The 57,671-nt window shown below is 39.5% G+C and carries 57 protein-coding genes, 1 tRNA gene and 2 pseudogenes (1 of these 60 running past the window's edge); 49 read left to right on the top strand and 11 right to left on the bottom strand.

Annotated features, from left to right (window positions below; genetic code table 11):
• On the top strand, positions 1-269 hold the 3' portion of the coding sequence (locus tag ACT4_RS12530; RefSeq protein WP_007482700.1) for a hypothetical protein. The gene continues 133 nt to the left of window position 1, outside the view; only the last 269 of its 402 coding nucleotides appear in the window; its start codon lies off the left edge, out of view; it ends in the stop codon at positions 267-269.
• Between the two features lie 58 nt (positions 270-327).
• Here the strand turns inward: ACT4_RS12530 and rpsI are convergent, their stop codons facing one another.
• Both rpsI and rplM read right to left on the bottom strand, forming a co-directional pair.
• Entirely contained in the window at positions 328-714 is a 387-nt protein-coding gene (rpsI, locus tag ACT4_RS12525; protein WP_004877427.1) for a 30S ribosomal protein S9, read from the bottom strand.
• Between the two features lie 12 nt (positions 715-726).
• Positions 727-1,155 (bottom strand): 50S ribosomal protein L13, encoded by a 429-nt coding sequence (gene rplM / locus ACT4_RS12520; RefSeq protein ID WP_004877426.1) that lies wholly within the window; start codon positions 1,153-1,155, stop codon positions 727-729.
• 260 nt (positions 1,156-1,415) lie between these two features.
• Here rplM and ACT4_RS12515 point away from each other — a divergent pair, with 260 nt between their 5' ends.
• The 36 genes and pseudogenes from ACT4_RS12515 to ACT4_RS12340 all read left to right on the top strand — a co-directional run bounded on the left by ACT4_RS12515 (position 1,416) and on the right by ACT4_RS12340 (position 34,194).
• A complete protein-coding gene (locus tag ACT4_RS12515) occupies positions 1,416-2,063 on the top strand; it encodes a hypothetical protein (protein ID WP_007482699.1) in 648 nt (215 codons plus the stop codon).
• 84 nt (positions 2,064-2,147) lie between these two features.
• On the top strand, positions 2,148-3,134 hold the full coding sequence (pdxA, locus tag ACT4_RS12510) for a 4-hydroxythreonine-4-phosphate dehydrogenase PdxA (RefSeq protein ID WP_007482698.1): 987 nt from the start codon (positions 2,148-2,150) through the stop codon (positions 3,132-3,134).
• 40 nt (positions 3,135-3,174) lie between these two features.
• The gene (rsmA, locus tag ACT4_RS12505; RefSeq protein ID WP_007482697.1) at positions 3,175-3,987 is read left to right on the top strand and encodes a 16S rRNA (adenine(1518)-N(6)/adenine(1519)-N(6))-dimethyltransferase RsmA; all 813 of its coding nucleotides are present in this window, start codon (positions 3,175-3,177) and stop codon (positions 3,985-3,987) included.
• Entirely contained in the window at positions 3,987-4,826 is an 840-nt protein-coding gene (locus ACT4_RS12500; protein ID WP_004877420.1) for a symmetrical bis(5'-nucleosyl)-tetraphosphatase, read from the top strand. Before rsmA ends, ACT4_RS12500 begins: the two co-directional genes overlap by 1 nt.
• A 127-nt stretch (positions 4,827-4,953) precedes the next feature.
• The gene (locus tag ACT4_RS12495; protein ID WP_007482696.1) at positions 4,954-6,270 is read left to right on the top strand and encodes a glycosyltransferase family 1 protein; all 1,317 of its coding nucleotides are present in this window, start codon (positions 4,954-4,956) and stop codon (positions 6,268-6,270) included.
• 25 nt (positions 6,271-6,295) lie between these two features.
• Positions 6,296-6,847, top strand: coding sequence for a phosphatase PAP2 family protein (locus ACT4_RS12490; protein ID WP_007482695.1), 552 nt, complete (start codon positions 6,296-6,298; stop codon positions 6,845-6,847).
• Positions 6,848-6,943: 96 nt separating this feature from the next.
• Positions 6,944-7,144: a Fe-S cluster assembly protein IscX gene (gene iscX / locus ACT4_RS12485; protein WP_004877416.1), complete on the top strand. Its 201-nt coding sequence runs from the start codon at positions 6,944-6,946 to the stop codon at positions 7,142-7,144.
• A 108-nt stretch (positions 7,145-7,252) separates the two neighbouring features.
• Positions 7,253-7,684: a nucleoside-diphosphate kinase gene (gene ndk / locus ACT4_RS12480; RefSeq protein ID WP_003654870.1), complete on the top strand. Its 432-nt coding sequence runs from the start codon at positions 7,253-7,255 to the stop codon at positions 7,682-7,684.
• 120 nt (positions 7,685-7,804) lie between these two features.
• A complete protein-coding gene (rlmN, locus tag ACT4_RS12475; RefSeq protein WP_007482694.1) occupies positions 7,805-9,040 on the top strand; it encodes a 23S rRNA (adenine(2503)-C(2))-methyltransferase RlmN in 1,236 nt (411 codons plus the stop codon).
• 16 nt (positions 9,041-9,056) lie between these two features.
• Entirely contained in the window at positions 9,057-9,857 is an 801-nt protein-coding gene (pilW, locus tag ACT4_RS12470) for a type IV pilus biogenesis/stability protein PilW (protein ID WP_007482693.1), read from the top strand.
• Positions 9,848-10,639, top strand: a complete 792-nt coding sequence (locus ACT4_RS12465; RefSeq protein ID WP_004877405.1) for a helix-turn-helix domain-containing protein — start codon at positions 9,848-9,850, stop codon at positions 10,637-10,639. The genes pilW and ACT4_RS12465 overlap by 10 nt, the downstream gene beginning before the upstream one ends.
• Before the next feature lie 22 nt (positions 10,640-10,661).
• Positions 10,662-11,777, top strand: a complete 1,116-nt coding sequence (ispG, locus tag ACT4_RS12460) for a flavodoxin-dependent (E)-4-hydroxy-3-methylbut-2-enyl-diphosphate synthase (protein ID WP_004877403.1) — start codon at positions 10,662-10,664, stop codon at positions 11,775-11,777.
• Positions 11,774-13,066 (top strand): histidine--tRNA ligase, encoded by a 1,293-nt coding sequence (hisS, locus tag ACT4_RS12455; RefSeq protein WP_007482692.1) that lies wholly within the window; start codon positions 11,774-11,776, stop codon positions 13,064-13,066. The genes ispG and hisS overlap by 4 nt, the downstream gene beginning before the upstream one ends.
• A gap of 31 nt (positions 13,067-13,097) precedes the next feature.
• A complete protein-coding gene (locus tag ACT4_RS12450; RefSeq protein WP_004877396.1) occupies positions 13,098-13,796 on the top strand; it encodes a tetratricopeptide repeat protein in 699 nt (232 codons plus the stop codon).
• The gene (gene bamB / locus ACT4_RS12445; protein ID WP_004877394.1) at positions 13,796-14,938 is read left to right on the top strand and encodes an outer membrane protein assembly factor BamB; all 1,143 of its coding nucleotides are present in this window, start codon (positions 13,796-13,798) and stop codon (positions 14,936-14,938) included. Before ACT4_RS12450 ends, bamB begins: the two co-directional genes overlap by 1 nt.
• A gap of 175 nt (positions 14,939-15,113) precedes the next feature.
• Entirely contained in the window at positions 15,114-16,523 is a 1,410-nt protein-coding gene (gene der / locus ACT4_RS12440; RefSeq protein ID WP_007482691.1) for a ribosome biogenesis GTPase Der, read from the top strand.
• Positions 16,524-16,789: 266 nt separating this feature from the next.
• Positions 16,790-17,404, top strand: coding sequence for a beta-ketoacyl synthase chain length factor (locus ACT4_RS12435; RefSeq protein ID WP_007482690.1), 615 nt, complete (start codon positions 16,790-16,792; stop codon positions 17,402-17,404).
• Positions 17,389-18,210 carry a 1-acyl-sn-glycerol-3-phosphate acyltransferase gene (locus ACT4_RS12430; protein ID WP_017196675.1) on the top strand — a complete coding sequence of 274 codons (822 nt, stop codon included), beginning with the start codon at positions 17,389-17,391 and terminating at the stop codon, positions 18,208-18,210. Before ACT4_RS12435 ends, ACT4_RS12430 begins: the two co-directional genes overlap by 16 nt.
• Positions 18,194-18,454: a phosphopantetheine-binding protein gene (locus ACT4_RS12425; protein ID WP_004877386.1), complete on the top strand. Its 261-nt coding sequence runs from the start codon at positions 18,194-18,196 to the stop codon at positions 18,452-18,454. The genes ACT4_RS12430 and ACT4_RS12425 overlap by 17 nt, the downstream gene beginning before the upstream one ends.
• An 11-nt stretch (positions 18,455-18,465) precedes the next feature.
• On the top strand, positions 18,466-18,714 hold the full coding sequence (locus ACT4_RS12420; RefSeq protein ID WP_004877385.1) for an acyl carrier protein: 249 nt from the start codon (positions 18,466-18,468) through the stop codon (positions 18,712-18,714).
• Positions 18,711-19,262, top strand: a complete 552-nt coding sequence (locus ACT4_RS12415) for a septation protein IspZ (RefSeq protein ID WP_007482689.1) — start codon at positions 18,711-18,713, stop codon at positions 19,260-19,262. The genes ACT4_RS12420 and ACT4_RS12415 overlap by 4 nt, the downstream gene beginning before the upstream one ends.
• Before the next feature lie 13 nt (positions 19,263-19,275).
• The gene (locus ACT4_RS12410; RefSeq protein ID WP_007482688.1) at positions 19,276-20,952 is read left to right on the top strand and encodes an AMP-binding protein; all 1,677 of its coding nucleotides are present in this window, start codon (positions 19,276-19,278) and stop codon (positions 20,950-20,952) included.
• A gap of 10 nt (positions 20,953-20,962) precedes the next feature.
• Positions 20,963-21,706 carry a glycosyltransferase family 2 protein gene (locus ACT4_RS12405; RefSeq protein ID WP_007482687.1) on the top strand — a complete coding sequence of 248 codons (744 nt, stop codon included), beginning with the start codon at positions 20,963-20,965 and terminating at the stop codon, positions 21,704-21,706.
• Positions 21,703-22,637, top strand: a pseudogene (locus tag ACT4_RS12400) (acyltransferase). The gene ACT4_RS12405 and the pseudogene ACT4_RS12400 overlap by 4 nt, the downstream one beginning before the upstream one ends.
• Before the next feature lie 25 nt (positions 22,638-22,662).
• A complete protein-coding gene (hutH, locus tag ACT4_RS12395; protein WP_034605149.1) occupies positions 22,663-24,204 on the top strand; it encodes a histidine ammonia-lyase in 1,542 nt (513 codons plus the stop codon).
• A 9-nt stretch (positions 24,205-24,213) separates the two neighbouring features.
• Positions 24,214-24,642 (top strand): thioesterase family protein, encoded by a 429-nt coding sequence (locus tag ACT4_RS12390; RefSeq protein WP_004877375.1) that lies wholly within the window; start codon positions 24,214-24,216, stop codon positions 24,640-24,642.
• Positions 24,635-25,309 carry an outer membrane lipoprotein carrier protein LolA gene (locus ACT4_RS12385; RefSeq protein WP_007482683.1) on the top strand — a complete coding sequence of 225 codons (675 nt, stop codon included), beginning with the start codon at positions 24,635-24,637 and terminating at the stop codon, positions 25,307-25,309. The genes ACT4_RS12390 and ACT4_RS12385 overlap by 8 nt, the downstream gene beginning before the upstream one ends.
• Positions 25,284-27,599 (top strand): MMPL family transporter, encoded by a 2,316-nt coding sequence (locus ACT4_RS12380; RefSeq protein ID WP_007482682.1) that lies wholly within the window; start codon positions 25,284-25,286, stop codon positions 27,597-27,599. Before ACT4_RS12385 ends, ACT4_RS12380 begins: the two co-directional genes overlap by 26 nt.
• Before the next feature lie 26 nt (positions 27,600-27,625).
• Complete coding sequence (locus ACT4_RS12375; RefSeq protein WP_007482681.1) at positions 27,626-28,921, top strand: NAD(P)/FAD-dependent oxidoreductase; 1,296 nt, start codon at positions 27,626-27,628, stop codon at positions 28,919-28,921.
• 1 nt (position 28,922) lies between these two features.
• Positions 28,923-29,477 carry a DUF3261 domain-containing protein gene (locus ACT4_RS12370; RefSeq protein WP_007482680.1) on the top strand — a complete coding sequence of 185 codons (555 nt, stop codon included), beginning with the start codon at positions 28,923-28,925 and terminating at the stop codon, positions 29,475-29,477.
• Entirely contained in the window at positions 29,474-30,676 is a 1,203-nt protein-coding gene (locus ACT4_RS12365; RefSeq protein WP_007482679.1) for a beta-ketoacyl-[acyl-carrier-protein] synthase family protein, read from the top strand. The genes ACT4_RS12370 and ACT4_RS12365 overlap by 4 nt, the downstream gene beginning before the upstream one ends.
• Positions 30,677-31,108 (top strand): hypothetical protein, encoded by a 432-nt coding sequence (locus ACT4_RS12360; RefSeq protein WP_007482678.1) that lies wholly within the window; start codon positions 30,677-30,679, stop codon positions 31,106-31,108.
• A gap of 14 nt (positions 31,109-31,122) precedes the next feature.
• Positions 31,123-31,848, top strand: coding sequence for a 3-ketoacyl-ACP reductase FabG2 (locus tag ACT4_RS12355; RefSeq protein ID WP_034605138.1), 726 nt, complete (start codon positions 31,123-31,125; stop codon positions 31,846-31,848).
• Positions 31,848-33,071: a beta-ketoacyl-ACP synthase gene (locus ACT4_RS12350; protein WP_007482676.1), complete on the top strand. Its 1,224-nt coding sequence runs from the start codon at positions 31,848-31,850 to the stop codon at positions 33,069-33,071. Before ACT4_RS12355 ends, ACT4_RS12350 begins: the two co-directional genes overlap by 1 nt.
• A gap of 14 nt (positions 33,072-33,085) precedes the next feature.
• Positions 33,086-33,520, top strand: coding sequence for a hypothetical protein (locus tag ACT4_RS12345; protein ID WP_004877358.1), 435 nt, complete (start codon positions 33,086-33,088; stop codon positions 33,518-33,520).
• Between the two features lie 20 nt (positions 33,521-33,540).
• On the top strand, positions 33,541-34,194 hold the full coding sequence (locus tag ACT4_RS12340; protein ID WP_007482674.1) for a 4'-phosphopantetheinyl transferase superfamily protein: 654 nt from the start codon (positions 33,541-33,543) through the stop codon (positions 34,192-34,194).
• Between the two features lie 57 nt (positions 34,195-34,251).
• On the opposite strand, the gene ACT4_RS12335 is transcribed toward ACT4_RS12340, so the two are convergent.
• Positions 34,252-35,682: an NCS1 family nucleobase:cation symporter-1 gene (locus ACT4_RS12335; protein WP_007482673.1), complete on the bottom strand. Its 1,431-nt coding sequence runs from the start codon at positions 35,680-35,682 to the stop codon at positions 34,252-34,254.
• A gap of 192 nt (positions 35,683-35,874) precedes the next feature.
• Between ACT4_RS12335 and ACT4_RS12330 the strand changes: the two genes are divergently transcribed.
• The gene (locus tag ACT4_RS12330) at positions 35,875-36,588 is read left to right on the top strand and encodes an aspartate/glutamate racemase family protein (protein WP_004877353.1); all 714 of its coding nucleotides are present in this window, start codon (positions 35,875-35,877) and stop codon (positions 36,586-36,588) included.
• Between the two features lie 105 nt (positions 36,589-36,693).
• On the opposite strand, the gene secF is transcribed toward ACT4_RS12330, so the two are convergent.
• From secF to queA, 7 genes are all read right to left on the bottom strand, one after another.
• Complete coding sequence (secF, locus tag ACT4_RS12325; RefSeq protein WP_004877351.1) at positions 36,694-37,662, bottom strand: protein translocase subunit SecF; 969 nt, start codon at positions 37,660-37,662, stop codon at positions 36,694-36,696.
• Between the two features lie 10 nt (positions 37,663-37,672).
• Positions 37,673-39,574, bottom strand: a complete 1,902-nt coding sequence (gene secD / locus ACT4_RS12320) for a protein translocase subunit SecD (RefSeq protein WP_004877349.1) — start codon at positions 39,572-39,574, stop codon at positions 37,673-37,675.
• A gap of 51 nt (positions 39,575-39,625) precedes the next feature.
• Positions 39,626-39,955, bottom strand: a complete 330-nt coding sequence (gene yajC / locus ACT4_RS12315; RefSeq protein WP_007482672.1) for a preprotein translocase subunit YajC — start codon at positions 39,953-39,955, stop codon at positions 39,626-39,628.
• 99 nt (positions 39,956-40,054) lie between these two features.
• The gene (tgt, locus tag ACT4_RS12310; RefSeq protein WP_007482671.1) at positions 40,055-41,185 is read right to left on the bottom strand and encodes a tRNA guanosine(34) transglycosylase Tgt; all 1,131 of its coding nucleotides are present in this window, start codon (positions 41,183-41,185) and stop codon (positions 40,055-40,057) included.
• A 162-nt stretch (positions 41,186-41,347) separates the two neighbouring features.
• Positions 41,348-41,917 carry a LemA family protein gene (locus ACT4_RS12305; protein WP_007482670.1) on the bottom strand — a complete coding sequence of 190 codons (570 nt, stop codon included), beginning with the start codon at positions 41,915-41,917 and terminating at the stop codon, positions 41,348-41,350.
• 79 nt (positions 41,918-41,996) lie between these two features.
• Positions 41,997-43,025 (bottom strand): hypothetical protein, encoded by a 1,029-nt coding sequence (locus ACT4_RS12300; protein ID WP_007482669.1) that lies wholly within the window; start codon positions 43,023-43,025, stop codon positions 41,997-41,999.
• A 299-nt stretch (positions 43,026-43,324) separates the two neighbouring features.
• Positions 43,325-44,362 (bottom strand): tRNA preQ1(34) S-adenosylmethionine ribosyltransferase-isomerase QueA, encoded by a 1,038-nt coding sequence (queA, locus tag ACT4_RS12295; RefSeq protein ID WP_007482668.1) that lies wholly within the window; start codon positions 44,360-44,362, stop codon positions 43,325-43,327.
• Between the two features lie 180 nt (positions 44,363-44,542).
• Here queA and ACT4_RS12290 point away from each other — a divergent pair.
• The 11 genes and pseudogenes from ACT4_RS12290 (at position 44,543) to ACT4_RS12240 (ending at position 55,595) form a co-directional block, all read left to right on the top strand.
• Positions 44,543-44,629 (top strand) — tRNA-Leu (locus tag ACT4_RS12290).
• A gap of 114 nt (positions 44,630-44,743) precedes the next feature.
• Entirely contained in the window at positions 44,744-44,953 is a 210-nt protein-coding gene (locus ACT4_RS17535) for a hypothetical protein (RefSeq protein WP_007482666.1), read from the top strand.
• A gap of 3 nt (positions 44,954-44,956) precedes the next feature.
• Positions 44,957-45,370 carry a hypothetical protein gene (locus ACT4_RS12285; protein ID WP_007482665.1) on the top strand — a complete coding sequence of 138 codons (414 nt, stop codon included), beginning with the start codon at positions 44,957-44,959 and terminating at the stop codon, positions 45,368-45,370.
• A 178-nt stretch (positions 45,371-45,548) separates the two neighbouring features.
• Complete coding sequence (locus tag ACT4_RS12280; RefSeq protein WP_007482663.1) at positions 45,549-46,820, top strand: sensor histidine kinase KdpD; 1,272 nt, start codon at positions 45,549-45,551, stop codon at positions 46,818-46,820.
• 72 nt (positions 46,821-46,892) lie between these two features.
• Positions 46,893-49,642: pseudogene (glnE, locus tag ACT4_RS12275) on the top strand (bifunctional [glutamate--ammonia ligase]-adenylyl-L-tyrosine phosphorylase/[glutamate--ammonia-ligase] adenylyltransferase).
• A 29-nt stretch (positions 49,643-49,671) separates the two neighbouring features.
• Positions 49,672-50,598, top strand: coding sequence for a branched-chain amino acid transaminase (locus ACT4_RS12265; RefSeq protein ID WP_004877335.1), 927 nt, complete (start codon positions 49,672-49,674; stop codon positions 50,596-50,598).
• Between the two features lie 141 nt (positions 50,599-50,739).
• A complete protein-coding gene (locus tag ACT4_RS12260) occupies positions 50,740-51,900 on the top strand; it encodes a nucleotide sugar dehydrogenase (RefSeq protein WP_007482657.1) in 1,161 nt (386 codons plus the stop codon).
• A gap of 198 nt (positions 51,901-52,098) precedes the next feature.
• A complete protein-coding gene (locus ACT4_RS12255) occupies positions 52,099-52,854 on the top strand; it encodes a hypothetical protein (RefSeq protein WP_004877331.1) in 756 nt (251 codons plus the stop codon).
• 35 nt (positions 52,855-52,889) lie between these two features.
• Positions 52,890-53,885: a Stealth CR1 domain-containing protein gene (locus tag ACT4_RS12250; RefSeq protein WP_007482654.1), complete on the top strand. Its 996-nt coding sequence runs from the start codon at positions 52,890-52,892 to the stop codon at positions 53,883-53,885.
• A gap of 15 nt (positions 53,886-53,900) precedes the next feature.
• Complete coding sequence (locus tag ACT4_RS12245; RefSeq protein WP_007482652.1) at positions 53,901-54,659, top strand: glycosyltransferase family 25 protein; 759 nt, start codon at positions 53,901-53,903, stop codon at positions 54,657-54,659.
• Positions 54,660-54,683: 24 nt separating this feature from the next.
• Positions 54,684-55,595, top strand: a complete 912-nt coding sequence (locus tag ACT4_RS12240; protein WP_007482650.1) for a glycosyltransferase family 32 protein — start codon at positions 54,684-54,686, stop codon at positions 55,593-55,595.
• Positions 55,596-55,606: 11 nt separating this feature from the next.
• Here the strand turns inward: ACT4_RS12240 and ACT4_RS12235 are convergent, their stop codons facing one another.
• Positions 55,607-57,544 (bottom strand): acyltransferase family protein, encoded by a 1,938-nt coding sequence (locus ACT4_RS12235; RefSeq protein WP_034605137.1) that lies wholly within the window; start codon positions 57,542-57,544, stop codon positions 55,607-55,609.
• Positions 57,545-57,671: the final 127 nt, after the last annotated feature.

The following is a 57,671-nucleotide window of genomic DNA, read 5'->3' as shown; positions in this document are numbered from 1 at the left end:
GTGATGATCAGAGTGCTGATGCTTGTAATGAGGTGCAAGATTACGGTGGTATCAAAAGTGAGTACGTGGTCAGGGGATGTAAAGTGACGATTTATAATGATGGGCCGATCAAAATGGTAAATGAAAAGACTGATCAGCCATGTAATGCACCAATCCCAGAAGACCATCCGTTTTCGACACGCGAAACTAAGACTTATATGCAAGATGGTTGTCTTGTGACAGAGTATTCTACAGGTGATGCTGTTATGGATTGTTCTAAGAAGAAATAATCGGCAAATAAAAAAACCTCGGAAATATCCGAGGTTTTTTGTCCAATTCGTAAAACGATTAACGTTTAGAGAATTGAGGACGTTTACGAGCTTTACGTAAACCAAGTTTCTTACGTTCAACTTCACGAGCATCACGAGTAACGAAACCAGCTTGACGAAGAGCAGGTTTTAAAGTTTCGTCAGCAGCGATCAATGCACGAGTAATACCGTGACGGATAGCGCCAGCTTGACCACCCATACCACCACCTTTAACAGTGATGTAAAGGTCATATTTTTCAGTTGCTTCTAAAAGCTCTAAAGGCTGACGCACAACCATACGAGCAGTTTCACGACCGAAATATTGCTCTAAAGTACGATTGTTAATTACGAGTTTGCCTGTACCAGCTGATAAGAAAACACGTGCAGTTGCGGTCTTACGGCGACCTGTACCATAGTTAGTAGCCATGTGCTGTATCCCTTAGATGTCCAAAACTTGTGGCTGTTGAGCAGTATGAGGATGCTCGCTACCAGCGTACACTTTCATCTTCTTGATCATCGCATAACCAAGAGGACCTTTTGGCAACATACCTTTTACAGCACGTTGGAAGATTTCTTCTGGTTTGTGCTCAACTAATTTTTCAAAATTAGTTTCGCGAATACCACCAGGGAAACCAGTGTGGCGATAGTATTTTTTATCAAGTGATTTGTTACCAGTCACTTGAACTTGTTCAGCATTGATCACAACGATGTAGTCACCAGTGTCAACGTGAGGAGTATAAGATGTTTTGTGCTTACCGCGTAAACGACGAGCGATTTCAGTCGCAAGACGACCTAAAGTTTTGCCTGAAGCATCAACAACGTACCAGTCGTGTTGAACTTCAGCAGGCTTAGCGCTGAGAGTTTTCATTAACCACTACCTATTATAGTTGGTTTGAGCAAGGAATCGCCCAAACAAAAGGAGACCGAATTCTATATGAATTTGTAAAAGCGCACAAGAACAATTCCATCAAGATGTCATATTTTGCTGCAATGTGACTGATTTTGTAAACAACAAGCGTGGATGGAAATCATGATTATTTATCTTGTGAGTGTATAGGATTTACCCTATTATTTTTATACCAAGTAATTAAAAAATAGAATTATTTATTTGTTTTTATGGGGAATTTGATGGAGTTGTCGTTTTCTACAAAAATTGTTGTAGTTGCACTATTAGTCGGTGTTTGTTCAGCACAGACAAATGCTCGACGACTTTATAAATGGGTAGATCAAACCAGTGTTACGAACTACTCTGAATTCCAGCCAAAAGAAGGTACTAGCCGAAAGCTTGAAGTTATCGAAAGTCGTGGGGATGAACATATCGACCCGATGATGGCTGTTACGAATGAAATGAAAGCGATTGAAATCCCTGTGGATCCGATGAATCTTCAAGACACATCAAGTGGCACAGCATCTCAAGCACCGAAACCAACGACGCAAACAATTGTTAAGCAAGGTGTCCTTGCTGCTCAACCTTATGTGAGTCCTGCAAGTGGTGTGGTTGCTTCATCGCCAGTTGAAAAGAAAGAGCAACCAATTGCTGTTGTTGAGAAAAAGGAAACAGTCGTAAATCCAATCGCTGAAAAAGCGAGTAGTAGCGTTGCGGTTATCGATAAGCCTAGTAGTAGTGTTGTCGTAGAGAAAAAAGATGAGTCTGCAACTGTTGCTCGTCCAGATCATAAAAAGACACAGCAAAAGATTAATCCTTGGTCCAGATCACCAAATTTTGTACCTTCCAACTTAGTGCCTGAAAATTTACCGAAGTCTACAACGCCATAGCTAAGATGTTTTTCAAATGAAATACTATAGCTGCATTTAGATTTTCGCTACACTATATTGAAATCTAGATGATTGGCTGTTTCTATGCTTCCTTTATATGTGACTTCAGGTGAACCTGCGGGAATTGGTCCAGATATTTGTCTGAGTTTGGCGGATCGTGTAGATGAACGCCCCGTAGTTATTCTAGCTGATATAAAAATGCTAGAGCAGCGTGCTAATCAGTTGAATTTAAATGTTGAGATTGTTCCATATAATGGCCAAGTGCAATCGAGTTTAAAGGGGCAACTTTTTGTAGAACATGTACCTTTGAAAAACTCAGTTGTTCTAGGTCAATTGGATTCGGCTAATTCGGCCTATGTATTAGAACAATTACGACGTTCTGCTGATTATGCGATGACTGGAAAGAGTGTTGGGGTTGCGACAGCACCTGTGCAAAAGTCAATTATCAATGATGCTGGTATTCGCTTTAGTGGTCATACTGAATATTACCAAGAGTTTGCGGGTGTTGATCGTGTGGTGATGATGTTGGCAACTAAAACTTTACGTGTTGCATTAGTGACGACTCATTTGCCTTTACGCGATGTACCAGATGCGATTACCAAAGAGCGCTTAAAGCAAGTGATTGATATTTTAATTCATGATCTAAAGACAAAATTTAAAATAGCTGCACCTCGTATTTTAGTCTGTGGTTTGAATCCACATGCGGGTGAAGATGGCTATTTAGGGCGTGAAGAAATTGATGTGATCAATCCAGCTTTGGAAACTTATCGCGATCAAGGTATTGAAATGAGTCTGAGCTTACCAGCAGATACTCTATTTACGCCAGAAAATCTGAAAGATGCGGACGCTGTTTTAGCGATGTATCACGATCAAGGTTTACCTGTGTTAAAATCACAAGGCTTTGGTGAAGCAGTCAACATTACCTTAGGCTTACCATTTATTCGTACATCTGTCGATCACGGTACAGCACTTTCTCTTGCAGGCACTGGACAAGCAAAAGCATCGAGTTTGCATGTGGCAGTAGATTTAGCACTTGATTTAGCTCGAATCTCCCCAAATCCCTCTGCGTAAAAGAGGGGAGAGTTAAATCTGAAATTTTGAGTATAAATATATGTATCAAATTAATGCCCTAAACCCTAAAGATGAAGGGCATCAGGCTAGAAAACGTTTTGGTCAAAACTTTTTACATGACCAACGTGTGATTGCCAAAATTGTACGTTCAGTGAATCCCCGTGCTGGCGAAAATATTGTGGAAATTGGTCCGGGTTTGGCTGCGTTAACATCGCCTTTAATTGGTGAGTGTGATGCATTGACTGTTGTTGAGCTGGATCGCGATTTAGCAGCTGGTTTACCGGGGCGTGTACCTCATCCTGAACGTTTGACGATTATTGAAGCAGATGCTTTGAAATATGACTTTACTCAACTTTTCCAAGAGGGTCGTCCGCTTCGCGTCGTTGGGAATTTGCCATATAACATTTCAACTCCGTTATTGTTTCACCTCTTGGAGTTTGGCGACAAAGTGAAAGATATGCACTTCATGTTGCAAAAAGAAGTGGTTGATCGTATTACTGCAACGCCAAACACTAAAGAATATGGTCGCTTATCAGTGATGATTCAGTATTATTGTAAGCCAACGTTCTTATTTGAAGTGCCGCCCGGTTCATTTAACCCTCCACCGAAAGTAACATCTGCTGTGTTCCGTTTAGAACCTTATGAAATTAAACCAATCGTTGCGAAAGATGAAAAAGCATTGGCACGGCTAGTGGGTCATGTATTTACCCAACGTCGTAAAACCTTACGTAATAGTTTAAAGGGAATGCTGGCGGAAGATGGTTTTGAAAAAGCTGGTGTCGATCCAATGGCTCGCCCTGAAACTTTGAGTTTAGCCGATTTTGTCGCATTGTCGGATCAGGTGGTGGCTTAATGTCTAAACGCTATAATTATGTCATTGGTGATGTGCAAGGTTGTTTTGAAGCACTGAAAGCATTGCTAAAAGAAATCCGTTTTGATCCTGATCAAGATTTTTTGTGGTTCGCTGGTGATTTGGTTGCGCGTGGAGAGAATTCTGTAGGTGCTTTACGCTTTGTAAAAAAGTTAGCTGATCGTGGTGCTGCCTCAACCGTATTGGGTAATCATGACCTAACCTTGATTGCATGTGCGCGTGGTTTTAAAAAAGCAAAAGAGAAAGATGGTACGCAAGATATTATTGATGCTATAGATGGTGATGAACTGATTGATTGGTTGCGTAAACAACCTTTAAGTTTAAGTCCAAATGCTAAAATGCTAATTACACACGCGGGTGTTCCATGTATTTGGGATGCTGAGCAAACAATTCAGTTGGCAAGCGAAGTACAGCAGATTGTTGGGCATGACGATCTAACTGTTTTGGATACTTTTCTTGCTGAAATGTACGGTGAACAACCTGATCTTTGGTCAGATCAACTGACAGGAATGGCACGATTGCGTTGTATTACCAACTATTTAACCCGTATGCGTTTAACTGATGCTAAAGGGCGTTTGGAGTTTGGTTTTAAAGATGCGCTTGATGCACCGATGCCAGTAGGTTTCCAGCCTTGGTTTGAGTTTGAAAGTCTGGCAGCACATACCCATCAATTAATTTTTGGGCATTGGGCTGCTTTACAGGGCAAGACTATTAATTCTCAAATTCAAAATGTTGATGGTGGCTGTGTTTGGGGGCAGCAATTGATGGCGTTCCGTTTGGAAGATCAACACATGTTTGCGGTGGATAATCCTTTGAGTTGATTATCTGACGATATGGTTTGAATGTCTAATTTCATGGTGAGGTTGGGCATTTTTTATTTTAAGACTGTCAAAAAACTGTCATACACTGATCATTAAAGTGTCAAAAATTATTTATAAGCTGTAAAGCATGAAAATAACGACACAAATGGATGGCGATATGCAAAGTACATACGCGACATCTTTATTAAAGCAAGATCAGTTTCCAGATAGTTTTAAATTCTACTTCAAAAGGAAACAGCTTAAAAATAAGCAAAATGAGTTTTCTGAGCTTGAAGAACTCGTACGTCCCCGTTTAAAAATTGCAATTGTGACTGAAACATGGCCGCCTGAAATAAATGGTGTTGCTTTATCAATGATGCAACTTTGCCAAGGGTTACAACGCCTTGGACATAAAATCTTATTAGTTCGACCAATTCAAAAAGCAGCATGTACTGAATTTCATCCTGATCAGGAATGTTTGGTCATGTCACAGCCAATCCCTAAGTATCCAAGTGTGCAGTTTGGCTGGCCGCAGTACATTAAAGTATCTAAAGCTTTTGAACGCTTTTCACCGGATGTTGTGCATATTGTGACAGAAGGGCCATTGGGTCTGACGGCACTCCAAGCGGCGAAGTCAAAGAAAATTGCAGTCTCAAGCGGATTCCATTCGGCATTCCATGATTTTAGTCGCTTCTTTGATTTAGCCTTCTTGGTAAAACCGATCCAGCGCTATTTAACATGGTTTCATAACAGTACGGATGTAACTTGTGTTCCAAGTCAATATACGGAACAAGCCTTACGTGGTTTTGGTGTGACTTGTCCTTTAGTCATTGTTGGGCGTGGGGTAGATACCAATAAGTTTTCTCCGCAACATCGCTCGCAAAAGCTGAGACAGCAGTGGGGTGCCGACGCTGATACCCGTGTCATGCTATATGTGGGGCGATTATCTCCTGAAAAAGAAGTGGATGTATTGATTAAGAGTTTTCATGCGCTGCAAGCACAACAGGGTGAAAATGTTAAATTTGTGATTGTCGGTGAAGGACCAGATCGAGTTCGTTTAGGAAAATTAACAAGCTCGAAAGACGTTATTTTCACTGGTAGTTTGAGTGGGCAAGCTCTTTCTGAAGCATATGCGAGTGCAGATGTATTTACCTTTGCAAGTCAGGCTGACACTTTTGGAAATGTCGTTTTAGAAGCAATAGCGAGTGGTCTGCCTGTCGTGGCATATGATTATGTTTGTGCGCATCAATATGTAAAACAAGAAGTCACAGGATGGTTGAGTCCGCTTGGACATACATCCGATTTAATCCAATCCATTTGTCATTTACCAGCACTTCCAAAACTAAGACAAATGGGATTGCTGGCGAGCGAAAGCGTACAAGAAAGTAGCTGGCAGTTTCCGGTACAACAATTAGAACAAGCACTTTATCAGGTAGCAAAGGAGTCTCCCATGACCTCTACCTAAAGTATCCTCAGAAAGGAGAAAAAATATGAATCTTCAAAATGCAAAAATAAAAATACTAGATTTAGATTTAAAAGGGTGTGTATACCTTAACCATCTCTCACATTCTCAACGTATCGCCTTATTCTTTAAAACGATTAGTCGTTTGGGCGATGGGCCATTTTGGTATGTCATGTTGTTGTCCGTTTGGGCTTTACAAGGCTTGGCATATGGTCTTCAAATCTTATATCTAATTGCGGCAGGGTCGGTTGGTACGCTGATATACAAATATCTAAAACACAAAACAACACGACCAAGACCTTATCAAGTTCATCAAGTGATAGTCCTCGGTGAGCGACCTTTGGATCATTTTAGCTTTCCTTCAGGTCACACTTTGCACGCAGTGATGGTGACAATTACTTTAGGTTATATACAGCCAATTTTGCTGATATTGATGTTGCCATTTACAGTGTTGGTTGCATTATCAAGAATGGTATTAGGACTTCACTACCCAAGTGATGTGATCGTCGGTGCGACAATCGGTGCGACAGTTGCAAGTAGTATTATTCTCTTAGCACCAAGCTTTAACATTGTTTTGTGAGTAATCGGGTTGTGAATTTCTCAACAGAAAACTATTTTTTCAAGCGTATGTTTTGTTAAAGTAGCTCCAATCTCAAATATTTATTCAGGTTGTCATATGGGCTTACGTTGGACTGATACGATTGATATTGCAATTGAACTCGTAGAAGCACATCCAGATGTTGATCCACAGTGGATTCGTTTCACAGATTTACACGCATGGGTTTGTGCTTTACCTGAATTTAATGATGATCCTAATAAGTCAACTGAAGGTTTGCTAGAAGCAATCCAAATGGCATGGCTGGATGAAGTTCGATAAAAATTCATCAGAAATCGCTGAACTTTTACAGATTCAAGCTGATTATTGGCGATGACATCGGTATAATGCGGCAAATTTTTTTAGTTTACACCATAATAGGAGTCAATCATGGCGATTGAACGTACTTTATCTATCGTTAAACCTGATGCAGTTTCTAAAAACCACATCGGTGATATTTTTGCTCGTTTTGAAAAAGCTGGCTTAAAAATCGTTGCAACTAAAATGAAACACCTTTCTCAAGCTGATGCTGAAGGTTTCTATGCAGAGCACAAAGAACGTGGTTTCTTTGGTGATTTAGTTGCTTTCATGACTTCAGGTCCAGTTGTTGTATCTGTTCTTGAAGGTGAAAATGCAGTTCTTGCTCACCGCGAAATCTTAGGTGCTACTAACCCTAAAGAAGCTGCTCCAGGTACAATCCGCGCTGACTTCGCTGTAAGCATCGACGAAAATGCTGCTCACGGTTCTGACTCAGTTGCTTCAGCTGAGCGTGAAATCGCTTACTTCTTTGCTGATAACGAGATCTGCCCACGCACTCGTTAATCCAAAGCATTCGAACCAGATAAGTGGTATACTGCTTATCTGGTTTTTTGTTTTCTATAGATTGAGTTGTGTAAGTAATGCACAGCATTTCTAGCGTTGATATGGTTTAGGTAAATATTCATGAGTTCTGCAGTGGTCGTTTCATCAGAAAATTTAGATGAAAAACAACAGTCTGTTTCTACGCCTGTCGTTCATGCTGCCGACAAAAAAGTGAATCTACTAGGCATGTCACGTGCGGAGTTAGAAAAGTTTTTTGAAGATTTGGGTGAGAAGAAGTTTCGTGCTGGTCAAGTTATGAAATGGATTCATCAATTTTTTGTGACTGATTTTGCTGAGATGACCAATATCTCAGGTAAGTTAAGAGAAAAACTAGAAAAGATTTGCGAAATCAAAGCCCCTGAAGTGGTGCATCGTAATTATTCTAAAGATGGAACACGTAAATGGGTGTTTCGTGTAGGTGATGGTGAAGGCTCTTTAGTTGAAACTGTTTTGATTCCTGCTGAAGATAAAACGGGTGCAAGAAAGACACTTTGTATTTCTTCACAAGTGGGCTGCGCACTTGACTGTTCATTTTGTTCGACAGGAAAACAAGGTTTCCAACGTGATTTAACACCAGCTGAAATTATTGGTCAGTTATGGATGGCGAACTATTCCTATATGGAAGACGTGCCTGTTGCAGAGCGTGAACGTACTGTGACCAATGTGGTGATGATGGGTATGGGTGAGCCATTACTCAACTATGATGCTGTACTCAGCTCAATGCAATTGATGTTAGATGATTTTGCGTACGGAATGTCAAAGCGTCGTGTGACTATATCGACATCAGGCGTTGTACCTAAAATTGATCAATTGGCGCAAGATATTGATGTCGCTTTAGCGATTTCTTTACATGCACCAAATGATGAGTTACGTAATGAACTTGTTCCAATTAATAAAAAGTATCCATTAGAACAATTGATTGCTGCATGTCAGCGTTATTTAGCGAAAGATGGTAATGAAAGTGCTCGCCGTCACGTAACGATTGAATATATAATGTTAGATGGCGTAAATGATCAGCCAGAGCACGCACAACAATTATTAAAATTATTGAAAAACTTACCGAGTAAGATCAACTTAATTCCATTTAACCCGTTTCCACATGCACCTTATGGTCGCTCAAGCCGTAATCGTATTATCGCATTTCAAAAAACTTTGTCTGATGCAGGATTTGTGTGTACGATTCGTCAGACACGTGGTGATGATATTGATGCTGCGTGTGGTCAATTAGTGGGACAGGTAGCTGATCGCACGCGTCGTGCTGAACAGTGGAAAAAGAAAGTGGCGCAACGGCAAGAAATTTTGCGCACACAAGGATAAAACTTGGGGAAAAGCGTTGAATACAACTCGATCAAAAACGATTATAGCAACTACTATTTTGTTCACTGTATTGGGTCTAACCGCCTGCCAATCGACAAAGACAACAAAAGATCCTGAAAAAGCTGTGCAAGTCCGAACACAGCTTGCAGCAGAATATATTCGTACGCGTGACTTAGACTCGGCTAAGCGATCATTAGATCAAGCCCTGAAAATAGATTCGCGAGATGCAAATGCCAATATGATGATGGGAATTTTGCTACAACAAGAAGGTAGCAAAACCAATATGGAAAAAGCAGAGTCTTATTTTAAGCGCGCAATATCTTCTGAACCTGATAATGCCCAAGCTCGTAATAATTACGGTACATATTTGTATCAAATGGAGCGTTATAATGAGGCGATTGAGCAGTTTACGATTGCAGGTGCAACCTTAGGTTATGATCAACGTTTTCAATCGTTGGAAAATCTTGGGAGAATCTATTTAAAACTGGGCGATGTTGCGAATGCTGAAAAAGCATTCAAACAAGCGCTACAAGCAAATCGAAATGCGACAATATCAATGTTAGAGTTGTCGGAAATTTTCTATTTGCAACAAAACAATAGAGATGCATCGCAACTCTACGAACAATATGTTCGTAATGTGGGGCAGAAAAACCAAGGTGCTCGTGCGCTTTGGATAGGTTTACGCATTGCTCGAGCGAATGCGGATCAGTTAGGAATGCAAGTGTTAGTCAATCAGTTGCGTGCTTTATTTCCTGATAGTCCAGAATATCAACGTTATTTGCAATTACAGTACAGTACTGAGGCCGTATGGAAATAAATCCAAATTCACATCAGCCAACTGGCTCAAACTCACCGTCGCCTACGTTAGGAAATATTCAACGACCTGGTGAGTATTTGCGTCAAATTCGTATTGCACAAAAGAAAGAACTTGAAGAGATTGCAAACGTATTGAATATGCCAGTCAAAACTTTGACGGCATTAGAGCAAGATGATTATAAATCTTTGCCAGAAGCAACCTTTATCAAAGGATATTATCGTGCATACGCAAAATGTTTAAATGCTGATGCGAGCGCGATCATTCAACGTTTCGATGAAATTTATGCGAATGATACGGGCCTTAAAGCAAGTCATGCTTTGAGTAACTCACCGATTAAAACCATGGGTAAGTTAACTGGTTCAAAGAGTGTACGTAATCGTCAGTGGTTAAAGCGTATTGTGATTTTGGCTGTCGTGCTATTGTTGGCATGGTTGGCTGTGATGGCCGTGCAAAACTGGACTTCAAGTCACAAAGATGATGCAGATGTACCAAAGATTAAGAACTCTGAAGTTGAGATTCTTCCAATGGGGAATGCAGTCGCTACTTCTGGAGATCAGCTTGTCTTGAATTTTAGCCGACCAACATCTGTGCATATTGTTGATGCCACAGGTAAAGTACTGGCAACAGGTCGTCAAGCATCAACTTTGAATTTGAGTGGTGAGTCACCGTTCCAAATTCGCTTAGATGATGCAACAGCTGTAGCATTGACTTTAAATCAGGAACAAATTTCATTGTCTCCTTATACTGTCAATGGAAAAGCAGAATTCCGTTTGTCTCGTTAATGCCAAAGAGTAGAGCTATACGATGATTGTGAACCCCATTAAACGCCGTCCAACACGTAAAATTCGTGTTGGTTCTGTGTATGTCGGTGGTGATGCGCCGATTAGTGTTCAAAGTATGACGAATACTGAGACTTGTGATGTTGATGCAACTGTTGCTCAAATCCAACGTTGCGTAGATGCTGGTGCAGACATCATGCGTGTTTCAGTTCCATCAATGGAAGCAGCTGAAGCATTTGGTGCGATTCGTAAACGCGTTTCTGTGCCTTTAGTTGCTGATATTCACTTTGATCATCGTATTGCATTGGCAGTTGCTGATTACGGTGCAGATTGTTTGCGGATTAACCCAGGTAATATTGGATCGGATCAAAAAGTTCGAGAGGTTGTTGCTGCTGCTAAACACCATGGTATTTCAATTCGTATTGGTGTGAATGCGGGCTCTTTGGAAAAAGATTTGCAAGTCAAATACGGTGAGCCAACGGGTCAAGCTTTGCTTGAATCTGCAATGCGCCATATTGATATTTTGGATCGTTTAGATTTCCATGAGTTTAAAGTCAGTGTAAAAGCATCGAATGTGTTTTTGACCATGGATGCTTATCGTTTACTTTCTCAGCAAATTGACAATCCATTGCATTTGGGTGTGACTGAGGCGGGGATTTATCGTACAGGTACAGTGAAGTCAGCAATCGCCTTGGGTGGTTTGTTGATGGAAGGTATTGGCGATACCATGCGTATTTCGCTTGCAGCTGAACCTGAAGATGAAATTAAAATCGGTTTCGATATTTTAAAATCTTTGGGTTTGCGCTCAAATGGCATTAACTTTATTGCTTGTCCAAGTTGCTCACGCCAGGAATTCAATGTAATTCAGGTGATGCAGGCTTTAGAAGAGCGTTTAGAAGATGTGCGTACACCAATGGATGTGTCTGTCATTGGTTGTAAAGTGAATGGCCCGGGTGAAGCAAAAGAAGCGGATATTGGAGTGGTGGGTGCTGCTCCACGTTCACTTGTGTATCGTAATGGCGAGAAAAGTCATTTAATTGATACAAATCAGTTGGTTGATGAAATTGAAACAATGGTTCGTCAACGTGTTCAAGAGCTTGAAGAAGCAAAATCTAAAGAAATTATTCGTAGTTCATCATGAGTTCAATCGTCGCTATCAAAGGTTTTAATGACATCCTTCCATCGCAAACTGCGGCTTGGAGAAGTCTGGAACAACAACTTGCATCATTGATGGATGCTTATGGTTATCAACAAATCCGTTTGCCAATTGTTGAGCAAACTGGATTATTCAAGCGTGCTATTGGCGATGCAACCGATATTGTTGAAAAAGAAATGTATACCTTTTTTGACAAAGGGACACCGCCTGAATCACTGACTTTGCGTCCTGAAGGAACTGCGGGTTGTGTGCGTGCGATGTTGGAACATAACCTATTACGTGGTGCAACACCGCGTGTTTGGTATGTTGGGCCAATGTTCCGCTACGAAAAGCCCCAAAAAGGTCGTTATCGTCAATTCCACCAGTTTGGTGTGGAAACCTTTGGTGTGGCAACGCCTGATATTGATGCTGAAATCATTCTGATGACCGCTCGTTTGTGGAAACGTATGGGGGTTGCAGCAAATGTTCGCCTTGAACTGAATACTCTGGGTGAAACGGATGAGCGTGCAGAATATCGTGCTGCATTAGTCGAGTTCTTAAATCAGCACAAAGATGCATTAGATGAAGATTCTCAACGCCGCTTAACCACCAATCCTTTGCGTATTTTGGATTCTAAAAGTGAGTCTACGCAAAAGATTTTGGAAAATGCGCCGAAATTGCACGATTTCTTAAAAGAAAATTCTCTCAACCACTTCCAACAACTACAGCAGTATTTAACCGATGCTGGTGTAGAGTTCGTGATTAATCAAAAACTTGTTCGCGGGCTTGATTATTACAATAAAACGGTATTTGAATGGACCACAACCATGTTGGGTTCTCAAGGTACTGTTTGTGCTGGCGGTCGATATGATGGCTTAGTTGGTCAGCTTAAAGGTAAAGCTGATCAATCAGTTCCAGCGGTAGGTTTTGCGATGGGGATGGAGCGTTTATTGCTTCTACTTGAGCAAGTTGAACAGGCAAAAGTTGTTCGTGATTGTGAAGTTTTCTTAGTGGCTGAACCGGCTTATCAATCAAAAGCTTTGGTATTAGCTGAACAAATTCGTGATCAGCTTGAAGCAGTGAATAGTTCGATTCGATTCAAAACGGGTTCACAGGGCAGCATGAAAAGCCAAATGAAAAAGGCTGATCAATCTGGTGCGGTTTTCGCTGTGATCTTGGGTGAGCGTGAATGGGAATCTCAACAGCTATTGGTAAAAGAGCTTGCAACAGCAGAACAGTCTCAAGTGGCATTGAATGAGCTGACAGCATTTTTTATCGAAAAATTTAAACAATAAATTGCATAATATCTAGGAAAAGGACAATCACATGAGTTTAAGTGATGAAGAACAACTCGACCAGTTAAAGTCGTTTGCCAAAAAATATGGTTCTGCAATTATTAGCGGAATTCTCATTGCCCTGATTGCCTTTTTCGGATGGGAATATTGGCAAAAGAAGAATCTTACTGAAGCTCAAAGTCAAACGGCCAAAGTGCAAAAGTTAATGGACGAAGCAAAAGCTGCCTCAAGTCAGCCGAACGCTTTTGCAACATTATCTGAAGCCGCAGATAAAATTGTGAAAGAAGATCCTGATTCAGTTCAAGCGATCCAAACACAATTTATTTTGGCTAAAGTTGCGTATGATAAGCAAGATTATGCTGCTGCTGAGAAAGCATTAAAAAAAGTTGAAAACTCAAAAATTAAAGATGCTGGTCTGTTACAGATTGTCAAACTTCGTTTGGCTGATGCTCAGTTAGCACAAAAGAAATATGATGATGCTTTAAAAACTTTGACAGCGGTGACTGAGCCATCATTCAAAGCAACAGCCGATGAACTTCGTGGTGATATTTATGTTGCTAAGAAAGACAATGAATCTGCTCGTAAAGCGTATCAAAGTGCATGGGATGATCTCGTTAAACGTAAACAGGAACGTCAGCTTTTACAAATTAAACTCGAAAGTGTCGGCGTTTTAGTAGATGATCCTGAAATCGATAGCCCAATTGTAGATACCAAAGTGGATGAGTCTTAATGCAGAATAAACTAAAACTACCTTTGGCGATTGCAATTGCTTCAGCTTTATTGGTTGGATGTTCGAGCAATAAAGTAAAAGAAGCAAAACCAAATCCATTGCCAAAAATCACGCAACAACAAAATTTAAACCTCGTATTTTCTCAAAGCGTTTCCTCAACGAACGCTGCTGAAGCTTTACGCTTACAGCTAGATACGGATAACGGTGTGATTTTTGCTATTGATCCAGATGGTCAGGTTTCTGCGTATCAGGGTAAACAGCGTCTTTGGAAAAGTAAAATCACGAAACAAGAACTGACGGCTGGTGTTGAAGCTGGTGAAGGTGTTGTTGTTATCGGTAACCGTAAAGGGCAGCTTTTTGCTTTAGATCAAGCCACTGGTGAACAAAAGTGGACGACACAGCTATCAGGTGCGATTTTATCACCTTCATTGATTGAGTCAGGTCGTGTTATCACACTTGCTAATGACGGTACTGTATTTGCGCATGACGTGGTCACTGGACAGCAAGTTTGGGCATATAAGCTTCCAAATGTTCAGTTTAGCTTACGTGGACAGCCAGCACCCGTTGCGTTAGATGAACGTACAGTGTTAGTCGCATCTGCAAATGCTTATATCTATGCTTTAGATATCATCAGTGGTGTACCTCGCTTCCAACGCCGTGTTGCAATTAGTGATGGCCGTTCTGATATTCAGCGATTGATTGATATCGTGGGTGATCCTGTTGTTGCTGGTCAGTTCTTGGTGACAACAAGCTTCCAAGGTCAAGTAACAGTAACCGATTTGGCTTCACAACGTGTGGTGTGGAGTGAAGATGCAAGCAGTACAAATCGTCCTGAAGTTGCTGATGACAAAGTATTTGTATCAACAGTTGATGGTAAGTTGAATGCTTATAACCTCACTACGGGTGAACTGGTTTGGCAAAATGAAGAGTTATTAAACCGTAAGTTAAGCAATCCAGTTATGCTTGGTCAAAACCTTGTAGTAGGCGATTTGGATGGAGTGATTCACCTTATTGATCCGACAACAGGTAAGTTAGTGGGGCGTGCAAAAACTAGCGGTGAAGTGCAAACCTTGCGTGTGATTGACAATCAACTTTATGTGTCGACTCGAAAAGGTGCATTAAGCATTTGGCAGAATCGTTAATTTTACCTTCTGTTGTGGTAAAATATTCGATTAGCTATGGCTAACAAAAGAATGATCGGGGTATTTGTTTAGACAAAACCCCGAATTTTTATTGTGATCTGTGATCACCAAAATCTTCCATACTATTTCTGATACGATGTCATCTAGCGTGGCTCGTCTGAATTAAGGTTAATTTATGAAACCCGTTATTGCGCTCATTGGTCGTCCAAACGTCGGAAAATCAACGCTATTTAACCAAATCACAAAAAGTCGTGATGCTTTGGTTGCTGACTTCGCTGGTTTAACTCGTGACCGCAAATATGGTGACGCGGTTTATCAAAATAAATCTTTTATCGTTGTTGACACTGGTGGTATCGGTGAGAGCGAAGGCGGTATTGATTCGTACATGGCTGAGCAGTCAAAAACAGCGATTCATGAAGCAGATATTATCGTTTTTGTTGTCGATGCACGCGCAGGTTTATTGGCTTCAGATGAGCAAATTGCACGTGAACTTCGTACCTTAGGCAAGAAAGTACATTTAGTTGCAAACAAGGTAGATGGTGTTCACGCTGAAGCGGCCTTAGTTGAGTTTTATAAGCTCGGTATGGGTGAGCCAATGCAGGTTGCTGCGAGCCACGGTCGTGGTGTACAGCAAATGCTTGAGGAAGTATTGGCTGAGGTTCCAGAAGATGAAAATCCAGATGAACATAATAAAAATACAGGTTTACGCTTAGCGATTATTGGTCGTCCTAACGTAGGTAAATCAACCTTAGTCAACCGTTTACTCGGTGAAGAACGTGTGGTTGCATTTGATCAACCTGGTACAACTCGTGACTCAATTTATATTCCTTATGAGCGTGATGGTCGTCAATATACCTTGATTGATACTGCGGGTGTTCGTCGTAAAGGTAAAGTTGATGAAATGATCGAGAAATTCTCGATCGTTAAAACACTACAAGCTATGAAAGATGCGCATGTCGTTGTAGTGGTAGTTGACGCTCGTGAAGGTATTGTTGAACAAGATTTACATTTGATTGGCTACGCGCTTGAAGCAGGGCGTGCCATGGTGATTGCGATCAACAAATGGGACAACATGACCGAGTATGATCGTAAACAATGTAAACTCGATGTGGAACGTCGTTTTGACTTTATTCCATGGGCGAAAATCCATTTGATTTCGGCATTACATGGTACGGGTGTGGGCGAGCTTTATCCATCGATTCACCGTGCTTATGAATCTGCAAATCTAAAAGTTTCTCCTGCGAAACTGACTCAGATTTTAAGTGATGCGACAGAGGCTCACCAGCCACCAATGATCAGTGGCCGTCGTATTAAAATGCGTTATGCGCATATGGGCGGACAAAATCCACCAACCATCGTGATTCATGGTAACAAGGTCGATAAGACTCCAGCGGATTATCGTCGTTATTTAGAAAATGTATTCCGCAAAGTGTACAAGCTTGAGGGCACACCAGTCCGTATTGACTTTAAAACGTCAGAAAACCCATTTGAAGGACGTAAGTCACAAGTGGATGAACGCGTTGCTGCACGTAAACGTCGTTATGTTCAGAAATTTAAAAAAGCAGAAAAGAAATACAAGCGTTAAGCTAATCTTGAAGCAAAAAGCCCAAACTCTGCTTTGGGCTTTTTAATTGCGTATTTTTAGATGAATAGTATTAATTAATAATGCATTTATTTGTTAAGTTAAACTTTATAATTTATGTCAGCATTGTGCTTTTCTAATATATTGTTTATTTAAGTGTTTGATATGTATGTAAAATAATTTTTTGTTAAATTTCGTACTAATGCTATAATGCCACCGCTCAAAATCCTTGTTTTAATGTTTTTTAATATATTTGGATTCAAAATTGAATGTTTAAGTTACATCTAACGGAACCGACATTGACTTATGCACAGCAAGATTATGCTGCGCTTAGTGCTGTTCCTGCAATGCAACGTCGACGTTTATCTCCATTGGCGAAAATAGCTTTAAATAGTGCTTTGAATGCTTTAGATGGCTGTTGGGTAGACTATATTGTTTGGGCTTCAAAATATGGTGATGAACAAAAAACATTGGATATTCTACAAGATGTATTACAAGGTCAAACGCCATCACCAACACAATTTTCAACTTCTGTCCATAATGCTATTGCAGGCTTATATTCTATTTTATGTCAAGATGATACACCTTCAACAAGTTTGAGTTGTGAATGGACAGAAGCCTTAATAGAAGCCTATGCCGTGTTGAAATCATCACCTGAAATACAGCGTGTTTTAGTCGTGTCCTATGATCAAGCTTTACCCGATGTTTACCGTGATGCCTATGATTTTCCTGCATATGCTTTAGCATGCGTAGTCAGCCTTGAAACTCCCAATTTAGAAATCATTGACTTATCTAATCCTGATTTAATAGAGAGTTTAGCGTTTTACAAATTTTGGCAATCTGAAAATATTCCACAGTCTACAGTGAGATGGAAAAAATGCTAAAAGCCAATAAAATCAATAAAAAAGCTAATTATGCGTGGCGTGTTGCTGCAACAGGTTTCAGTTTTGCAAGTTTTGGTGCAGGCGGACTAGGGATCGCAACAGTCGTTGCTCCCCTTGTAAATTTAACAAGTCGTAATTCAGAGACTCGTCAACAGCGCGCTCAGCAGGTGATTCGATATAGTTTTAAAGGCTTCACTGAAATGATGGTCAAATTAGGAATTATGACCTATTCAATTGAGGGCTTAGAAAAGCTAGAAAATAGTCGTCAAGAATTAGTTATTGCAAATCATCCGACATTAATTGATGTGGTTGTAATGATCGGATTGATGCAGCAGGCCAATTGTGTTGTTAAACAGTCTTTATGGTCTAATCCGTTTACTCGAGGTGCTGTACGTAGTGCTGGTTACATTCTAAATGCGGGGTCACAGCAGTTCATTGAAGATTGTGTCGAGCGTTTAAAAGAAGAAAATGCAGCGTCATTATTGATCTTTCCTGAAGGAACTAGGACTGAAAAAGGTGAGTGTTTGAATGAGTTTCAACGCGGCGCAGCAAATATTGCAATTCGAGCCAATGTGCCGATTCGCCCTGTTTTGATAAGTTGTACTCCATCTACCTTAACTAAAAATGAAAAATGGTATCATGTGCCGTCACAGCCTTTTCATATTGAAATTAAGGTGCTGGATGCAATTGAAGTTAAAGATATTTTAGTTGATTCAGAAATTTCACCTAAGCAGGTGCGCCAGTTGAATCAGAGTTTTTACCAAATTTTTAAAGATGAGTTGTCGAAAAATGAGCAATCTTGCTGATGAATTAAAACAAATGATTATTGATGTTCTCGTACTTGAGGATATCAGCATCAGTGATATTGAAACCGATGCACCACTTTTCGGAGAAGGCTTAGGTTTAGACTCTATTGATGCCTTGGAGTTAGGTCTTGCATTGAAAAAGCGTTATAACATTCATTTGAATGCAGAATCAGACGAAACTAAACAACATTTTAAATCAATTCAAAGCTTGGTTGCTTTGGTTGAAGCACAGCAAGCAGTTTAAGGAGTAGATCAATGTTAACCCAAGAACATGTGCTGGCTAAATTAAGAGAATGGATGCAGGATCTATTTGAAATTGAACCTGATGACATTCAGCTTGATTCAAATTTATATGAAGATTTGGATGTTGATAGTATTGACGCAGTTGATTTAGTGGTAAAAATTAAAGAGTTGACTGGCAAACAAGTTAAACCAGAAGACTTTAAAGCGGTTAGAACAGTACAAGATGTTGTCGTTGTTATCCAGAATATGACTGCTGAATGAAACATTTTTTTAGAGGGATACTGATCACTTTTTTTGTGCTGTATCCCTTTATTGTTGGTTGGAGCCTATCTCACGGACAATTTGTTTGGGTGAGTGGGTTATTGGTCATTTTAGGTATTGTCCGACTTATTAGTTCAAAAAAAGATTTAATGTTACCGCTCACAGGCTTAGCGATTATCTGTGGTGGGCTAAGTCTAATTTTACAAAATCATGCTTGGTTAAAGCTTTATCCTGTTGGGATGAGTTTAGGTGCACTACTTATCTTTGCTATAACATTATACAAGCCACCTTCGATGATTGAACGCTTTGCGCGGTTAGTTGAGCCAGATTTACCCGCATCAGGGGTAGAGTGGACGCGTAAAGTGACAATCGTTTGGTGCATCTTTTTTATTTTTAATGCTTCAATTGCTTTGGCGACGGTATTTGGCCCAACAAAATTTTGGGTCATTTATAATGGTTTTGTTTCTTATGTTTTGATGGGACTTTTGTTTCTCGGTGAGTTCATTTTACGGAAACGCCATCAACGTTTAAATCAGACAAATTCTTAAATGGTTCTGGGTAATGATTGCACCTATTTATTTTTATAATGATTTTAATTTAGCTAAAATTTTTTGTATTACTTCTGAGTTGCAAGATATTTCCTATGCATTTTTTTGGCAAGATGTTGTTAAGCAATCAACCGAAATTAAACGTTTAGATCAACAGACGTGGGCACTATGGGAACAAGATAGTTACGAGTTTATTGTGCTTTTATTTGCGGGCTTACTCGCAAATAAAACAATACTCTTACCTCCAAATCGTGTGAGAGATTTGGAACAAAAGTTTGAGCAAGACAATATTTATTTTTTATCAAGACAAACTTTATCCACATCTGAACATTTGATAGATCATTCAAGCTTACTTGAGCTATGTAATGAAGCATTTTTAAGTCGCACAAAAATGATTTTTTACACGTCAGGTTCTACTGGCGAGCCGAAAAAGATCGAACGAACTTTAATACAGCTGTTAAATGAAGTTAGGGGCTTAGCTGAAAGTTTTGAGCTTGATGAACAATGCGTGGCGATTGCGACCGTGAGTCATCAACATATTTATGGGTTACTGTTTAAATTATTACTGCCATTGGCGACACAGCGTTGTTTCTTCAATCCACAATTGGCTTTCCCTGAAGATGTGATTCACGCCCAAGATTGTTTGGCTCAGCGAGCGTTGGCGAATTATGTAATTTCTAGCCCAGCTTTGCTCAAACGTTGGACCAAAGATCTGCTATTAAAACAATCTGAAGTGATCTTTAGTTCTGGTGGAAAGCTTGATGTAGGTGTCCGAAATCATCTCAATGTATCAATTATTGAAGTTTTAGGGAGTTCTGAGACAGGCGGAATCGCTCATCGTTGCGAAGATCATGCTGCTTGGACTGCTTTTAATAATGTCGAGATTCAGATCTCAGCACAAAGCCAATTAATGGTGATGAGTAATCATGCGGGTGAACAAGGATGGATTGTTACAGGGGATGCTGCTGAATGGAGTGACGTGTCTCAGAAGCAGTTTAATTTATTAGGGCGTTTGGATCGCATTATAAAGCTTGAAGAAAAACGTTTGAGTTTGGACGCGATTGAACAAAGTATTAATCTGTTGAGTGAGGTTGAGCAAAATCATACGTTATTACTCGATCATCATAATCGTCAGATGCTAGGTTGTATTGTGGTTTTGAGCGTAGAAGCACAACAACAGTTGCGCGATATGGGTAAAGCTGCTTTTATAAAACAGCTCAAACAACAACTTCAGTTTCAACTTGAATCAATTGCAATTCCTCGACAGTGGCGTTTTTTAAGTCAGATTCCACAAAACGCTCAATCGAAAATTAATAAAAATTATCTGAAGGCATTGTTCTCAGTGATGTTAGAACCCGTTATTTTGTCTCAGTGGCAAGAACTAGACAGTGAATATTTGAGTCTAGAGTTTCCTCCCGAGCTTGAATGCTTTAAAGGGCACTTCCCACATCAACCCATTTACCCTGGGGTAGGGCAAATCAGTTTTATTCAAAAGTTTGCAAAAGATATTTGGCCAGACTTAATTTGGTGTCAGGGTTTTGAGCAATTAAAGTTTCAGAATTTGATTCGACCCTATACGGTCGTAAAGCTCAAATTAAGCCGCAAAGAGCATAAAGTAAGTTTTGAGATGACAACAGAACAAGCGACACTTGCATCTGGACGTCTGCTGTTTGCTGTTGATGGGTTATAGGATTTCAGGCATGTTGAAATATAGTATTGTTATTCCAGTATATAATCATCCGTATTATTTAGCTGATTTGGTGCATCATCTCGAACAGTTTCAGTATCCGATTATTCTTGTAAATGATGGTAGTAATGCTGAATGTACGTTGATTTTACGTCAATTAGAACAACAAAATGAGTTGGTTTACTTAGTTGAACATGAGGTGAATCAGGGCAAAGGTCAAGCGGTGATCACGGGTCTACGTTATGCTGCCCAGATTGGAATGACACATGCTTTACAACTTGATGCAGATGGACAACATCATTGGGATGATGTGGCGAAGTTTTTCCAAATATCGCAACAACAGCCTCAAGCAATGGTCATTGGTCAGCCGATTTTCGATGCTTCTGTTCCTAAAAAACGCTTATACGGACGATATGCAACTCATATTTGGGTCTGGCTAAATAGTCTATCTTTTGAAATTAAAGACAGCATGTGTGGTTTTAGAATTTATCCGCTAAACAAAACTATTCCGATTTTGGATAAAGCAAGATTCCAACCGAGAATGGGCTTTGATAGTGAGATTCTAGTGCGTTTAAAATGGGATAACACACCGTTCATTAATGTTCCTACACCTGTGATTTATCCAGAACATGGCGTCTCACATTTTGATGTATGGCGCGATAATATTGGGTTAAGTAAAGCACATGCGACGCTCTTTGCTGGGATGCTCATTCGATTTCCTAAACTCATTTGGCAAAAAGTTAAGGCTGACCAATGACGGATTCTCCGCAAAGCGCTAGTGACACTTGGCACGACATCAAAGAACGTGGTGGACTGTTGCCACTGATGTTAATGCTAGGGTTTTATCGTTGTGGTGGGCGCTGGTTATGTCGGATTGTGCTGTACTTTATTATCATGTGGTATTGGTTATTCACTGTAACTGCTCGTCAGGCATCATTACAATATTTACAGCGTTTACATCGCTTTGCAGGCACTCAGTCTCCATTTCAGACACGGCCTACATGGACTAATAGTTATACGCATTTCATGCAATTTGGCGAGTGTATTCTCGATAAAATTGAGGGCTGGCTAGGGCATATTCCTGAACAAAGATTACAATTGTTTGGTCATGAACATTTTCAACAGCACTATCAAAAAGGGACGATTATTATTGTTTCACACTTTGGTAATATTGAGTTGTTACGTGCTGTGAAGTCCGAGCATCCGCAGAAGATTAATGTTTTGGTTTATCAAAAACATGCTTCGCAATTTAATCAGTTTTTAAAAAAATTAATGATAAAGCGGATGTAAATTTAATCTCTGTGGATGAGTTAGGGATCGAAACAGCGATTCTATTACAAGAAAAAATGCAGCAGGGCGAATGGGTGATCGTGGCGGCAGATCGAGTTCCTGTACAGTCAGATCGTGTACAGAACGTTGAATTCTTGGGTGAGACAGCGACTTTGCCACAAGGGGCATGGATCTTGGCCAATCTATTAAAAGTGCCAGTCTTGGCTGTATTTTGCTATCGTGTGCAGCAAAATTTCCAAGTGCATATTCATCATATTTCTGATCAGGTTGATTTACCAAGAAAAAATCGTTTGAGTGGTATGCAGCAAGTAACACAACTATATATTGCCTGTTTAGAGCAACATTGCCTACGTGCGCCGTATCAATGGTTTAATTTTTATCAGTTTTGGACAAAATAACGTGAATGCAAGTCAAATTGAAGCAATGGTCAAACCGACGCTCGTTGTCGGTGAACAGGCACTGAGTATTGAAGATGTTGTTGCTGTGGCTCGACAAGAATATCAAGTGGTATTGCCTGAAAGTACAGCATGGCGTGATTTGATTCAGCGTGGTGCGGACTTCCTAGATCAGTTGTTACTAGATGAAGGTGTGATTTATGGTGTGACCACGGGCTATGGAGATTCCTGTCTGGTAGAAATCCCAATGCATCAAGTCAATGAGCTACCATTACATTTATCGCGTTTCCACGGCTGTGGTTTGGGTGAGAACCTTGACTTGATTACTGCTCGTGCGGTTGTAGTAACACGATTGTGTTCGTTGGCGCGTGGTTACTCTGGTGTTTCATTGACATTGTTAGAACGTTTGGTCTGGATGCTGAATGAAAATATCATTCCTGTGATTCCATCTGAGGGTTCTGTTGGTGCAAGTGGTGATTTGACCCCTCTATCCTATATTGCTGGTGCATTGGTTGGCGAGCGTGATGTCTACGCTCAGGGGCAGATTGTACCGGTTGCGCAGGTTTATGCAGAAAAAGCATTACAGCCAATCACGTTACGCCCTAAAGAGGGTTTGGCATTGATGAATGGCACAGCAGTCATGACGGCTATTGCATGTTTAAACTATAAAAAAGCGGAACAAATTGCACTGACCAGTACCTTGGTGACAGCTTTAAATGTGTTGGCATTAGAGGGTAATCCGAGTCATTTTGATGAAGTTTTATTTGCTCAGAAACCACATCAAGGGCAACAGCAAATTGCACTGCAATTGCGTGAATGGTTGAATAGTGAAGTTCAAACTGCACACCAAAGTCCGCGTTTACAAGATCGTTATTCTTTACGTTGTGCTCCTCATATTGTTGGGGTATTTGAAGATTCTAAAACATGGCTGCGTCAATTCATTGAGAATGAATTGAATTCAAGTAATGACAATCCGTTGATTGACCCTGTGAATCTACGTGTATTACATGGTGGGCATTTTTATGGTGGGCATATTGCTCAAGCTATGGATAGCTTAAAGATTATGATTGCCAATATTGCTGATTTAATGGATCGCCAAATTGCTCAGTTAGTTGACCATAAAATGAATCATGGATTAGCGCGTAACCTAACTGGTGCGACTACTGAGCGTTTACCTCTGAATCATGGTTTTAAAGCGGTTCAGATTGGTGTTTCGGCTTGGACTGCTGAAGCTTTGAAACAAACCTTGGCAGCCTCTATTTTCTCTCGCTCAACTGAATGTCATAACCAAGATAAAGTCAGTATGGGAACGATTGCAGCGCGTGATGCGACACGTGTGATTACCTTGACGCAACAAGTGCTTGCTGCTTTGTGTTGTGCCAGTGTACAAGCCATTCATTTAAAAGGGATGGTCACTGAGCTTAGCCCGACGTTAACAGCTTTTGTGGAGTGGACGTTACATAGTTTTGCCTTGCTCGAAGAAGATCGACCGTTGCAAACTGAATTGCAACAAATCATTGATCGTTTCGACAACTTTGAACTGTTAAATCAGTTCCAAGTAAATGCTTAGGAGACGGGCATGCAAGCAGATGTAATCATTGAAATTCCATTCCATGATGTCGATACCATGAATGTGGTTTGGCATGGGCACTATTTGAAGTATTTCGAAATTGCACGTTGTAAGTTATTGGAGCAATTTGGATATAACTACAATCAAATGCGTGCATCGGGATATGCATGGCCTGTGATCGAAAGCCATGTTCGTTATGTACAAGGAATTGAATTTGAACAAAAGATCTGTGTGCGTGCCATCCTAAAAGAATGGGAAAACCGCTTAAAGATTGAATATTTGATCCTTGATGCGACGACAGGACGACGTTTAACCAAAGGTTATACCACTCAAGTTGCTGTGAATATGGAAACACGAGAGATGTGTTTTCAGTCGCCACAGGTTTTATTTGATTGTTTAAATGCGTGGGATCAGTTTCAGGAGCGTGGCAATGCTTAAGATTTCGATTTTAAATGTCTTGACCTCGCTACGAAATAAAACCCAGCGAGTCATCCTACAAACACTATTATTCATATCTATACTGGGTCTCAGTGTTGTTGCTTCAGCCAATAATGAGCAAGTTTCGACGATTTTTAAGCAGTTATCCAAAAGCAATATTGTTCGTGCTGAATTTGAGCAACAAAAGAAGCTTGCCAGTTTAAATAAAACCTTTGTGTCTAATGGTTCACTAAGTTTTGTAAAAGCAAATGGTGTGCTATGGCAAATCAAGCGACCTGTTCAGGCCGATTTGATCGTGACTCAAAAAAAACTGGTTCAAAAAACCCAACGAACTTATAGTCAGATTCAAATTGATCAATCACCTTATAGTTCAGTAGCAACTTTGTTTTTACAGCTCATGTCGGGCGATGAAAAAGCTTTATCAAAGAATTTTCATGTCGTGTCAGTCAATTATAGTCCGTCAGGTTGGAACATTGCGCTCACACCAAAGTCATCATTATTTAAAAAGTTATTTGTACGTATTGATGCTCAAGGACAACAATATGTCGATAAGATTGTAATTCAAGAAAAAGCCAATAACAGCACAACAATTTTATTCCGAAATCAAACGACTCAACCCCATCAACTGACGGCTGCTGAAGATGCGCTTTTCCAATTGGCAAAATAAGTGTACTGCCATTTGGTTAGTGTTATTAACCGTTGTCGCACTGACACTAGCGATTGCATGGCTGAAAAAAGATATTCATATCCAAACCAATATCTTTGCGCTTTTACCAGAAACGCAGCAGAATCCAGAACTCGCGAAAACTCAGCAATATATGAGCGATCAGCTCAATCAAAAAGTATTTGTTGTCTTAGAAAGTAAGAATCAGCAGAGTTTAGAGCAAGCAACGCAGTTATTTGAAAAACAATTACAACAGAATGCATTGTGGAAACCTTTAAAGCCACAATTGGATCTAGAACAGTTTTCTAAACAGTTATATCTTCATCGTACTGGTTTACTCAGTCAGCAAGATCGTGAGTATTTACAGCAACAAGATTATCAGGCATTGACTGAACAAAGTTTGATGCAGTTGATGAGTGTAGGCATGCCGATCACTGCGGAATCCTTGCAACAAGATCCGTTGATGTTGTTTCCTCGCTATATGTTGAATGTGGTAACGCAACAAGCGTCAGGCAATATTGAACTTGAACATGGTTTTGCCACGATTCATGATGATCAGCAGATTTCGCGTTTATTGGTACTAGAGCTAAAACAGAGCCCTTATAATATTGATTATCAAGAGCAAGTGACCGCATGGACTGAGCAAATACAGCAACAGCTTGCTACCTTGCAAGTAAAATCACATTGGACGGGGACGATTCTCTTTTCTAACTTTGGAACACAGTCCGCGAAACAAGAAATCTCAACGATTGGTTTTGGTTCAACAATAGGTCTGATTTTATTGGTTTGGTTTGGCTTTCGTTCATTCAGACCCATGCTCACAGAGTTTATTGCAGTCTCAACTGGAAGTTTACTGGCATTTGCCGTGACGCATTTGGTTTTTGGTGAAATCCATTTAATGACTTTAGTCTTTGGGGCGAGCCTGATAGGGGTTTGTGTCGACTTCTCTTTTTATTTTATGGCGATGCAATCACAGCATCGTCAGATGAATGGATTCCGAATCCTTATACCATTGTTACCAAGTTTATTTATGGGTTTAATGACAACTGTCGTGGCCTATATTTTTCTAAGCTTTACTCCATTTCCTGCTTTTAGACAGATTGCAGTTTTCTCGATTGTTGGTTTAGTTGCGGCATGGGTGACAAGCGTGTTGTTGTTGCCAAGGTTGCCTGCACTTAATGCACAACCTGCGATTCGTCATTTAGCTTGGATTGGTCAAGCGAGAGAATGGTTTCAACAACATCATAAAGTACGCTATGGCTTAATTTTTAGTGTAATTGTACTGGGTGGCTTGAGCCTATTATTTTTACAGTCCAATGATGACATTCGTAACTTACAAAGTATGGATGCCAAACTCAAACAGCAAGACCAATACATTCGCTCACGCTTTGCCCAGCAGCAAAGTAGTGATTATTTTGTAGTTCATGGTAAAACGAGTGCTGAGCTGGAACAACATGAAGCGAAGCTGATTCAGCAGTTACAAGCTTTAAAAAATCAGTCAAAACTGGAAAGCTTTCAGGCTTTAGGTCAATGGATTCCACCTTTAGCGCAGCAGCAACAAAATGTGCAGTTACTCCAACAGATTCCTGAAACGGCGCTGAGATCATATGCGACGAGTTTAAGTTTAAACTTATCGGATATATTACGTTGGCAGCAGCAACTAAAGCAGCAACCATTATTGAATGAACAAATTTTTCAGCAGCATCCATTAGCATTTCTGCAAGTCAGTCCGACAGAGCGGTTGGTGATGTTGAATGGGGTACAAGACAATACCGATTTACTTGCGCTGCAAAATGATGATGTCACCCTTCAGCAACCCGTCAGTGAATTATCTGCATTATTCAAACAGCATCGTATACAGGCGGAATCGTTATTGATCTATGCCTTGTTGGGCCTAGCAATTATATTGGGATTGGTATACGGCAAGCGTTCAGTCATGCCGTTAGTTTTACCTGTGAGTTTGGCTTTGTTGAGCACCTTTGCTGTTCAGGCATGGATGGGAGTAGAAATTAATTTATTTAGCATCATGGGAACATTCTTAATCATTGGAATTGGCGTGGATTATGCGATTTTCTATCGACATGGGCATGATCATCCTCAAGTAGTTGGCATGGCATTATTTTTGTGTATGATGTCGACCCTATTGGGTTTTGGCTTGTTATCGTTGAGTCAAACCTATGCGATTCATTGCTTTGGGATTACTGTTTTACTGGGTGTAATTTTTTCATTTATTTATGCAACTTTATTAACACCATCTGATCGAGAACATATTGTGAATTTACAAGAGCATTAAAAGATTTTAATTTTTTAGGGGTAATGATGAATAAAATAGAACAAGTTGATGTGGTTATTATTGGTGCTGGTCCATCAGGAAGTTCGGCTGCAGCTTTGCTTAGAAAAAAAGGCTATGCGGTGACCATTATTGAAAAGCAATATTTTCCACGCTTTTCAATCGGTGAGTCTTTATTACCGCAGTGCATGGTATTTTTGGAAGAAGCGGGCTTATTGGATGCAGTTCGTGAACATGTGCAAGAACATGCTTTCCAATTTAAAAATGGTGCAGCTTTCCTCTGTGGACATAAGCGTAGTCATTATAATTTTACAGAAAAGTTTACTGAAGGTCCTGGCACCACATGGCAAGTTCGTCGTGCTGACTTTGACCATTTGCTAGCTCAGCAAGCGCAGGCATATGGTGCTGATATTCGCTTTGGGCATGAAGTGATTGCTGTCAATGTGGATGTACAGCAGCCTTTGTTAACCGTGTTAGATGAGCATCAACAGCAATATCAGATTCAGGCTAAATTTTTATTAGATGCGAGTGGCTTTGGTCGAATTTTACCAAAGCTTTTAGATTTAGAAAGTCCTTCAGATTTTCCAGTTCGTCGCGCGCTGTTTACACATATTGAAGATAGAATTAATGATCAGGGCGATTTTGACCGTGAAAAGATTTTAATTACGGTACATGAAAAAGACCGCCGTGCATGGTATTGGTTAATTCCGTTTGCAGATGGACGTGCATCTTTTGGTGTTGTCGCTGAACAAGATTTCTTTGATCATTATCATGTCCAAGATGCAACACAAAATGAGCCTGAAGCCTTACTCAAACGAATCTTGGCTGATGATCCAAGTCTATCTAAGCTATTAGCCCAAGCCAAATTTGATACGCCTATTAGAACATTGGTTGGTTACTCAGCAAATGTAAAGCATTTGGCAGGTTCTAATTATGCATTATTGGGTAATGCAGGAGAGTTTCTTGATCCTGTATTTTCTTCTGGTGTGACGATTGCATTAAAATCTTCTAGTCTGGCAGTTCCGCTACTTGATCGTGTGTTGCAAGGTGAACACGTGGATTGGATGCATGCGTATGAAATACCATTACGCAAAGGGATTAACGTGTTCCGTGCTTATGTGGAATCTTGGTATGAAGGGGAGTTCCAAGATGTGGTATTTTCAAGCAATCAAAATGAAAGTATACGTCGAATGATCTCTTCTTTATTGGCTGGTTATGCATGGGATGATCAGAATCCAATCCATAAAAATGCGAAACGACGTTTAGGGACTTTAGCTGAATATTGCCGTGAAGGCTTAGCACAAGAGCAAGCTTTAGAGATTTAATATGCAACGAATATGGATCGCTTTATTGTGTTGTAGCGTTTTAGGGGTAAGTGGTTGCCAGCTGACACCTCATGCACAGGGCTTGCAAAGCAGCCAGTGGGGCGCTCAACACTATCAAAGACAAGACCAAGTTGAAGTGCAATGGAAAGATAAGAGTTTTAGCTTTTTATTGTATCAACAACAGCAAGGACAGCAGCTTAGTTTTGTTGCGTTAGCTTTGACGGGCCAGCCCTTATTTCAACTTCAATTTGATGGTCAAACGGTTACGGTACAACAGCGAATTCCACAAATGCGTTTATTGCCGTTTGAGTTTGTCGTGCGCGACCTGCTATTTGCAACTTATCCAAGGTTTGATCAGCTGGGTCAAAAGAACGTGAAAGTACAGTCCATAGAAAATCAACAGCAAGTTTTCATCGATGGAAAATCGATATTAAAGATTCAGAAGCAAGTAAATACGATTGAGTTAGATAATCTTCAAGTCCCTTATCGTATGACGTTAAGCCCAATTGAAAATACATTAAATGCCGAGCAATCAGAATCAGCGGTGCAGCCATGAGTCAGACTATATCGAAAAAATCTCAATTCCAAGCGGTTGGTATTCCTGTGAGTGTCGGACTTTCTGCATTAGGTTCTACACCTATACACGTTCGTGACCGACTGATTCAATCTGAAAATACCTTAAACTTAGAAACAGGTTTTTTAGCTGATCGTCCAGTTTGGGTAGGGCGTTATACTGAATCCTTGATCAAAAATATTCCTGATAATTTAAAAGCTTTTGATTCTCGAAATTTACGCTTTGCTTTGACTGCTTTGCAGAAGATTGAAACAGCGCTAAAGCTTGCTATAGCAGAAATCAGTCCAAAACGATTGAGTATTGTGGTTGGAACATCAACGTCAGGAATTTCTGATAGTGAAACCTTACTTAAGCAATATTTCGAAGGAAATACAGCACTAGATATTTCGCATATATCTCAAGAAATGGGATGTTTGAGCAAAGCATTGCAATCTTATTTGGGCTGGCAAGGCGCTGCTTATACAATTTCAACAGCGTGTTCTTCAAGTGCAAAGGCTTTTGCAGCAGGACAACGCCTGATTCAAGCTGATTTAGCCGATGCCGTGCTTGTGGGGGGCGTTGATACCTTATGTCAACTCACATTAAATGGCTTTAATAGTTTGGAAAGTCTCTCCGCTGACATATGCCAACCGTGTGGGGTAGATCGAGATGGAATTAATATCGGTGAAGCTGCAGCCTTATTTTTATTAACTAAAGATCAAGCACCGATCATGCTTTATGGTGTTGGTGAGTCGATGGATGCATGGCATATCTCAGCACCGCATCCAGAAGGTTTAGGCGCTGAAAAAGCAATGCAAATCGCGTTGGATACAGCAGATGTTTCATCCCAGCAAATTGGATATGTCAATTTGCATGGCACAGCAACACCTCAAAATGATGCAATGGAAATTAAAGCTGTTCGAAGGGTTTTCAAAGATGTGAATGTTCCTTTAAGTAGTACTAAGCATAAAACAGGTCATTGTCTAGGGGCGGCTGGAGCGATTGAAGCATTCATTTGTATGCAAGTACTCAAAGATCAGGACTGGTTGCCATCTCATCAAGATACAAAAATTGATCTAGCGTTAGCAGATCAAAATTATGTACAGCAACAACAGCCTTCGACTGCGATTCAATATGTCATGAGTAATTCATTTGCCTTTGGTGGTAGCAATATCAGTTTATTATTTGGTGTAGGAAAATAAATGAAACTTGATGCAATTCAATATATTCCACATGAGCAGCCGATGGTATTCATTGACCATATTGTGGAAGCAAATGAGGGCTATGCGGTTGCTGAGTTGACCATTACACCAGAGTTAATGTTTTGTGAAACTGATGGATTACCAACTTGGGCCAGTATTGAGATTATGGCGCAAACCATTAGTGCTTACTCTGGATGGAGAGGACAGCAATTACAGCAGGAACCTAAAGTTGGTTTCCTACTAGGGACTCGTAAATTACAGTTGCCTTTTGCATATTTTAAAATCGGTCAACTTTTGAAGATTCGGGTTGAACAACAGTATTTACACGAAGGTTTAGGTCAATTTTTTTGTGAGATTCACTGTGATGAGCATGTGATAAGTGCCATGTTAAGTGTGTATGAACCAACAGATCAATCGACATTAGCGTTATAAATTTGGGAATAACAATGAGTAGAAGAATATTGGTGACGGGTTCAAGCCGTGGCATAGGTAAAGCAATTGCATTGCAATTAGCTCAGGCTGGGTTTGATGTCACGATTCATGCACGTTCTCGTGAGACTGAAGCAGCACAGGTGGTTGAACAAATTCAGCAATTAGGACGAAGCAGTCATTATTTACTTTTTGATGTGAATGCGCGTGAATCTGTCAAAGCGATATTAGAACAAGATGTGGAACAGCATGGTGCTTTTTATGGCGTTGTCTTGAATGCGGGTTTAACGCATGACGGGGCATTTCCAGCATTAACCGACAACGATTGGGATGAGGTGATTTCGACGTCATTGGATGGTTTCTATAACGTACTCAAACCTTTGATTATGCCAATGATTCATTTGCGCAAAGGTGGACGCATTGTGACGTTATCTTCTGTTTCGGGAGTCATGGGGAATCGTGGTCAAGTGAATTACAGCGCTGCAAAAGCAGGTTTGATTGGTGCAACCAAAGCTTTGGCTTTAGAACTTGCCAAACGCAAAATCACCGTAAACTGTGTTGCTCCAGGTTTAATTGAAACAGAGATGGTGACAGAAGAAGTAAAACAACACGCCTTAAAAATGATTCCAATGCAACGCATGGGGCATGTGGATGAAGTGGCAAATGTCGTGAAATTCCTATGTTCTGATGATGCTTCTTATATCACTCGCCAAGTGATTTCGGTGAATGGGGGCTTAATTTAATGAAGCGTGTTGTTGTTACAGGAATGGCTGGGATTACCTCATTAGGTGAAACAGCAGATGAAATTTTTCTTAAGTTTCATGAAGGTAAAAGTGGTATTTGCTATATGCCTGACTGGGAACAGTATCCAGATCTCAGAACCAAACTTGCTGGTCCAGTGACCAATTTTCAGATCGCAAAACATTTTAATCGTAAAGTCACCCGTGGTATGGGACGTGTTGCATTGATGTCGGTGATTAGTGCTGAAAATGCGTTACAAGATGCTGGATTACTTGGCAATGATGTCTTACAAAATGGGGAGACTGGCGTTGCGTATGGCTCGTCTGCTGGGAGTGTTGATGCCGTTCGTGAGTTTGGCAATATGTTGATTGATCAGGATATGAGTAAGATCAATGCAACAACGTATATCCGCATGATGTCACATACTAGTGCTGTGAATATGACGGTTTACTTTGGTTTAAAAGGTTTAACCTTACCAACCTCAAGTGCATGTACATCAGGATCAATGGCAATTGGGCAGGCTTATGAAGCCATTAAATATGGCAAACAAACGGTAATGATTGCTGGTGGAGCAGAGGAGTTGAGTGCTGCTGGTGCTGCAGTTTTTGATGTTCTATTAGCAACCAGTGGGATGAATGATCAACCTGAAAAATCACCGCGTCCATTTGACAGTCAGCGAGATGGATTAGTGATTGGAGAAGGTGCTGGCTGTTTGATTCTTGAAGAATATGAGCATGCCAAACAGCGTGGCGCCAAAATTTATGCTGAGATTTTAGGCTATGCCAGTAATACTGATGGACAACATGTAACCAAGCCCGATACAGAGAGAATGGGGCAATGTATGCAAATGGCGCTTAAAGATGCTGCTTTAGATGCGAGTCAGATCGACTATGTGAATGCACATGGAACTTCAACTGATCAAGGTGACATTGCCGAAAGCCAAGCGACGGCTCGTATATTAGGCCGTAAACCTATCAGCTCACTCAAAAGCTACTTTGGTCATACTTTAGGTGCCTGTGGTGCAATTGAAGCATGGTTAGGAATCGAAATGATGCACCGCGGAGAATTAATTCCAACTTTGAATTTGGATGAAGTTGATCCACAATGTGGTGATTTAGATTATATTACTCAGCAAGTTAGAGTGAGCGATATCAATATTATGATGAGCAATAACTTTGCTTTTGGGGGAATCAATACCTCACTTATTTTTAAACGTGGAACATAATAAGGGGCATAAGAATGTCAATTAAACAAATATTTTTAGCAGCAGTTTTAACAACAGGTTTTACAGCATCAGTTCATGCTGCGGATGCTGTACATCATTTTGATTTTAAATCAGCAGTTGATCGAGCTGTGGCTGATGGAACTTTAGATGGCTCTGTGAAATTTTATTTGAAGGGGAATAAATCTGGCGGACGAGTTCTCGAAAAAGAAATTGTGACTAATCAAAAGACCAACGGTTTCGGAAAATCAGCTGAAAAAGCTTGTGACTGGGTGCTTCGTTCGGCACTTATTCAGTTGGATAAGGCTGCAAAAGCACGTGGTGCAAATGCTGTAACAAATATCGTAAGTTATTATAAAAAGAATGAAAATCAAAGCTCTACTACCTATGAATGTCATAAGGGCATGGCTGTGGCTGGCGTTGCTTTAAAAGGTGATATTGTTAAGTTCTAATTTTTGATTGAGTTGAGCCAATGATGACACGTGAGATTCAGTTGCATATACATGCTTTGGCTCAACTTTTAACTCAAACTAAATCAGACTTTCCTAGCTTTCGTGATTTTAATGTTTATAAAAAAGAACAGATTCAGGCGTATCGTAATCAGCTTTTAGCAAAGCAATTGAATTGTGATAAGAATACACTCATATTTTCTAAGCATGAGCATGGTAAACCTTTTTTATCATCTCACCATCTTCACTTTAATCACTCTCACAGTCATGAATATTATGCTTTGGTCATGAGTCAACAGGTGAAAGATATTGGTGTAGATGTTGAAGAATTAGGGCGGAAAATAAGATTTGATGCCTTTGCACAACATGCCTTTCATGTAGATGAATACAAAACTTGGCAACAGCAAGGACAAGACAGGGAATATTGGTTTAAGGTCTGGACAACCAAGGAAGCGATATTAAAAGCGTCTGGTTTGGGTATTCGTTTGGATTTAAATAGTTTGAATACAAACGTTCATCCTGAACAAAATGGAGGAATGTGTACTCATCCGATGATTGGAACATTTGCATATCAAAATTTTATTTTAAATCAGAATATTGTGGTAACAGTGGCTTGGCGTGCAGAGCCATCATGTCGAGGATTTCAGTTTCCACAAATTAAAATCAAACAAGATTAGATACTAGAACCATTAATCCGAAAACTAATGGCTTATCCATTTCTTTAGCCTTGCGTATTAAGCAAACTTTTTCACTTTCGCGCTTACCGTTTCTCGAGAAATTGTATAGTAAAAAGTCCCGCCAAACAGTACGCCGATAAACCAATTAAATGGTGCCAAGAATTGTAAACTCGGGATAAGAACCAACATCAGACCAATACTGACAGATGTTATCAATGCAATGACTGCTTTTCTATTAATCCCTTTTTGGTAGTAATAATGACCTGTCGGCTTATCGTTAAATAGGTCATCGACAACTACATTTTGTTTGTGAATAAAATAGAAGTCAGTCAGCAAGATGCCAAAAAGAGGTCCGATAAAAGCGGCAAGCGTATCAAGTGTGTAGTGGATTAGTTCAGGTGAATTAAATAAATTCCAAGGCGTGATGAAGATGGAACCCACCGCTGCAATCATGCCTGCTCTACGAAAGTTGAGATAACGGGGGGCAAGATTTGAAAAGTCAAAACCCGCTGAAACAAAATTGGCAACGATATTGATTCCAATTGTTGCAGTTAATACAGTCAATAAGCCTAATACAATGACAAGACCATTATCCATCATTGCGACGGTCTCCAATGGATCATGTACCATTTTACCGAAAACACTAAATGTTCCTGAAACGATCATTACCACAATAATAGCGAAGAAAATGAAGTTGAACGGAAGTCCCCAAAAGTTCCCTTGTTTGACCTGTTTCATGTCTTTGCCATAACGAGAAAAATCACCAAAATTTAATAATGGCCCTGAAAAATAGGAGACAACTAGGGCAATCGCGACAATAGTTTGCATTATCTGTTGGTTTAAAGTGAGTTGTTTATCACTGAGGTTAAAGGAAATATTATGCCAACCAGCTTTCCAGACGAGCCATAAAGCGAGTGCCAACATTACGACATAGACCATTGGTCCAGCCCAGTCGATGAATACTTTGATGGTTTCCATTCCTTTCCAGAAAACCAAGGCTTGTAAAATCCACATGAAAGCAAAGCAAATCCATCCAATTGTGCTTAAACCAGCAAACTCGGTCAATGCGAATGGATGTAAGGAAGGGTAAAACTTCAATAGAACCATCATGAGAGCATTAGAGGCTAACCAAGTTTGAATGCCGTACCATGAAACTGCGATCAAACCTCGAATGAGGGCTGGGATGTTCGCACCGTAAATTCCGAAAGCTTGACGTGAAATCACAGCATAAGGCACACCTGAGATTTGACTCGGTTTTGCAACGAGATTCGCCGCAATTTGAACGATCATGATACCAACAAGCAATGCGAGTAGAACTTGCCAGCTAGCAAGACCTAATGAAAATAAACTCGCCGCAACAACGTAGCCTCCCATACTGTGTACATCAGACATCCAGAAGGAGAAAATATTATACCAAGTCCAGTTTTGCTTAGCTGGTACGAGATCTTCATTAGAAAGTTTAGGACTATAGTTTGCATTATAGTTCATAGCTGGTCTTCAAAAATAAACAACAGTTCAGACCAGTTATGCGAAAATTGAGCCAAAATTATTTTTTTTATAGATTTTATTTTTTAATTAATTGATAAATATTGCTTTATAAATTTTATTGATTTTTATCTGTTCAGACCAGTTGTATTGAAATATGATCGAATTTATTTTGTGGCTTAAAAATGTGCATAAATGGGAAAATCAACCCGAATCCAAATTATTAATCCGAATACCAGTATCAAAATGACACAGGCGATTGGTGAAGCTGCTTGTCAGGTCGCATTTGCTGATAGCGAAATTATTGCTCAATCTCCAGAGGAGGGTGTTCCTTCGATTGAGGGACATTATGACGAAGCAATATCGGCAATCGGTATATTGGAGTTAATCAAGCAAGGAAAAGAGCAGCAAGTCGATGGGCATATTATTGCTTGTTTTGGTGATCCAGCTTTACATGCGGCTAGAGAATTGGCGCATGCACCTGTGATTGGAATCGCTGAAGCTGCATTTCATATGGCGAGTTTGATTGCAACAAAATTTTCGATAGTGACAACTTTACCTCGAACAAAAATTATTGCTGAGCATTTACTGCATCAGTATGGATTTGAAAGGAAATGTGAAAAGATTCGTTGTATTGATTTACCTGTATTGGCGTTGGAAAATGATAAGCAAATTGCTTATGAAAAATTATTAGAAAGTTGTCAACAAGCTAAAATGAATGATGACATTGGTGCAATTGTTTTGGGCTGTGGAGGAATGGCGGAAATGGCAGATCAGGTCAGTGCAGAGTTGGAAATTCCAATTATTGACGGTGTACGTGCTGCCGTAAAATTGATTGAAAGCTTACATCACTTAGGCATTAAAACGAGCAAATGGGGAGATTATGATTATCCTTTGGAAAAGTTATAAGTTAAGCCGTTTTCCAGAAGTCTTAATATAAAAAATTTAGCTAAGCTAAAATACAAAAACGCCAGCATTAAGCTGGCATTTTTTGAATCATCATAAAGTTTAGATTTAAGGAATCTCTTCTTCATCAAATTCAGGTTTAACTTGTACAATGAAGTCTTGACGGTTCAAGCCACGCCATAAAGCAAATGCAGTACCGATATAAATCGAAGAATAAGTACCGACAAATACCCCTATAATCATAGCTAAAGAGAACCAGTGTAGACCATCACCACCAATGAAGAACATTGCAAGTACGACGAGTAATAATGTCATAGAGGTGTGAATCGTACGGCGTAAAGTCTCAGTTAACGCAATATCCACAATTTCAGTTGGTGTAGCGCCACGGATCTTACGGAAGTTCTCACGAATACGATCCGATACAACGATGTTATCGTTAAGTGAGAAGCCTATAATTGCTAAAACTGCAGCAAGTACGGTTAAGTCAAATGACCATTGGAATAAAGCAAATGCACCAAGGATAAGGATGATATCGTGGAATAACGACATCACAGCACCCATCGCGAGTTTAAACTCAAAGCGAATAGTGACGTAAACCAGCATTAAAAGTAATGCTAGTGCAACTGCACCCGCTGAACGAACATAAAGCTCGTTACCGACTGCACCACCCACCGCATCGACTTTATGTACTTCAACGGTATTGTTTGGTAGTTGGACAGCTGTAGTGATTGCATTACTCAAGTCTTCAACTTGCAGATCTTCTTGAACAGGCATACGAACGATCAGGTCAGTGTTACTTCCTAGCGTTTGTACAACCGCATCTTTAAAACCCGCTTTATCCAAGGCTTGAACAATTTGACTTGGTTGAACTGCTTGTTTGTAATTCAATTCAGCAGAAATACCACCAGTAAAGTCCAAACCTAAGTTCAAACCTTTCGTTACGATAAAGAAGATACTAGCAATCGTCAGTAAGATCGAGAAGATTGCAGCTGGTTTAGCAATCTTCATGAAAGGGATGATCTTTAAATCATCTGGACGACCGTATTGTTTTGAGTCTTGTTGAGTCAGATTTGTCATATCAATCTCCTTAAATGCTCAACTTCTTCAAATCACGACGTTTGCCATAAATGATTTGTACAATTGCACGAGTCACCGTAATCGCTGTAAACATTGAACAGACGATACCGATCATGAGGGTCACAGCGAAGCCTTTAATTGGGCCAGTACCGATTGCAAACAAGATGAATGCAACAAGGAATGTGGTTAAGTTCGAGTCAAAAATAGTGTTATAGGCTCGATCATAACCCGCGACAATCGCCTGTTTAGGTGAGGCGCCCCATAGAATCTCTTCTCGTATCCGCTCACAGATCAATACGTTTGCATCGACGGCCATACCAATGGTGATGACGATACCCGCAATACCCGGAAGGGTGAGGGAAGAGCCAATCCACGACATTACTGTAAGAATCATTGCAAGGTTAAACACCAATGCAAAGTTTGCGATCAAACCAAATACACGGAAGAACACAACCATCCAGATCGCAACCAGTAAGAAACCGATTTGCGTTGAAAGAACACCCTTATCAATGTTTTCTTGACCAAGGCTAGGACCAACTACACGCTCTTCAACGAAGTACATTGGTGCAGCTAAAGCACCTGCACGTAACATCAATGCTAGTTCTGCTGCTTCTTGAGGTGAGTCAAGACCCGTGATTCGGAATTGTGAACCCAATACTGCTTGAATCGTTGCCGCATTAATCACGACAGATTCTGTATAAGGTGTACGAACTTCAGTTTGAGTACCAGTTTGTGGATCATTCACATAGCTAATCTTTTGTTTATTCTCAATAAACAAAACAGCCATGCGTTTACCAACTGCATTACGTGTCGCATCAGCCATCAGCTTACCGCCAGCGCTGTCTAAGGTAATATTTACCTCTGCACCGCCAGAGTCTTGGCTAAAGCCAGAGCTTGCATTTTGGACGCGCTCACCCGTTAAGATACGGTTACGGTTTAAAAGCAGTTGGCGACCACTGTCTAGAGATTCATAAGCAAAAACTTCAGTGCCCGGAGGGAGTGGCTGACCATTATATTTTCCAGAATATGGATCAATATATTGATCATTACTATCAGAAACTAAACGGAACTCTAAGTTTGCAGTACGACCTAAGACACGTTTTGCTTCAGCAGTATCTTGAACACCCGGTAGTTCAACCACAATACGGTTATTACCTTGAGTTTGGACTAAAGCTTCTGCAACACCGAGTTCATTAATACGGTTACGTAAAGTCGTTAAGTTTTGGTTGACTGCATAAGACTGAATTTCCTGACGACGTGCATCAGAGTAAGTGAGTCTTAATGTTGCACCATTAGCTGTTGCAACTGATTGCTGAGTAAACTCATTACCGTTACGACGTAAGAAGTCTGCGGCAGCATCACGATCAGCACTATCCGCAAATTGAACCGTAATGGTGTTATTGTTTAAAGCAAGATTGTTAAATTTGATTTTGTTATCACGAAATTGACGACGCAGATCAGTCGCAGACGTTTCTAAACGTTGACTAATCGCTTTATCCATGTCGACTTCAAGCAAGAAATGTACACCACCACGTAAGTCCAAACCGAGTTTCATCGGCTTAGCCCCAATCTTTTGCAGCCATTCAGGTGTGGTTGGCGCAAGGTTGAGAGCAACCACGTAGTCATCACCTAAATCACGGCGTAACACTTCTTTCGCTTTTAACTGTGACTCAGTCGTGTCCAAACGTAATAAAGCCGCATTATTGGTGAAGCTATTATCATGACTGCTAATGTTGGCAGTTTTTAAAATCTGCTCAGCTTTTTGCACCACAGTTTGATCAATCTGAGTCCCTGCTTTTGCCCCTGAAATTTGGACGGCAGGTTCATCTGGATACAAACTAGGAAGTGCATATAACGTACTGACCACAAGAACAACGAGGATCAGTAAATATTTCCATGCAGGGTAACGCATTCGTTTTCTTCTTAAATGAAAAAGTCGTGCTAAGGCACGACTATTTTATGATTAAAGGTTATTTAGAGTGCCTTCAGGAAGTACTGAAATAACACTTGCACGTTGGATTTTTACATCAACACCACGGCTGAGTTCAACAACAGCGAAATCACCATCAATTTTAGTGATTCTACCCATTAAACCACCAGCAAAAACGATTTCACTGCCTACGCCTAAACTTTCAACTAAAGAGCGGTGTTCTTTAGCACGTTTCGCTTGAGGTCTCCAGATTAAGAAGTAGAAGATTGCAATGAAAACAGCAATCATCAATATGTTAGCCATTAAGCTTGGACCTTGTGCTGCTGCTGGAGCGGCGTGAGCGGTAGAAATGAAAAAGCTCATTTTAATTTCCTAATCAAATAAAAGCGAAAAAATTAACAATAAATTCCAATTCGTTTTGCAATGTACCTTGTCTTGCGTTTAGGCGCAAATCTTGATGCATCAATCTTCAGGGCAAGGTGGAACTTCTAATCCACGACGAGCATAAAAGTCCTGAACATATTCATCAAAAGTGCCATTGTCCAATGCATCACGCATACCTTGTGTAAGGCGTTGGTAATAACGCAAGTTGTGGATTGTGCCGAGCATAGATGCCAGCATCTCACCGCACTTCTCTAAATGATATAAATAGGCACGCGTAAAGTTTTTACAAGTGTAGCAATCACAATGTGGGTCTAAAGGCCCTTTATCATGGCGATATTTACTATTACGAATTCTTACCAGACCATCGGTGACAAAATAATGACCATTACGTGCGTTACGAGTTGGCATCACACAGTCGAACATATCGACGCCGCGACGTACTGCTTCTACGATATCTTCGGGTTTACCTACGCCCATCAAATAACGAGGTTTGTCATGTGGCATTTTATTCGGTAAATAATCAAGAACCTTGATCATTTCCTCTTTTGGTTCACCAACAGATAAGCCACCAATCGCATAGCCATCAAATCCAACTTCTAAAAGACCTTTGAGCGACTCATCGCGTAAATCTTCATACATCCCACCTTGGATAATGCCAAATAACGCATTTTTGTTGTTCAGCTCATTGTGGTGATGTGTCTTACAGCGTTTCGCCCAACGTAAAGAAAGCTGCAATGATTTTTGTGCTTCTTCATGTGTTGCGGGATAAGGTGTACATTCATCAAAAATCATCACGATGTCTGAATTGAGTACGTGTTGGATCTCCATTGATATTTCTGGAGATAAGAACACTTTTGAACCATCGATAGGAGAGCGGAAAGTTACACCTTCTTCTTTGATTTTACGCATAGCGCCTAAGCTGAATACTTGGAAGCCGCCTGAGTCAGTCAGAATCGGTTTATCCCATTTGATAAACTCGTGCAGACCGCCGTGCTCTTTGATGACTTCTAAGCCAGGGCGTAAATACAAATGGAAAGTGTTACCTAAAATAATTTGTGCCTGAATTTCTTCAATATCACGTGGCAACATGCCTTTTACTGTACCGTAAGTACCAACGGGCATAAATACAGGTGTCTCAACAACACCATGTTCTAAAGTGAGTCGACCACGACGGGCGCGCCCCGACTGACCTAATTTTTCAAATTGCATGACACCAATCCATCAAGGCGAAAAAACAGTTCGCTGATCAAAAACGGCTATTTTCCTTGATTATGGCGTGTAGTTCTACTACTAAATGTAGCCATATCCAAAAAATAAAAAAGCCAATTCAAGTGGAGACTTAAATTGGCTCTAAAATGATTGGGCTTGAGTTTAAAAATTTGGTTTATAGTCAAAATTCTCAGTCGCAAGATTATCCCGAAATGGGCGAATTTCTTTCTTCGATAATGTCAGTGTATTGATCAGGTTATTTGGGAAAACTTGGATGTGGTTGTTGAATAACTCAACATTACGGTTAAAGATCGTAATCGCAGCACCAACATTTTCGTTTTGCTCTTGAATGTCATCCATCATTTTACTGTAAAGCGCATCAGCTTTTAACTCTGGATAATTCTCTACAACGACGTTGAGGCTACGGATGAGTTCTTTACTCATTTTTTCGATGCTTTGCAGTTGAGAAATATCAGTATCATTAACATTTAAATTAAGGATTTGCTGACGAAGCTCTGTAACTTTTTCTAAAGTCGATTTTTCAAATTGAGTGTATTGCGCCAAGGTTGCTTCCAAAGCCTCTAAAGTTTTTACTTTTTGGCGTTCAAAGTTGGCGACTTCTGACCAAGCTCGTTTAGTGGCATTGAAGTAACGCACAATCGTATTGCGAATATTGATGCTCCACACAATCAATATAACAAAAATCCCCAAGAAAATGAGCAAGCCCACCATTGTCGTTCTCCTTATTGTTATTGCTACAAATCCGCTCTTTTGAAAAGAGACCAACTGTACTGAAAACAGTGGAATAGATTTAGCGAATTAAGTTAAGCATGTGTTGCTGAAATTTTTGATATTGGGGCATGGTCATAGTGCGTAAATGACCGCGCAACGCTGGAATATCATGAATCTCATCTCGTTTACTTGTGGTTTGAAAGAGGTCTTGTTCACCCACATAGCAAAGAATTTGCTCTTGATGATGATAAATTAAATCACCACTAAAATGTTGAAAAAAATCATTTAACTTTAACGTCATACTTGGACTAACTTCTCTTGCGAGTTGATGTTGGTCACATCCAAAAATATTGATTTTTCTGTTAATTAAAATATCGCTACTTTGCCAAGAACGAGTATACGGTTCAAAGAATCGTGAGCGTTGATTGCTTACAGCAATACCGAGTGCCGGCATTTGGAAGATGAATGCACCCCATAAGTCCTTTTCAATTTCTTTTACGATTTTTTTATCAGTATTGCCATCCTGAAAAATAGGCATTTCACTGACATATTGATATTTAAACACTAAGACTTGATGTTCAATTTCACCATCATTCCATGTTGTAGAGGCGTAATAGGTGATTTCATTTGATTTATCCCCACGATTAAAAAGTGGGAAGTATTGCTTTAATCGACTGATAACCAATATCGGCTGTGCTTGGATTGGAAGATATGTTGGAAGTTGTTGAAACTTTAATCCATAGCGTAAATCAATCATTCGTTGTTCAAGATAATGAATCACTTGTCTGAGTGGTTGTTGCGATTCATAAAGCAGATAGGCTAAAAATCCTGTGAGGAATGCACCTAAAAAGCTCCATATAAATTGGATATGTGGATGGAGAAAAAAGCCAAAAACTAAAGTGCTAATACTAGTCATGGCTAATAAATAGGGGAGTACATTAAAAAAACGGAGACTATGATCTTCTCGCCAAGGATGTAATTTATCTAATAACTCTTGATCACTATGAGACGTTTGCCCAGCTTCCCAAAGTCGAGCAATATTTCGAAAAACCTGTGCATTTTTTTTACGTCTGATATGTAAGGCTTCTTGTACTGTGTCGATCGGCATGGGATTAGTCGGTTCATTATAATAAATCTGTATGATTTAGATTATGCTTTAAATTTCAGAAACTAAGAAGTGTCTTAATCGTGCTTTTTATACTTGGCGAATCCATCAGAGTATATGGAGTTGTTTTTATTGTTCAGCTAAGTTGATCTATAAAACTCATCGTATTTATTCCGAAATAACATAATTATTTCACTAGACTTATCTAGCTCCCAATCTTAGAAAGCTAGATAAGATGCGAATTTTATGAAATTTATTTTTGCAAATTTATAATTGTTTTTTTATCGCTAAAGCAGAACTTCTTAAAATTTTACTTGGTCAACCAACATCGCATCGCCATAACTAAAGAAACGATAACGTTGCTCAACTGCATGTTTATAAGCCGCTAGAATATTGTCGCGATTCGACAAAGCTGAAACCAACATCAATAAGGTCGATTCTGGTAAATGGAAGTTGGTAATCAAACGATCCACGATACAGAACTGATAGCCTGGGTAAATAAAAATTTGCGTATCACCAGTCCAAGCGGCAATTTGTCCTTGATTTGCTTGTGCAGCACTCTCTAAGGCACGAGTTGCTGTTGTGCCTACAGCAATCACTTTATTTCCACGGGCTTTGGTTTCTAAAATCAAATCAATCGTTGCTTGTGGTACATCGCACCATTCACTATGCATAATGTGATTGGTAATGTCAGTCGTGCGCACAGGCATAAATGTACCTGCGCCAACATGTAAAGTCACAAATGTTTTTTGCACGCCTTTTGCAGCTAGTTTTTCCAATAAATCTTGGTCAAAGTGCAAACTTGCTGTTGGTGCTGCAACACTAGCAATTTTTTCAGGATCGTGAAAAACCGTTTGATAGCGTTCAGTATCAATGTCTTCAGCTTCACGATTGAAATATGGTGGAATCGGTAACTGTCCATATTGATCAAGTACAGACAAAATAGGTTGCGAAAACTTAACGACAAATAAGTTTTCATGGCGGCCTTGTACGGCTACAGGAACAGCATCTTCACCAATATAAAGTTCTGCACCAGCTTTGGGTGAGTTGCTCGATTTAATATGGCAATGCGCTGTATGCGTATCCAACATACGTTCAACGAGGACTTCGATCGCACCACCTGTAGCACGTTTTCCTTTTAATCGTGCTTTCATGACCTTTGTATCATTGAGTACGAGTAAGTCTCCATCTTCCAATAGATCTAAAATATCGGTAAACGCGTGGTCGTGATACTGACCGTTTGCATCGATATGGAGTAGGCGTGATGCACTACGGCTATCTAGAGGATAGCGAGCAATAAGTTCATCTGGAAGATCAAAAGAAAAGTCGGAAAGTTGCATACATCTAAAACATTGCAAAAAATTGCGCGTAGTATAGTCTTTTTTAAGTTTTCTCGCTGAGCTAGATATTTATTGATAGAAAAATATCTGAATGATTTAAAAGTGAGCAATAAGTGGTAGATGGGGTTTGACAATAAAATCAAACAGGTTATGATACGCAACACAAAGCATCGCACTCTTCCCGAGGTGGTGAAATTGGTAGACGCGGCGGACTCAAAATCCGCTGTCAGAGATGACGTGTCGGTTCGAGTCCGACCCTCGGGACCAAGATTCAAAGACCCCAAGCTGGTATTAAAGGCTTGGGGTTTTTTAATATTTATAACCTGTAAATTAAATATATTTCTCAATAAGAATCTATAGTTCAACAAAAAAGGGGGAGAAGTGTTAGATTTAATAATAAAAGCATTGCCAATATTTTTAGCTATAGTGCCGCTATTTGTTTGGTTAGATAAAGCAAAAAGATTTACTCATCGAAGAAAATTTTATTTAGAGAGGCTAACAGCTGTAACTGAATATATCGAAAATTATTATGGAAAAGATAAAGAAAAGATCGAAAAAGATTGTGCCGCACAGGCATTAGTATGTTCTTAAAAGGTGAGTTATCTTGAAGTAGATTATGTAATTAAAGAATATCCCAAAAGATTTTTCTTCATGATCAAGAAGTTGATCACTGCCCGTCATATGGTAGATACAACTTTGGATGATGGAAAAATAGCTTTAACGGCAAAATCTTCAAAACAGAGTTATAAAAAGAAAAGATGGGTTTTGGTTGGATGCTATTTTTCATCCATGATAATTATTGAGTCGAATAATTTATTGGTTTTTTTAATGAATAAATTAGGGTTGGTAACATTGCAAGTTGATACTTGGGTACTTTTAGCTGGGACTATAGTCTCGTTAGTTATTGGAATATTTGTGGCTTTAATTTCTGGATTACTATTTTTGAGTGTAGATGCGTTGATTGAGATTTATGATGATTTAAAAGTGCAGCATGTACCTAGAGATTAGCTTATCTGTTGAGATTTTATCTAAGTTAAAATTTAATGAAATTTCATGTTTTGTTGCGAATTGATTGATTCTACAATTGCGTTTTTTGTTAAAGTTTGTTAATACTAAGTGATAGTTTTCTCATTTTTTTTAAATAAAACGTAAGTAATGGTATAACGATAATATTCGAGAGGCGTGCATGGCTATTCAATTATTAGAATTACAGCAAGCCGAAAAGCTAAGTGCTTGTAAACTATCTCTTTCTATGGGTCTTAACTCAGACCAAAACACGCTCGAACAATTCTTACAATTTAACCGCAAGTTGATGCAGACTGGTACAGCTTTACTCGCCTTTCACCAAGAACCTTATTTATGGCATCGCTGTTCAGAAAAATTAAAAGCAATTGATACCGCAAAAATCACAAAAAGTTTAAATACGTTATTTGTCAACGATGATCTGATTGACCATTCACATTCACAATATCCAACATTGATTGGTTTTCTAAATGCGTTGAAATGCAAGGCAGAATCAGCTATCGCAGTACATTTGCGACATTCCGACCAAACATCTTTAGGTTATCTCATTCTACTCGATACAAAAGTATTGGAATTTACTGAAACGCAAAAACAACTTCTTCAAGAACATTGCAAAAACTTTATGCAACAGCTCGAGTTAAAACTGAATCATGATGAATTAAAAGAATTATATGAACAAGAATCTGCATTAAATTTTAGTAAAACTAAGTTTTTCTCGATCATTTCCCATGATTTACGTGCACCATTTCATGGTCTCTTGGGCTTCTCTGAAATTTTAGCCAAAGAACGCGAAACTTTGGATGAGTCTAGTATTCAAAATATTGCTGACTACCTCTATGACACATCACAGTCCACTTACAACTTATTGGAAAGTCTATTGAATTGGGCAATGGCTGAAGGTGGGCGTTTTGTATATCACCCGATTAATTTTAAATTACGACAGATCACAGATATTGTGACGGATATTTTAAAAACCTTAGCTTTGAAGAAAAATATTCAACTGATTAATCAGGTAGATGAAAACCTAAAGGTCTATGCTGATATGAATATGATCACTTCTTTGATTCAAAATCTTGTGTCAAATGCGTTGAAATTTACGGATATTGATGGTTCTGGAAAAGTTTATATTCAAGCCCAAAATAAAGGTGAAATGGTCGAGATTAGCGTAAAAGATTCTGGTTTGGGCATGACCGATGAGCAAATACAAAATCTATTTCAACCGCGTATCACCATGAGTTTCAAGGGTACGGCAGGCGAGAAAGGTGCTGGTTTAGGTTTGTCTTTGTGTAAGCGTTTTGTTGAACTCAATCATGGTGAGATTGATGTGGTTTCTAAGGATGGTGAAGGGACAACATTTAAAGTGACATTGCCTGCAGAGCGTGAACACGTTGATTTATGTACAGATCAACATAAAAGTAAAGCAAAATTAGCCTAAAGAGATTTTAAACATAAGCTTGTAACTGATATAACTAAACACGATGAGATGACATCGGTCGAGCCTTTTTATATGAATGCGGAACAGCTACAAAAAACCTTAGTTGCAAGTCAGTATGCAGAACAAGTTTTAAACCTATACCAGTCACAACTAGAACAAGATTATTCAGAAGATCAATTTCTTTGCTCGTTGTCTACACAAAGCATCCATCAAAAAGTCCAAGAAACTGTTGCAGAGATCAAGGATGAACAGGTATGGATGAAAGCGCTACGTATCCTAAGAGCGCGTTTGATGTTTCGTTGGATTTGGCAGGATGCGAACCAGCTTACCGATGTGGTGACCTTAACCCGTGAATTATCTGATTTTGCCGATGCGAGCATTTGTGCCGCAAAAGCATTTGCACGTATCCCACTTGTTGCCAAGCATGGAGAACCAATCAGTTATGAGGGGCAAGTTCAAGACCTGATTGTTATCGGGATGGGGAAATTAGGTGCACAAGAACTTAATCTTTCAAGTGATATTGATCTTATTTTTGCCTTCGATGAACAAGGCGAGACCAATGGTCGAAAATGCATAGATGTACAACAGTTCTGTATTTTATGGGGGCAGAAACTGATCTATTTACTCGACCATATTACCGCAGATGGTTTTGTATTCCGTGTAGATATGCGCTTGCGTCCTTGGGGCGATGGTTCTGCGCTCGCGATTAGCTATATGGGTTTAGAAAAATATTTGAGCCAGCACGGACGTGAATGGGAACGCTATGCTTGGATCAAGGCAAGGGTTATCACTGGCGGTAAAGCAGGTGCTGACTTGATGGAAATGGCACGTCCGTTTGTGTTTCGCCGTTATGTAGATTATTCAGCATTTGCTGCGATGCGTGAAATGAAAGCCATGATCGAACGTGAGGTCATGCGTCGTAATATTGAGGATGATATTAAACTCGGCGCAGGTGGTATTCGGGAAATCGAGTTTATTGTACAGGTCTTCCAATTGATTTACGGCGGCTCAAAACGTGAATTACAAGATCGTCAATGTTTAGTGAATTTGCATCATTTAGGTGAAGCGGAACTCTTAGACCAACAATCCGTTGATGATTTGGAAGATGCTTATCTGTTTTTAAGACGTGTTGAGCATGCAATTCAAGCGCTGAATGATCAGCAAACACAATCATTACCAACTGAGCCTGAGTTAAGGCAACGCATGTTGGATACGCTTGGTTTTGTGGGTTGGACTGCCTTCATTAATGTGTTGAATCAGAAGCGAGACAAAGTCAAAGTACAGTTTAAGCAATTAATTCAAGAAAAAGAATTTTCAGAACCGATTGATGATTTTGCAAAGCTTGAACAGAAATTAGATGCTGTACTAGATGACGATGCAAAGAATCTCATTCAAAACTTTTGGCATGGGCAAGCATTAAGGAAAATTCCTGCCAGTGCTTTAGAGCGATTGAAAAAGTTTTGGCCGCATTTGATTGAAGCGATTTTACAGTCAGATCAACCGCAAATGGCACTGTTAAGATTGATGCCATTAGTCGAATCCGTGCTGCGTCGAACGGTATATCTGGTCATGCTGATGGAAAGTCGGGGGGCTTTACAGCGTCTAGTGAAAATGGCAACGGTAAGTCCTTGGATTTGCGAAGAATTGGCGCAATATCCTGTGTTGCTGGATGAGTTTTTGTCGATGGATTTCGGATTACCTCAACGGCAGGATTTAGAAGATTCTTTACGTCAGCAATTACTTCGTATTGAAATTGATCAAGTCGAAGATCAGATGCGTGTACTCCGCTTATTTAAGAAGAGTAATGTGCTGACTGTTGCGGCGAGTGATGTACTTGCAGAAAGCCCATTGATGAAAGTGTCTGATGCGCTAACAGATATTGCTGAAGTGAGTGTGCAGGCGACTTTAAATTTGGCCTATGAATCAGTTGCACAGCGACATGGCTATCCTGTGAGTACGACAGGAGCGCGCTGTAGCTTGGATGCAAAAGGTTTTGCTGTGATTGGTTATGGCAAGCTCGGTGGAATCGAACTGGGCTATGGCTCAGATTTGGATTTAGTCTTCATTCATGCTTTTGAAGAACAAGCTGAAACGGATGGTCGAAAGAGCATTAGTAGTGCTGAGTTTGCGATCCGTGTTGCACAGAAATTCATGTCACTCATGACAACCCAAACCTTAGATGGTCGTGTGTACGAAATTGATACACGTTTAAGGCCGTCAGGAGAGGCGGGAATGTTGGTGACCAGTCTAAAAGCATATGAGCAGTATCAACAAAAAAGTGCTTGGTTATGGGAACATCAAGCCCTTGTCCGAGCGCGCTCAATCGCAGGTGAGGCAATGCTTTGCCAGCAGTTTGAAGAAGTTCGTTGTCAGATCCTGACACAAGTCCGTGATGAAAATGAAGTTCGTGAAGAAGTGTTAAAAATGCGCCAGAAAATGAAAGATCATTTGGGTTCATCTTCTGAACAAAAAAACATGGGATTTTTCATTTAAAACAGGACTCAGGTGGTATCGTTGACATTGAATTTATGGCACAGTATGCAGTGCTTGCATGGAGTGGGACGAATCCTGATCTCGCCCATTTTTCCGACAATGTAAGAATTTTAGAAGATGCTGCTCAAGCAGGCTGCTTATCAAGTGAAGATGCCTCAGCATTGATACATGCTTATCTCCGTGAACGAGCTGAGAGCCACCGTTTAGCACTTGCAAATCAATCCATGCAAGTTAATGCTGCGGACTGGCACGATACCCGCGAGATCGTTTGCAAGTTATGGCAAAGGTTAATTGATCCAAGCGCAACAATTGCATTGGATAGTGAATGATTGTGTAGTAAAAGTTTGGAGTATGCGCCGTGAATTTGGCTGATCGTGATGGTTTTATTTGGCAAGATGGAAAAATGGTTGATTGGCGTGATGCAAAAATTCACGTCTTAACACATACTCTGCATTACAGTATGGGTGTTTTTGAAGGCGTCCGTGCTTATGAAACCCCAAATGGAACAGCAATCTTCCGCTTACAAGATCATACTAAGCGCTTATTAAATTCTGCAAAAATTTATCAAATGAATGTTCCATTTGATCAAGCGACTTTAGAACAAGCACAAATTGATGTCGTGCGTGAAAATAAGTTAGCTTCTTGCTACCTACGTCCATTGATTTGGATTGGTTCTGAAAAATTAGGTATCGCTGCAACTGAAAATACTGTTCATGCTGCTGTTGCTGCATGGGGCTGGGGTGCTTACCTTGGTGAAGAAGCGATGGCTCGTGGCATTCGCGTTAAAACATCTTCTTTTACGCACCATCACCCGAACGTGACGATGTGTAAAGCAAAAGCATGTGGTAACTATACAGTATCGATCTTGGCTCACCAAGAAGTTGCTCGTGCGGGTTATGATGAAGCGATGTTGCTTGATCCACAAGGTTTTGTCTGCCAAGGTGCTGGCGAAAACGTATTCTTGATCAAAGATGGTGTATTACATACTCCAGATTTGGCAGGTGGTGCACTTGAGGGGATTACCCGCCAAACAGTGATTACGATTGCCAAAGATCTTGGTTATGAAGTCGTTGAGCGTCGTATTACGCGTGACGAATTCTATATTGCTGATGAAGCATTCTTTACAGGTACGGCTGCTGAAGTTACGCCTATCCGTGAATATGATGACCGTGAAATTGGTTGCGGTTCTCGTGGTCCGATTACAACAGTAATTCAAAAAACATTCTTTGATGCTGTTCAAGGTCGTAATGATAAATATGCAGATTGGTTGACTTATATCAAATAAGTGACTTAAATCTTGAAAAAAGCGAAGCCTAGGCTTCGCTTTTTTATTGCTGGTTTGTCAAAAGATTGCAATTAAACCATCATCAATCTTTCATTTTAGTTGATTACGGTGTCTCTAAGTCGAATAAAAAATAGAGATCGAATGAAAATTACTGTCGTTGGTGCGGGTTATGTAGGTCTATCGAATGCCTTATTATTTTCCAAACAACATGATGTGATTGTACTAGATATAGATAAAACTCGGGTAAAGAGCATTAACCAAAAAGTGTCACCTATCAGTGATACATGTATTCAAAACTACTTAACTGAAGCCAGTGTTGAGGCTACATGTGATAAAGAATTTGCTTATCAAAATGCAAAACTCATTATCATCGCAACACCCACCAACTATAATCCTGAAACCAATTATTTTGATACTTCAAGTATCGAAGCGGTCATTGATGATATTCAAAAAGTAAATCCAAAGGCGTTGATGATTATCAAATCGACGGTGCCCGTTGGTTATACCAAAGAGATTTCTAAAAAGTTAAAGCTTAAAAACCTCATTTTCTCCCCAGAATTTTTAAGGGAAGGGCAAGCCTTACAAGACAACTTATATCCTTCTCGAATTATTGTTGGTGAAAAGTCAAAACGCGCTGAAAAGATTGCCAAGTTATATTTGAAAGCGACGGTAGAAAAGAGCGCTGTGTTATTGTGTGTGGATTCTACCGAAGCTGAGGCAATTAAGCTTTTCTCCAATACTTATTTGGCCATGCGTGTCGCTTTCTTTAATGAGCTTGATACCTACTGCATGAAAAACAAATTAAGTGCCTTGGATATTACGACTGGGGTTGGTTTAGATCCTAGGATTGGGGATCATTACAATAATCCATCCTTTGGTTATGGTGGCTATTGCTTGCCCAAAGATACTAAGCAGTTGTTGGCAAATTATCATGATACACCACAGGAGTTAATCTCCGCGATCATTCGCTCAAATCAGACCCGTAAACAGGCGATTATTGCGGATATTTTAAGCCGAAAAGTCTCTTGCGTTGGAATCTATCGACTGACGATGAAAGCTGATTCTGATAATTTTAGAGAGTCTGCTGTGCATGATGTGCTACAAGGTTTAGCCGATGAGGGAATCCGCGTTGTGATTTATGAGCCAACCTTGGATGTAAAAGAGTATCTAGGTCATCCTGTTATTTCGAGCTTACAAAAATTTAAAGCGATGTCAGATTTGATTATCGTAAATCGAATGGTACCGATGTTCAGTGATGTGATGGAAAAAATTTATACCAGAGATTTATTTGGCATTAATTAAGCTTTCTCAATTTGATTAAGTTTTTATTTGTATAGTCTGTTGGTGAAATACCGACAGACTATAAGGGTTTGACGAATTAATAATAAAAAATAATATAAGGTCTATGCTAAGATAGCCTCACATTCAGTGCATATTATTTTTTCGCTTTGGCTACCAAATGCTTGAGCAAAATAATATCTAAGGCATTAAGGTTAGCAGATGGTAGACATTCAACAAAATTCGGCAACTCATGAAGACAATGTTATTTTGTGCATGAAATGGGGAACCAAGTATGGCGCAGAATATGTCAATCGTTTATACAACATGGTTAAACGCCATCTCACTTTGCCTTTTAAAATGGTTTGTCTAACAGACCGCACTGAAGGAATTGATCCTAATATCCAATGTTTTCCGATTCCATCACTTGATCTGCCTGAGGGTAGCCCTGAGCGTGGTTGGAATAAACTTTCAACTTTTGAACCTGATCTTTATGGCTTAAAAGGTAATGCCCTTTTTTTAGATTTGGATGTGGTGATTGTCGATAACATCGATTGTTTTTTCCAAGAAAAAGGTGAGTTTTTGGTGATTCATGACTGGAAAAGACCTTGGCGTATTACTGGAAACAGTTCAGTTTACCGTTTTAAACTAGGCGCTTTTCCTGAAATTCTGCCGTATTTCCGTGAACACTTTGATGAGGTTCGACAAAAATTCCGTAATGAACAAGAGTACCTCTCTTGGTTTGTACATAAAGAAGGTAAGCTGAGTTATTGGAACAAAGACTGGTGTAAAAGTTATAAATATCACTGCTTACAAAAGATTCCATTGGCTTATTTCAAACCACCTGTAAAACCTCAAAATGCCAAAATTATTATTTTCCATGGTGAAATTAATCCGCCTGATGCAGTCAGTGGTGGCGGTGGTAAGTGGTATCGCTATGTACTGCCATCGGACTGGATTAAAGATGCTTGGCAATAAGCCTTAATCATATTGGAAAAGGTCGAGTTTGATTTATGAAAGATAGCGTGCAAGCGATTGATATTGTTATTGCTTGGGTGGATGGTAATGACACCAATTTAAAAAACAAACGCCGAAAGTTCATGAATCAAGCTGAGCCTTCTAATGCTTTAGAAGATACCCGCTTTGCCAGTAATGATGAAATTTATTTTTGTATTGCCTCAATTCTAAAGTTTGTTCCTTATAGCGGAACAATTTATGTGGTCACTGATCAACAGCAACCGAAATGGTTGGATCAGTTTGAACAGCAAGGGCTTTGTGAAGCTGGAAAGATTAAGATTATTGACCATCGTGAAGTTTTTAATGGCTATGAGTCAGCTTTGCCGACGTTTAATTCATTAAGTATCGAAAGTATGTTGTGGAATATTCCTGGTATTTCTGATTACTTTATTTATCTCAATGATGATTTCTTTTTTAATCAAGCGTCACGTCAGCAAGACTTTTTAGTTGATGATCAGATGGTTATTTACGGTCATTGGCAGAGTAATTTCATAAAAAAAGTTAAATACCTACTGCGAAAATTTGTACAAAATAAGTTTGGGAAAATTGCCCAGCCTAAATACTCTATGGCTCAAATGCTCAGTGCAGACTGTGTTGGACTCAGTCGTTATTATGAAATTCATCATCGTCCGCATATTTTAAGTAAAGCGCTTTTAGCGAATTATTTTGGACAACATCCCTTGTTCTTACAGCAGCAAATTCGCTTTAAATTTAGAAATATTGATCAAATTCTACCTGTAGGACTATCTAATCATTTGGCTATACAAAATAATCAAGCGATCTTGAAAGATGATGTTGAGATTGCCTATTTGAAAGATGGGCGAGACTTAGAGCCTTTTATTCAAGCTTTATCTAACGAACATATTAAATTTGGTTGTATTCAAAGTTTAGATCAATTAGAACAGCGTGATGAGCTGCGTATTCGTCATGCACTTGTTGATAAATTTAGAGAAGTTTTGCCTAGTCAAATCCAACCGACTATTGCAGGATAAGCGAAGGAAAATTAAATGAAAGTCGTTACTTATCTTATAAATCTAGACGGTAGTGATCAACGTTTAGCAAGTGCAACTGAGCAATTGCAAAAAGCAAATTGGGAGTTTACTCGTTTTCCTGCTTATGATGGACGTGGTAAAGCATTATCCGAGTTTAAAAACTATAATGATGCAAAGGCTCAGGAAATTTTAGGGCGTAGCTTAATTAGTTCAGAGTTGGGTTGTTATCTGAGTCATTATGGCTGTGCTGAAAAATTCTTGCAGACCGATGCAGATTATCTTGTTGTTCTCGAAGATGATATTCAAGTCTTGCCTGATTTTAAACAGAAAGTAGAGGCATTATTAAATTACCTTGATGAGCATAAGGCACTTGATTGGTATGTGGTTAACATTGCAGCTAAAAAGAAAAAACTAGCGAAAGATATTTTACAGCTAGACACATTTAACTTGTGGCATGCTTATTATTTTCCGATCCGTGGGGTAGGTTTAATTTGGTCTAGACGTGGTGCTGAAGAATTTGTACGCTTAGGTAAAACCATGCAAGTTCCAGTCGATATCTTTTTCCAAAGCTGGTTAAGTAAAAATGGTAAAGGCCTAGGCGTGTGGCAGCCATTTGTTCAACCAGCAGGCTTAGATAGTGATATTTTAGGCACGGTTGCGACGCAAGGCATTAAACGAAAAGAGCTAGAAAATCGTAGTTTTTCTCATGGACTCAAAAAGCAAAAACGCATGTGGCGAGATCGTTATTATGCTTTTAAACATTTGATATCCTAATACTGTTCGAAACTGAGCAATTTTATGAAAGTCTTTAAAAAATTATTCTATCTCTTAAAGTTTTATACGATGTATGCGAATAAAAAACGGGATATGAATGATGTCATAGACAATTATGCAGATATTATTGTTCTGAATCCGACAGAGAAAAATGCCATTATTCCTAAAATCATTTGGATGTACTGGGAGGGTGTATTACCACAGTTTGTAGAGAAATGTGTCGAAAATATTAGAACAAAAAATCCTGACCATGTTGTGAACTTTTTAACGCCTGATAATGTTAAAGAATTTTGCGACATCGACTATCGCCGCTTAGCACATGCGACACCTCAGCAAAAGGCTGATCTCATCCGTTTTGACCTCATTTATCAATACGGTGGAATTTGGTTGGATGCAAGCACCATTGTTTATGAAAATCTTGATTGGATACAACAGCTTGTTACTGAGAATCAAACCAATAGTTTTGCATACTACCGTAAAAAAAATACGACTTGCCCAAATTTCCCAGTTTTAGAAAATTGGTTATTGGCGAGTTCGGCAAAGAATGTCTTTTTTAAGTATTGGTTTGATGAGTTGTCTAAGGCGATTGAAATTACACCAAAGCTGTATATTCAAAAAATTAAAGAAAATGATGCAGATTATCAGGACTTGTTCCAAGAAATCGGTCGTTTGGAATATCTTGTGGCATATGTTGCCTGCCAAAAAGTCATGCGAAACTATCTTCCAAGTATGACATTGATCAACTGTGATCGAAATGCTTTCTTCTATCAAGTGAAAAATAAGTGGGTGAAAGAAAAAGTATTGATTGATTTTGCAATCAATTATCCGCCTGCTGATATGCCGAAGCTGATCAAATTGGCTGGTAAAGAAAGAGGAATCTTGAGCCGTTATTATGCGAAAGCAATGTATTTTAACGACTCATTCATCGATATTTAAATTAATTAGTTTTAGGGTGTTAAGGGTTGCTCCAAGAACTGTTTTAACACGTCATACTTTGGTTGTTTTTCGAAATATTTCGCTGACTCAAGTGAACCAATAATCGACATGTGACGACCATCTAGGGAGTAGGGTGTATTGCCATTTGCCATTTGATTTGGTCTGAATAAATCATCACTCGTCAGCAATAGTGTATTGCTATGTTTGTACACCATATTGTTGATTACCTCTGTAGCGTAACGCTGTTGAGTTGCTCTATCACTCTTCATGTAATTATTAAGATTAAAGTCTCTATGTAACCACATTGCTCTTTTGAACAATAAGCTAATATTCTTCTTAAATGCATATGGCTCTGACATTACAATCACTTTTTTATGGTGCTGCTCTGTGATATCTAACAGATTAGCAAAACCACTTTGTTGGCTTTTTCCAACAATATCTGACCAACGACCTGCAAAAATCAATACATCATATTTATCCATATTCTTAGCAAGATAATCACGGTTGATTAGACACTGCTCATAGGCATCAGATGGCTGATCTCCAGTAAAGGCATCATTAAGACTTGGGTAACACCAGTTTGTCGAAACAACTTGGATCTGTAGGTTAAGCTTTTTACCAATTTGATCCCAAAAAGGATTGTTATGGCCAGCAAAAGAATCGCCGAACAGTAAGGCCTTCTTCGCAGTAGGTTGTTTTGATGCAATAGAACAAGTTAAACCTTGAGTTCCTACATTAAGATTATCGTCACCTTTAATATTATAAAAGCACCAACCATTTGCGACTGCAGGCATTTGAATTTGTTCTATGCTGGATAGATATTTAGAGCTTGCTCTGTCCTTTACACCATCTTTGCTGATGAACTTATAAATAGGATATGACGCAATTAGAACAGCAAAGAATAAAACATAAATATATTGAGGTTTGAGCTTTTGCAGGAGATTACGACTACTTTCTATGTATTTATAACTTAACCAACCTAAAAATAGTGAAAGCGTAATTGCGAGGCTTAGATTAAGAAAATTATGTGGAACAAAGAAATAATTCAGTAGGAAAAATACAGGCCAATGCCATAAATAGATTGAATAGGATGCGCTACCAATACTTTGCACGATGGGTGTTTGAGTGAGAAAAGAGTCTTGGCGGTTTGCGATTAGAATCAGCATTGTACCTACAACGGGTAACAATGCTGCATAACCAGGCCAAGGTGTACTTTGTTTTAAAATTACCAAACTAGCAACGATAAGCATAAAGCCGATTGCTTCAGTTAATTTTTTGAGATGTGTATTTAACTGTGTGTTTCTAAAATAATAATAGACAAGACCACCAGCAATCAGTTCCCATGCCCGTGTAGTGAGTTTGAAAAATGCATACATGGAGTCTTTAGGGGTGATATAAATTGAATAACTCAGTGAGGCAATAAATAAGATGCTGAGAAAGATTCCAATGTGTTTTAGCCCTTTGGTTAATTTCCAATAAATCACCAAAAGGATGGGGAACAATAGATAAAATTGCCATTCAACAGCAAGTGACCATGTATGTAACAGTGCTTTCTCATGTGCATCTACTGCAAAGTAATCTCCAGCTTGTCGGTAATAGAGATTATTTGAGAGAAACGTAAGGCTATAACGTGCATCTTTAGCAAATCTTTGAAAATCTTCAGGAATAAAGATAAACCAGCCAAGTATTGTGAGACATACAACGAGAACGAGTAATGCTGGGTAGATTCGGGTGATACGAGATAAATAAAAGTCACTAAAGGAAAACCGATTTTTCTCTAGTCTTTCAATAATGATCTTTGTCATTAGGTAGCCTGAGATGACAAAGAATATGTCAACGCCGAGGTATCCTGCTGAAAAGCCTAAAATTTGGAAGTGAAAAAGAACGACAAAAATTACAGCGTAAGCTCTTAGTCCATTAATGTCAGTCCGAAAGTTATTGACGCTCATGCAATAATATTTAGCTAAAACTCTAATTGTATGAGCGAATGATTAATTTGATTGTGTATTTTTATTAAAGGCTTTTTCTACACTTATTGTATAACTTCAAAGGATCGCTTTTCGAAGGATTCAACGG

Origin of the sequence: Acinetobacter sp. NBRC 100985 (genome assembly GCF_000241225.1) — a bacterium.
Lineage (GTDB): Bacteria > Pseudomonadota > Gammaproteobacteria > Pseudomonadales > Moraxellaceae > Acinetobacter > Acinetobacter venetianus.
Note: the sequence above shows the minus strand (reverse complement) of the source record. Positions and strands in the feature narration are given on the sequence as shown.

Coding starts and splice junctions, on each gene's coding strand:
- rsmA (WP_007482697.1), top strand. CDS start 3,175: ATGTATCAAATTAATGCCCTAAACCCTAAAGATGAAGGGCATCAGGCT.
- ndk (WP_003654870.1), top strand. CDS start 7,253: ATGGCGATTGAACGTACTTTATCTATCGTTAAACCTGATGCAGTTTCT.
- ACT4_RS12435 (WP_007482690.1), top strand. CDS start 16,790: ATGTTTAAGTTACATCTAACGGAACCGACATTGACTTATGCACAGCAA.
- tgt (WP_007482671.1), bottom strand. CDS start 41,185: ATGCAATTTGAAAAATTAGGTCAGTCGGGGCGCGCCCGTCGTGGTCGA.
- ACT4_RS12420 (WP_004877385.1), top strand. CDS start 18,466: ATGTTAACCCAAGAACATGTGCTGGCTAAATTAAGAGAATGGATGCAG.
- ACT4_RS12300 (WP_007482669.1), bottom strand. CDS start 43,025: ATGCCGATCGACACAGTACAAGAAGCCTTACATATCAGACGTAAAAAA.
- ACT4_RS12280 (WP_007482663.1), top strand. CDS start 45,549: ATGGCTATTCAATTATTAGAATTACAGCAAGCCGAAAAGCTAAGTGCT.
- hisS (WP_007482692.1), top strand. CDS start 11,774: ATGAGTTCAATCGTCGCTATCAAAGGTTTTAATGACATCCTTCCATCG.
- queA (WP_007482668.1), bottom strand. CDS start 44,362: ATGCAACTTTCCGACTTTTCTTTTGATCTTCCAGATGAACTTATTGCT.
- der (WP_007482691.1), top strand. CDS start 15,114: ATGAAACCCGTTATTGCGCTCATTGGTCGTCCAAACGTCGGAAAATCA.
- ACT4_RS12330 (WP_004877353.1), top strand. CDS start 35,875: ATGGGAAAATCAACCCGAATCCAAATTATTAATCCGAATACCAGTATC.
- ACT4_RS12340 (WP_007482674.1), top strand. CDS start 33,541: ATGATGACACGTGAGATTCAGTTGCATATACATGCTTTGGCTCAACTT.
- ACT4_RS12305 (WP_007482670.1), bottom strand. CDS start 41,917: ATGGTGGGCTTGCTCATTTTCTTGGGGATTTTTGTTATATTGATTGTG.
- ACT4_RS12365 (WP_007482679.1), top strand. CDS start 29,474: ATGAGTCAGACTATATCGAAAAAATCTCAATTCCAAGCGGTTGGTATT.
- hutH (WP_034605149.1), top strand. CDS start 22,663: ATGGTCAAACCGACGCTCGTTGTCGGTGAACAGGCACTGAGTATTGAA.
- ACT4_RS12450 (WP_004877396.1), top strand. CDS start 13,098: ATGAGTTTAAGTGATGAAGAACAACTCGACCAGTTAAAGTCGTTTGCC.
- pdxA (WP_007482698.1), top strand. CDS start 2,148: ATGCTTCCTTTATATGTGACTTCAGGTGAACCTGCGGGAATTGGTCCA.
- ACT4_RS12415 (WP_007482689.1), top strand. CDS start 18,711: ATGAAACATTTTTTTAGAGGGATACTGATCACTTTTTTTGTGCTGTAT.
- ACT4_RS12385 (WP_007482683.1), top strand. CDS start 24,635: ATGCTTAAGATTTCGATTTTAAATGTCTTGACCTCGCTACGAAATAAA.
- yajC (WP_007482672.1), bottom strand. CDS start 39,955: ATGAGCTTTTTCATTTCTACCGCTCACGCCGCTCCAGCAGCAGCACAA.
- ACT4_RS12335 (WP_007482673.1), bottom strand. CDS start 35,682: ATGAACTATAATGCAAACTATAGTCCTAAACTTTCTAATGAAGATCTC.
- ACT4_RS12250 (WP_007482654.1), top strand. CDS start 52,890: ATGAAAGATAGCGTGCAAGCGATTGATATTGTTATTGCTTGGGTGGAT.
- ACT4_RS12345 (WP_004877358.1), top strand. CDS start 33,086: ATGTCAATTAAACAAATATTTTTAGCAGCAGTTTTAACAACAGGTTTT.
- ACT4_RS12405 (WP_007482687.1), top strand. CDS start 20,963: ATGTTGAAATATAGTATTGTTATTCCAGTATATAATCATCCGTATTAT.
- ACT4_RS12490 (WP_007482695.1), top strand. CDS start 6,296: ATGAATCTTCAAAATGCAAAAATAAAAATACTAGATTTAGATTTAAAA.
- ACT4_RS12240 (WP_007482650.1), top strand. CDS start 54,684: ATGAAAGTCTTTAAAAAATTATTCTATCTCTTAAAGTTTTATACGATG.
- rpsI (WP_004877427.1), bottom strand. CDS start 714: ATGGCTACTAACTATGGTACAGGTCGCCGTAAGACCGCAACTGCACGT.
- ACT4_RS12430 (WP_017196675.1), top strand. CDS start 17,389: ATGGAAAAAATGCTAAAAGCCAATAAAATCAATAAAAAAGCTAATTAT.
- ACT4_RS12350 (WP_007482676.1), top strand. CDS start 31,848: ATGAAGCGTGTTGTTGTTACAGGAATGGCTGGGATTACCTCATTAGGT.
- ACT4_RS12425 (WP_004877386.1), top strand. CDS start 18,194: ATGAGCAATCTTGCTGATGAATTAAAACAAATGATTATTGATGTTCTC.
- ACT4_RS12500 (WP_004877420.1), top strand. CDS start 3,987: ATGTCTAAACGCTATAATTATGTCATTGGTGATGTGCAAGGTTGTTTT.
- ACT4_RS12380 (WP_007482682.1), top strand. CDS start 25,284: ATGCGCTTTTCCAATTGGCAAAATAAGTGTACTGCCATTTGGTTAGTG.
- ACT4_RS12390 (WP_004877375.1), top strand. CDS start 24,214: ATGCAAGCAGATGTAATCATTGAAATTCCATTCCATGATGTCGATACC.
- rplM (WP_004877426.1), bottom strand. CDS start 1,155: ATGAAAACTCTCAGCGCTAAGCCTGCTGAAGTTCAACACGACTGGTAC.
- ACT4_RS12375 (WP_007482681.1), top strand. CDS start 27,626: ATGAATAAAATAGAACAAGTTGATGTGGTTATTATTGGTGCTGGTCCA.
- rlmN (WP_007482694.1), top strand. CDS start 7,805: ATGAGTTCTGCAGTGGTCGTTTCATCAGAAAATTTAGATGAAAAACAA.
- ACT4_RS12355 (WP_034605138.1), top strand. CDS start 31,123: ATGAGTAGAAGAATATTGGTGACGGGTTCAAGCCGTGGCATAGGTAAA.
- secF (WP_004877351.1), bottom strand. CDS start 37,662: ATGACAAATCTGACTCAACAAGACTCAAAACAATACGGTCGTCCAGAT.
- ACT4_RS12515 (WP_007482699.1), top strand. CDS start 1,416: ATGGAGTTGTCGTTTTCTACAAAAATTGTTGTAGTTGCACTATTAGTC.
- ACT4_RS12370 (WP_007482680.1), top strand. CDS start 28,923: ATGCAACGAATATGGATCGCTTTATTGTGTTGTAGCGTTTTAGGGGTA.
- ACT4_RS12260 (WP_007482657.1), top strand. CDS start 50,740: ATGAAAATTACTGTCGTTGGTGCGGGTTATGTAGGTCTATCGAATGCC.
- secD (WP_004877349.1), bottom strand. CDS start 39,574: ATGCGTTACCCTGCATGGAAATATTTACTGATCCTCGTTGTTCTTGTG.
- bamB (WP_004877394.1), top strand. CDS start 13,796: ATGCAGAATAAACTAAAACTACCTTTGGCGATTGCAATTGCTTCAGCT.
- ACT4_RS12245 (WP_007482652.1), top strand. CDS start 53,901: ATGAAAGTCGTTACTTATCTTATAAATCTAGACGGTAGTGATCAACGT.
- ACT4_RS12235 (WP_034605137.1), bottom strand. CDS start 57,544: ATGAGCGTCAATAACTTTCGGACTGACATTAATGGACTAAGAGCTTAC.
- iscX (WP_004877416.1), top strand. CDS start 6,944: ATGGGCTTACGTTGGACTGATACGATTGATATTGCAATTGAACTCGTA.
- ACT4_RS12255 (WP_004877331.1), top strand. CDS start 52,099: ATGGTAGACATTCAACAAAATTCGGCAACTCATGAAGACAATGTTATT.
- ACT4_RS12410 (WP_007482688.1), top strand. CDS start 19,276: ATGATTGCACCTATTTATTTTTATAATGATTTTAATTTAGCTAAAATT.
- ACT4_RS12360 (WP_007482678.1), top strand. CDS start 30,677: ATGAAACTTGATGCAATTCAATATATTCCACATGAGCAGCCGATGGTA.
- ACT4_RS12465 (WP_004877405.1), top strand. CDS start 9,848: ATGGAAATAAATCCAAATTCACATCAGCCAACTGGCTCAAACTCACCG.
- ACT4_RS12495 (WP_007482696.1), top strand. CDS start 4,954: ATGAAAATAACGACACAAATGGATGGCGATATGCAAAGTACATACGCG.
- ispG (WP_004877403.1), top strand. CDS start 10,662: ATGATTGTGAACCCCATTAAACGCCGTCCAACACGTAAAATTCGTGTT.